Genomic DNA, 57,671 nt, shown 5'->3' with positions numbered 1-57,671 from the left:
GGCTGCGTGCGCGTCAGCGCCACGTTCCCGGCCCGCGCAGCGCGCACCGCGCCGCCCGCTCAGCGCGGCTCGATGCTCGCTTTCGCGTAGGACTCGCGTTCCAGTTCGAGTATTTCCGCGCACAGCTGCAGGTGCGTGCCGGGCGGCGCGACGACGTGCCGCTTCAGTTCCGCCAGCACCTGCTCCGACAGTTCGCGCTTGACGTCGGTCGTCCGGCCGCTCAGCACCGCGAGCTTCGCGTGGACGAACGCGCGCGGCGCGGACGACGTGCCGACCGCGAACGTATCGAACCGCAGCGCGCGGCTCTTGATGTCGCGTTCGTCGAAATGGCCGGACGCGGCAAGCCCGGCGTTGAGCGCGCGCAGGGTCGCGCCGGCGTCGAACCCGTCGAGGTTCGCGGAATATTCGAGCGTCAGGTGGGGCATGGTGTCGGTGGCCTCGTGGGTATCGGGAAAAGCGCCGGACGGCATCCCGAAAGCCTGCGCAGCGCCACCGGATGCTATGCCTTGACCGGCTGGATCAGGCGCGCGCAGGCGCTTGCCTGCGGATCGCCGGCGGGCAGTTTCCCACAGATGCCGTCGAACTGCTTCGCGATCGACCTGACCGATGCATCGTGTGCACCGCTGCCGCGCCAGCGGTTCAACTGCGTGACGACCTTGGTCAGCGCGCGCAGGTTCGCGCCGTAGAACGCGTCGCGCGTCTTGTCGGCCTGCGCGAGCACGCTCGCGGCGATCCCTTCGATGCGCGCCGAATCGTCCGGCGCCAGTTCGACCGCATTCGCAAAGTAGGTCGCGCCCCAGCGCAGCTTCGTCGCCGGCCCGCTCGCCGAGTCATATGCCTTGCGGTACCAGTCGAGCGCCGCGGCCTTGTCGCCGCGCGCCTTCGCATTCGCGGCCAGCCCGGACATGAAGTAGTACGGCGTGGACGAGCGCGGCAACTCGGCCTTCAGCAACGCATCCGACTCGTCGTACAGCCCTGCGTCGGTCAGCGTGTCCGCGCCTTCGCTGACGAGCGCCTGCCGCTCGTACGCATTCGCGGCGCCCTGCACCGACGTGGCGATCTGTTTGCGGACGGTATCGGCCAGTGCCGGCGCGGCCAGCGGTGCCCCCTTGCGTGCATCGCCGCGCGCGAGCAGTACGCGGCCGTGCAGCGCCATCAGCCGGTCGATCGACGACAGCGTCGTATCGGTCGACAGGCGCGCAAGCGCCGCGTCGTACGCGCCGCGCAATTTCGCGCGCTGCGCGTCGTCCCCGCCGAGGTACGCGACCACACGCGCGGGCGCCGCAACCAGCACGTCCGAATCGGCGCGCGACAACGCAGGATCCTGCAGCACCGTGCGCAATGAACCGGCAAGCGACGTCTTGTCGAGCGCGCCGGCCTGCGCCGGATCGTCGGACGCGGCGACCACGGTCGACTTCAGCGCGAAGCGCGCCGATTCGGCCTTCGCACCGGCCGCCCGCGCGCGTTGCGCGAGCGACTGCAGCGTCTCGGCGACGCGATCCGCCGCCACCGGCAGCGCGCCGTCGGTATCCCACGAATAGTCGGCCAGCAGGCGCCATTCGTCCGGCGTCAGCGATGCGCCATTCTTCAGCGCGGTCGCGAGGGTCTGCCGCACAGGGTGCGCGGCCGTCATCCCGAGCGACAGCGCCTGCATGTAGCGATCGAGATCGGCTTCGCCCGGCAGCCGCGTCACTTCGGTGCCGTCGGGACGGAACAGGATCATCGTCGGATAGCCGTGCACCTTGAAGCGCTCGCCGAGCTTCTGCGCGCTTTCGGTATCGCCGTCGAGATACACGGGCACGAAGAACGACGAGCGGGCCTTGAATGCCTGCTGGCTGAAGATCGTCGACTTCACCTGGTTGCACGACGGGCACCACACCGCGCCCCAGTAGAGCAGCAGCGGCTTGCCGGTGCGCTTCGCCAACGCGAAGGCGGCGTCGACATCGCCGTGCTGCCACGCGATGCCGGGCGGCAGGTGCGCGCCATCAGACGATGCGCTCGCCACCGGGGTAGTGGGCGTAGCAGCGGCAAACGTCGCACCCGCGGCGGCGAGCAGGCAGGCGGCAGTCAGATTGCGGAGAGCGGTTTTCATCGAAGCGGGTCCGTTGAAAGAGACGGTTGCGGGAAGGCGCGGCGCGCGAAGCGATGGCTTTGAATTAACAGCCATGACGCGGTGACGATGAAGCCGGCCGGCGTGCAACGCCGCGCAGGATCGTTACGGAAAAGCGCACGCCGGCCGCGGCGCCCGGCAAATCGTTCAACGATACGACGGGCACAGCCGGGAGAAAACGAACGAATTCTCGAATGAATATGACGCGCGGCATCGCGGCTGCACGCGCTGTCGGATACGCGTCGGCCGAGCCTTCACTGTCGCGCCTTGATCCGCGCCATGTGATACACGGACGCATGCACGCCGTCGCGCAATGCATAGCCCGGCGATTCACCCTCGATCCGGAAGCCATGCTTCTCGTAGAGCGCGATCGCCGCGCGGTTGTCGGTGAACACGGTCAGCTCGAGACGCGTGATGTTCAGCCAGTTTTCCGCGAGGTCGATCGCGGCCGCGAGCAACCGGCTGCCGACGCCGCGCCCGTGATACGCCGCGTCGACCATCATGCCGAGCCCCGCCGCATGACGCCGGCGCGGATTCTGTTCGGGATGCAGGCCGAGATGGCCGACCACCGCGCCGTCGATTTCGGCGACGAGGCTCACGCCGTGCTCGCGTGCGCCTTCGAGCCGCTTCTGCCATTTCTCGAGCGACGGAAACGGATACTGCAACGTATTCGCGTACACCGCGGGATGCGCGGCGATCTGCCGGATCGCGTCGACGTCGCGCGTCTCGCTGTGCCGGATCGTGATGTCGGTCATGGGTGGGCCGGTTCCGAAAAGTCGCGCCAGTCGCGCGGACTGCGCACGTGCGCAGCAACAGATCGAGCTTATCCGATTTCACGCATTTGAAACACGGGTGTCATGCGATGCCGTTGCACCCGCAACGACACGCGATCGCGCCACGCCACCGCGAACAGGAAAAATCCGACCGATTCCGCACACTGCAATCGGTAATTCCCGACCCGCTTCCGTCGCGCATCGCTTTCCGATCGATCGTTGCGTACGCAACGTCACGCGCGCGACATGCGATGTCATGTCTTCATCACGTCGCCGTCACGCCACCTCCCTAGACTGGGCGCCGCCCAATCCGGCATGCGCCGGGCCCGCGCGTGCCGATGTGGGGGGTGTCGCCGTGGAGCCGCGGCGGCTGGGTCAACTCGCAGGTGTTCGACCATACGTCGACGCTGCGCTTCCTCGAAAAACGCTTCGGCGTCGCGGAGCCGCGGATCGGCACGTACCGCCGCGCGGTGTGCGGCGACCTGACGAGCGCGTTCAACTTCCGCTCGCCGAACCACGAACCGCTGCCGACGCTCGCGGGCCGTTCGACGAAAAGCCAGGTCGACGCGTTGAGCGCCGCGCAACAGGCCGCGCCGAAGATCGTGCCGCCGGCCGCGCCGTCGCTGCCCGCGCAGGCGACCGGCGTGCGCCCGTCGCGCGCTGAAGTTCGCGAACACGGGACGCGCCGCCGCCATGTTCCACGTCGATGACTCGCTGCAGCTCGACCGCCTGCCGCAGCGCTACGTCATCGAACCGGACAAGACACTGCACGGCGACTGGGCCGCGGGCGCCGACCATGGCGGTAAATATGACCTGTGGGTACTGTGCCCGAATGGCTGTCACCGCCGCTTCGCCGGCGACCTCGGCCGCCTGGCCGGTACACGCGCGCCGCATCCGGAAGTGCGCGTCGGCTCTGCGGGCGCGAGCGGCAACCTCCATCCGCGGCTGCGCAACCACGGCGACGGCACGGTGCGCTTCACCATGAAGTCGAACCCGGTCTACGGGCCGCCGTCCGGCCGCGGCGCACACGACGATCGCGGTCATGGCCACGGCAACGATGCCGGCAACAGCCAGGGTCGCGGCCACGATCACGGCACCGGTACCACGTGGACGGTCACGGTGCGCGCCGGCGACCAGGCCGAGTTGCACCGGAAACTCGACTCAACCGGCCACGGGTACGACTTCATCGTCATCGCGGACAGCGGCACAAGTTTCTCGCGCCGCGTCGAAACCGGCCGCCGCTCGGTCAGCGACCCGGCGATGGGGCTTGCCGACCGCTTCTGATGCCGCCGCGGCGACCCGCGTTGCGCCGCGTGTCGCCGCCCGGGCCGGCCCGGCCGCGAACGGGGTCAGGCGCCGGCCGCGCTTGCGCCCGATCCGGCGCAAACGCCCGCCCCGCGCGGCTCAAACATCAGAAGGATCGGTGCTTCAGCCCTCATTTCGCCCCACGAAAATGCTCCGAATTGCGGCCCGTTCGCGTTAAACTGCGTCAAGCTGTATTCAACAAAGACATCTTCACCACGACGGCATCCACGATACGAGGATAGGTTCGATGCGCACTACCGGCTCATCCGGGGCAATGACCCTGCTCACCGAACACGACCCGGCCGACGGCCGCGAATTGCGCTCGCTCCGGCTCGAAGCAACCGGCGACGGCAAGAGCGTGCTGCTGATCGAGATCGACGAACGCAAGCCCGGCATCCACCGCGAAGTCCGCTACGAGATCACGCCGGCCGAACTGATCGCGGCGATCCGCTCGCACGGCGCCGAGCTGCCCGGCGAAAACCACGGCGCAGCGTCGCTCGCCCGCACCTCCTCCTGATTGGATTTCGGACGGTGAGCCGCACGCAGGTTGCCGGCTCACCGACATCCCCCTGCCGCCGTCAGGCGCTTTGCGTTATTCCCGCCGCTGACTTGAAAAAGGCCGATAATCGGCCCATCTGCGTGCCTTCCGCACGCGTTTTCACTTCGGCCAGCCGTCATGCTCCTCCGCGACCTCGTCGCCCAATACGGGCCGCTTCTCGTCTTCGCCAACGTACTCGCGGCAGCCATCGGGCTGCCGGTGCCCGCGATGCCGACGCTCGTGCTGTTCGGCGCGATGTCCGCGATGCATCCGGCGATGATCGGCTCGCAACTGGTCACGGTGGTCGCGCTGTCGGTGCTCGGCGCACTGATCGGTGACACCGTGTGGTATCTCGCCGGCCGGCGCTTCGGCGGCACGACGCTGAAGACGATCTGCCGGCTGTCGCTGTCGCGCGACAGCTGCGTGAAGAAAACCGAACGCTTCTTCGGCCGCTACGGCGTGCGCGTGCTCGCCGTCGCGCGCTTCATTCCGGGGCTGTCGCTCGTGTCGGTGCCGATGGCCGGCGCGTTCGGCACACGCTATCGCACGTTCGTCGGCTACGATGCGCTCGGCGCCGCGCTGTGGACGATCGTCGGGCTGGTGATCGGGATGATGTTCTATCGCCAGATCGACTGGCTGTTCGCCGGTGCGGGCCAGCTCGGCCGCGTGGCGCTGCTGGCGGCCGTCGCGGTGCTGGCGGTGTACGCGGCGATCCGCTGGATGCGCCGCCGCGCACTGATCCGCCAGCTCGCGAGCGCGCGGATCGGCGTCGACGAGCTCGACGCGATGCTGCGCGATACAGGCGCGCCGGTGGTCCTCGACGTGCGCTCGCCCGAGCACCGCAAGCTCGACCCGTTCACGATTCCCGGCGCGCAGTTCGCGGACGAACGCCAGATCGGCGACATCGTCGAGCGCTATCCGTTCACGCAGAAGTTCGTCGTGTACTGCTCGTGCCCGAACGAGTTCACGGCCGCGTTGATGGCGAAGCGCCTGCTCGACGCCGGCTTCACCGATGCGCTCGCGCTGCGCGGCGGCCTCGATGCATGGCGCGATACGGGCCGCCAGCTCACGTCGCTCATGGAAGACATGCCCGCTGCGAACGATCCGGTCGCGGGGCTGCACAAGCCGGCCTGATCGTTTCGATCGAAGGCCGGCCGTGCGAGGCGGGGGCGCATGCGCCCCCTGCGATCAGAACGCGTGCAGCGGCAGGTTCACGACCAGGCGGTACTCGGTGTTCGTCGCGTCCGAGTAGTGTGCCGAACCGGCGTGCCACATTGCGATGAACGTGACCTTCGTGTCCTTCAGCTTGCCGCTCTGGAACGTGTACGACGGGATGAAGCCGAACTCGTGGTGACGGCCCTGCACCGGCGCGCCGTTGCTCCAGTAGATGCTCGACTTGCTCGGGTCGTTCGCCGCGCCCGCGCTGCCGTCCGCCCCCCAGCCCGTGACGCCCCAGACCATCGCCTTGAAGCCCGGCAGGCCCGCTTCCTTGCCGTAGAACGTGTAACGCAGCTGCAGCGACTTTTCGTGCGGCGCGTTGTAGTCGACGTCCATCGAGTTGGTCAGGAAGATGCCGTTCGTTTCGTTCAGGTAGTCGAAGAACTGGTCGCCGAGCACCTGCTGGAAGCCGAGCAGCAGCTCGTGCGGGCCGTGCTGCGCGGCCAGCGACAGGCTGTACGCGTTGTTGTTGATCTTGCCTTGCAGCGCATCGCCCGTGTCGTGCGTCGAGTAGACGTTGCCGAAGCCCGTCCACTTGATCGTCTGCGGGCTGCCGATGCTGTGCTTCACCGACGCGTAGTACTGGTGCCACACGTCGTCAGCCTGGTTCGCGTACAGCGCGATTTCGCCGTTCGGCGAGTAATCCCACGTGCCGCCGACGTACGACAGGCGGTTGATGCGCGTGCCGCCGTATTGCGTCGTCAGGTTGGTGAGCGTCGTGTGACCGCGCGCGTCGGTCTTCGTGAAGCTGCCGGCCTCGAGCATCACGTTCTTGAATTCATTGCTGACGAGAGTCGCGCCGAGGAACGTCGGCGGCAGCGCGCGGTTGTCGTGCTGCTCCATGAACGGGTTGTCGACGGCCTGCAGACCGTACTTGATCACCGTGTTCGAAATGCGCGCCTTCACGTCGTAGATGCCGGGATAGGCCCATGCGAGCTGGTTGCCGCCACCGCCGCCCTTCGCGATGTGCACCATGCTGCCGGCGCCCTGGCCGCCGTCGAGTTTCAGCGCCGCATACAGCGACGCGTCGAAACCGATACCGACCAGGCCCGTCGTATAGCCCGACTCGAAGTTCGCCATCGCGCCCTGGACCCACGCGTGACGATGCGGGCCGCCCTTGGCGTCGAGCACGTCCGCATAGTTGCGGAACAGGAAGTCGAGATGGCTGTCGGCAATGAAGCCCTTCGACTTCGACTGCGCCGACGGCTCATCGGGCGGCGTAACGGCCTGGGTTGCTTCGGCGTTGACAATGGCGTTCGGGGTCGTTGCCTGCGCAACGGTCGTGCCAGGTGCGGCCTGTGCGACCGTCAGCGGTGCGGGGGCCGCGTCGTCGGCGTGCGCGACGCCCGTTAGCGAGACACCGGCGAGTGCCGGCAACCCCCATGCGAGCAGCATTTTCGATGCCGTCCCGATCGTTTTCTGTTTTTTCATCGTCATTCTCGTCTTGTGTTGATATCGTCCACGCCGGTTGCGATCCGCTCCCGGCCCCCCGGCGCGCCCGGTTAAGGACGCGCCTGTACCCGCGGCGCGAAGATCGTTCGCGCCGCACCTACCCCTGTTGACCTGCCTAGGTTATGTTTGCTGCGTCACTTCAGCTCACGCCACACCCGCGCGGATGCACGCGACACGCGCGGCCGACCCCTGCCGAACTTCCGGCAGCGGCACGTCCTGCGCGCACGCTTCGATCGCGACCGGGCAGCGCGTGCGGAACGCGCAGCCGGACGGCGGGTTGAGCGGCGAGGGCATCTCGCCCGCCAGCAGCATCGGACGGCGAGCACGCTCGCGCGCCGGCTCCGGCGTCGGCGCCGCATCGAGCAGCGCCTTCGTGTACGGGTGCTGCGGCACGCCGTACACGTCATGCCGCGTGCCGAACTCCATCACGCGGCCGAGATACATCACGAGCACACGCTGGCTGATGGCCTTCACCACCGCCAGATCGTGCGCAACGAACAGATAGGACAACGACAGTTCGCGTTGAAGGTCGCGCAGCAGGTTCACGATCTGCGCCTGGATCGACACGTCGAGCGCCGATACGGGTTCGTCGCAGATCACGAGCTTCGGCTCGCCGATCAGCGCGCGTGCGATGCCGACGCGCTGGCACTGGCCGCCCGAGAATTCGTGCGGATAACGCAGCAGGTGATGCGCGTTCAGGCCGACGCGCTCGAGCATCGCGACCACGCGGCGGCGCACCTCGGTGCGGCCGAGGCCGGCCTGGTGCGTGACGAGCGGCTCGGCGACGACCTGCTCGATCGTCATGCGCGGATCGAGCGACGCGAGCGGATCCTGGAAGATCATCTGCACTTCGCGCCGCATCGCGTTGCCGCGCAGATGATCGGGCTCGACGGCTTCGCCGCGCCATTTCACGGCGCCGGCCGTCATCGGCACGAGCCCGATCAGCGCGCGCGCAAGCGTCGACTTCCCGCAGCCCGATTCGCCGACGAGCCCGACCGTCTCGCCGCGCTTCACGTCGAACGACACGCCGTCGACCGCGCGCAGCGTGCCTTTCGGCGACCACGGATAGCCGCCGAGCGGCACACGGAAATGCACTTTCAGACCATCGACGGACAGCAGCGTGTCGTCCGTCGCGCCGGCTTGGCGGCGTTCATCGACACTCATCGCAGACCTCCCGTCAGATCGGCCACCGGGCGGTGGCACGCGCGCACCGCACCCGCGGCGCCATAGGTTTCGAGCGCGGGGCGCGCCGCGCCGCAGCGTTCTTCCGCATACGTGCAGCGCTTCGCGAATGCGCAGCCGGCCGGCGCGGCGCCGGGCATCGGCGGATTGCCGGGAATCGCGACGAGCGGCGCGTCGTCCGCGTCGGTCAGGCGCGGCAGCGCGTTGAGCAGGCCGATCGTGTACGGATGCGACGGCGCCGCGAAGATCGATTCGGCCGGCGCGTATTCGACGGTGCGGCCCGCATACATGACCATCACGTCGTCCGCGAGGCCGGCGACCACGCCCATGTCGTGCGTGATCAGCACGATCGCGGTGCCGCGCTCGCGGTTCAGCTCGCGCAGCAGGTCGATGATCTGTGCCTGCACGGTCACGTCGAGCGCGGTGGTCGGCTCGTCGGCGATCAGGATTTCCGGCTCGGACAGCAGCGCCATCGCGATCATCACGCGCTGGCGCATGCCGCCCGAGAACTCGTGCGGATACATGCGGATGCGGCGCGCCGCGTCGGGAATGCGCACCGATTCGAGCGCCTCGATCGCGCGCTTCGTGGCCTCCCTGCGGGACAGCTTGCGATGCAGCTGCAGCGTCTCGGTCATCTGCCGCTCAATCGTCAGGAACGGATTGAGCGACGTCATCGGATCCTGGAAAATCATCGCGATCCGGTCGCCGCGCACCTTGTTCAGCGCGCGCGTATCCATCTCGAGCAGGTTGTCGCCGCGATAGCGCGCAACGCCCGTCGTCGTGCCGTTGCCGGCCAGCAGGCCGAGCAGCGCCATCACGGTCTGGCTCTTGCCCGAGCCCGATTCGCCGACGATGCCGAGCGTCTTGCCGGCTTCGAGCGAGAACGACACGCCGCTCACGGCGTCGACCGGCGGCGCGTCCTTGCGCGTGAAGCGCACGCCGAGGTTGTCTACTTCCAGCAGTGCAGCCATTTCAGCGATCCTTCGGGTCGAGCGCGTCACGCAGGCCATCGCCGACGAAGTTCACGCAGTAGAGCGTCACGCAAAGCATGACGGCCGGAGCCAGCAGCAGCCACGGCATCGATTCCAGTTTCTGCGCGCCGTCCTGGATCAGCACGCCCCAGCTCGTCATCGGCTCCTGCACGCCGAGGCCGAGGAACGACAGCACCGATTCGGTCAGCACGATGCCCGGCACCGAAACAGTTGCATACACAACGACCACGCCGAGCAGGTTCGGCACGATGTGGCGCAGCACGATCGACGTCGGCGTCACGCCGATCGCGCGCGCCGCATCGACGAACTCGCGGCTGCGCAGCGACAGCGTCTGGCCGCGCACGACACGCGCCATGTCGATCCACGAGAACGCGCTGATGGTCAGCACGACCAGCATGAACGAGCGGCCGAACAAGGTCATCATCAGGATCGCGATCAGCAGGTACGGGATCGCGTACATCATGTCGACGATGCGCATCATCACGGAGTCGACGCGGCCGCCCGCGAAGCCCGCGGTGGCGCCCCAGGCGACGCCGAACAGGCCCGACACGAGCGTGCCGAGCAGGCCGACCTCGATCGACACGCGGCCGCCGATCAGCGTACGTACCAGCAGGTCGCGGCCGAGCTCGTCGGTGCCGAACCAGTGCTGGTTCGCCCAGGTCGGCGGCAGGCTGATCGAGCCCCAGTCGCTCGCGGCGGGATCGGCCGCGAGCAGCCACGGGCCGACAAAGCATGCGAGCGTGATCAGCGCGAGCAGCACGAGGCTGAACACGGCCGCGCGGTTGTGAAGGAAGCGCGCCATCGCAAGCGCGAGCGGCGAGCGCGAACGCGGCGGCGAGTCGGTCTGCACGGGCAGGCCGACGACGGGAGTAGTCGGAGTCATCGCTGTGCCTCGCTCAATAACGGATGCGCGGATCGAGCCACGCGTACGCGAGGTCGACCAGCAGGTTGAACAGCACCGCGCAGACGGTCGTCAGCACGACGAGGCCGAGCACCAGCGTGTAGTCGCGATTGATGGCGCCGTTCACGACGAGCTGCCCGAGCCCCGGCAGCGCGAACACCGATTCGGTGACGACGGCCGCCGTGATCGACGAGATGCAGACCGTGCCGAACAGCGACACGACCGGCATCAGCGCGGGCTTCAGCGCGTGGCGCAGCACGATCGTCGAGCCCGGCAGGCCCTTCGCGCGCGCGGTGCGGATGTAATTGCTCGACAGCGTCTCGATCATCGAGCCGCGCATCACGCGTGCGAGCAGCGACATGTTGATGAAGGTCAGCAGCACGATCGGCAGCAGCCGGTACTGCCAGCCGCCGTCACCCCAGCCGCCCGCCGGCAGCCAGCCGTTGCCGGCCGAGGTTTTCAGCAGGATCGCGAAGATCCACACGAGCACCGGGCCGAGCACGAACGGCGGCACGACGTTGCCGATGTTGCCGATCAGCATCACGACGCGGTCGATGAAGCTGTCGCGGCGCACGGCCGCGACGGTGCCGAGCAGCACGCCGAGCCCGATCGAGATCGGGATCGACACGCCGCCTACGCCGAGACTCACCGGCAGCGCCTTGCGCACGAGATCGTTCACGGACCAGTCGACATAGCGGAACGATGGACCGAGATCGCCGTGCAGCAGCGCGTTCAGGTACATCAGGTACTGCTTCCACAGCGGCTGGTCGAGGTGGTACTTCGCGTTCAGGTTCGCGAGCGTTGCCGCGGAAAGCTGCTTCTCCGTATCGAACGGGCCGCCGGGTGTGAAGTGCAGCAGCAGGTAGCAGACGGTGACGACCGCGAGGATCGTCGGCACCGCCCACAACGTGCGTCTCAGTGCGTAGGCCAGCATGATCGCTCCGCTCAGTGCTTGATCAGGTACATGTCCTGCGAAGCACGCATGTCGATCACGTTCTTCAGCGAGTAGCCGCCCACATACGGCTTCACGAGACGGTCGGCCGAGTACTGGAACAGCGGCACCATCGGCGTGTCGTTCAGCGCGAGGTCGTGTGCCTGCGTGAGCAGCGCGGCACGCGCCTTGTCGTCGAGCTTCTGGTTGCCTTCGTCGACGAGCGCATCGGCCTGCTTGTTGCAGTAGCCGACGGTGTTCTGCGCGCTGCCGCAACGCAGCAGGTCGAAGAACGTCATCGCGTCGTTGTAATCGGCGAACCAGCCGTCGCGCGCGATCTGCACCTTGCCGTCATGCCGCTCCTTCATCAGCACCTTGAACTCGACGTTCTCGAGCTTGGTGTTGATGCCGAGCTTCGTGCGCCATTCCGACGCGGCGAACAGCGCGACCTTCTTGTGCAGGTCGTTGGTGTTGTAGGTCAGCGTAAACGACAGCGGCTTCGCGTCCGAGTAGCCGGCCTGCTTCAGCAGATTCTTCGCGTAGTCGACCCGCTTGGCCATCGGCCACGACGCCCAGTCCGGCGTGAACGGCTGCACGCCCTTCGTGCCGTTCGGCATCAGCCCGTACATCGGCTTTTCGCCGGCCTGCGTGAGCTTCGAGGTCAGCACGTCGCGATCGAGCACCATCGACAACGCCTGGCGCACGCGCTTGTCCTTCAGCGCCGGATCGCTGTTGTTCAGGTAGTAGTAGTACGTCGCGAGCTGCAGGCCCTGGCGCAGTTCGCCGCCGAACTGCTTGCTGACCTGCTGGAAGATCCCCGACGGAATCGAGTAGCTGTAGTCGATCTGGCCGGCCTGGTACATGCGCATCGCGGTCTCGTCGCTCTCGATCGGCAGGTACGTGACCTTGTTGATCACGACCTTCGGCGCGTTCCAGTACTTCGCGTCCTTCGAGATCACGATGCGGTTGTTCGGCTGCCAGTCGACCAGCTGGAACGCGCCGTTGCTGACGATGTTCCCCGGGCGCGTCCATGCGTCGCCGAGCTTCGTCACCGTGTCCTTGTTCACCGGCGCGAGCGGCACCATCGCGGTCAGCTCCGGGAAGAACGCGACCGGCACGTCGGTCGTCACCTCGAGCGTGTACGGGTCGATCGCACGCACGCCGAGCGTCGACGGCGCGGCCTTGCCGGCGATGATGTCCTTCGAGTTCTTCACGAACTCGACGAGGATCGTGTATTTCGAGCCCGTCTTCGGATCGACGAGGCGCTGCCACGCATAGACGAAATCGGCGGCCGTCACCGGCTGGCCGTTGCTCCACTTCGCGTCGTGGCGAAGCTTGAAGATCCACGTCTGCGGCGTCTTTCGCTCCCACGACAGCGCGACGCCCGGCACGACCTGGCCTGCCGCATCGATGCGGGCCAGCCCTTCGAACAGGTCGAGGCCGATCGTGTTGCCGGTCCACGACTCGATGTGCGCGGGGTCGAGCGACTCGACTTCGGCGGGCACCTGTCGCGTCAGGTCCTGTTGAGGAGCGAGCGTGACGTTCGACGGAACGGTAACGGCGTGGGCGGCAGGCGTCAGGGCGAGCGCGGCCAGCACGGCCGACATGGCATGCAAGGATTTCATCGTGGCGGTCTTGAGAAGGGTTGTTCGGTGAGCGTCGCGCGGCGGATGCCGCGGCTTACGCTTGAGACGCTGACGGGTGCAGCGATTGAGGAGGCCCGTGATTCTCGTATTGCATTTTAGTATTCCTTACGTTTCTTTCGACAGGCATTCCGTCTTCGAAACGAAGGAATACCTGTGCGTTAGAACAGCCTTGGCGTACCCACCCAGACCACCACCGACTCGATCTTCGCGGTGTTGACCCAGCTATGCGGGACCGTCGACTGATAATGCGAGCTGTCGCCGGCCTGCAGGACGAACGTCTTGCCTTCCAGCGTCAGCGACACTTCCCCTTCAATCACATACAGGAACTCCTCTCCTGCATGTGTCGTCACCTCAGACCGCTTCTGCCCCGGCGGCATCCTCACGAGGATCGCCTCCAGCTGGCGCCCTTCGGATACGTTCGTCAGCCTCGCGAACAGGTTCGCCGAATCGGCAAACCCGAAGAAGCGCAGCTGCTCGCCGCGGCAAACCGAGCGTTCCTCGCTCGGCGTATCCACAAAGTACTGCACCGTCACGCCGAGCGCGTGCGCGATACCGGCCAACGATGTCAGCGACGGCGACGCGAGCCCGCGTTCGACTTGAGACAGAAACGGCTTCGAAATCCCCGCGGCGGTAGCGGTGTCGTCGAGCGTGCGCTTGAGTCGTTGGCGCAACGCGCGAATCTTGCTGCCCAGAGCGGCGGGAGCGTCTGCCGACCGCGAGTTTTCAGTGGGGGGAACCATAGCAGGCCGAAAAGTAGTCGTCAAAAAATGTTTGATGGAAAATAACTAAGTTAGAACGATATAGCTTAGTCTTCGGGTTCGCCCACGTCTTCGGTGTTGAGCCCGGTGCACTAAACGGGACACGAAGCGAGCGAAATGACGCGCTATCTTGCCAGACTCGCCGGCTTCACAGGCAAGCTGCAAGCGGCTCTCCGGGAATCTTCGGAGGGCCGGCACGAAAGCTTACAAATAAATGATGAGACGAATGTTCCTGAAAGCTGCTGCCGCATTGGGAGTTTCCCTAAGTGGCAGATACGTGACGCACCGGACCGGCAGCCGTTACCATGCGCGCGCCGGTCGGGGCCCCTCCCCGCCACACCAGGCGGAGTCAGACCCCGGCCCGGGCTAACCGCCCGACTGTTCCATCGCCAGCACGAAGCCTACCCGGCCCATTGTGCACCGGCGCCAGTTCGACCCCCAGACGACGCGCGATCCGTGCCGTCCGTTTCAAACGAGATTGATGATGCAACCACCTGTTTCACAAACCCGATCGTTCACGACGGTCTTCCTCATCGAAATGTGGGAGCGCTTCGGCTACTACGGCATGGCCGCGCTCCTGGTCCTCTTCATGGTCGACCGGCTCGGTTTCACCGACAGCCATGCGAACCTGACCTGGGGTGCGTTCACCGCACTCGTCTATGCTGCGCCGTCGATCGGCGGCTGGATCGGCGACAAGGTGCTCGGCGCCCGCCGCACGATGATCATCGGCGCGGCCGTGCTGTGCACCGGCTACCTGATGCTGTCGGTACCGAACGATCAGCTGACGTACATGTACGCGTCGCTCGGCGTGATCGTCGTCGGCAACGGCCTGTTCAAGGCCAACGCGGCCAACCTCGTGCGCCGCATCTATGAAGGCGACGACGCGCGCATCGACAGCGCGTTCACGATCTACTACATGGCAGTCAACATCGGCTCGACGGTGTCGATGCTCGCGACGCCGTGGATCAAGGATCACTGGGGCTGGCACGCCGCGTTCGCCGTCTGCTGCGGCGGCATGCTGCTCGCGATCCTCAACTTCATGCTGATGCATCGCACGCTCGCGCACGTCGGCTCGCTGCCGGACGAGCAGCCGATCCGCTGGAAGCGCCTCGGCGCGGTCGCGCTGGGCGGCGTCGGGCTCGCGCTGATCACGCTGTACGTGCTGCAGCACAAGCAGCTCGCAGTCGCCAGCGTGTGGACGGCAGCGTTCGCGATCCTCGCGATCTTCGCATACATGATCGCGAAGTCGGAGCGCTCGGAGCGCGCGGGCCTGATCGCGGCACTCGTGCTGATCGGCCAGGTGATCCTGTTCTTCATCTTCTACGTGCAGATGTCGACGTCGCTGACGCTGTTCGCGCTGCGCAACGTCGATCCGCGCTTCATGCTGTTCGGCACGACGCTGTTCACGTGGAGCGCCGCGCAGTTCCAGGCGCTGAACCCGATCTGGATCATGCTGCTGAGCCCGGTGCTCGTGTGGGTCTACAACGCCGTCGCGAAGGGCGGCCGCGACCTGCCGGTCGCCGCGAAATACGCGCTCGGCTTCGGCGCAGTGGCCGCAGGCTACCTGGTGTTCACGATCAGCGGCCGCTACGCGGTCGACGGCCGCGTGTCGTCGTGGTTCATGGTGTGGGGCTACGGCCTCTACTCGCTCGGCGAACTGCTGGTGAGCGGCCTCGGCCTCGCGATGATCGCCCGCTACGTGCCGGCGCGCATGAGCGGCTTCATGATGGGTGCGTACTTCGTCGCGACGGGTGTGTCGCAGTATCTGGGCAGCGTCGTCGCGAACTTCGCGCAGATGCCGTCGCACGAACTGCCGGCCACCGAATCGCTGCCGCTGTACCTGTCGCTGTTCGAGAAGCTCGGCTGGCTCGCCGCGATCGGCATGTTGCTCGCGCTGCTGCTTCTGCCGCTGATGAACCGCCTGTCGCGTCAGCACCAGCGTTGTGCAGAAGAGCGCCGCGAAGAAGCGCTGCAGACGCAGGGCGTCGCCGCGGCTCAGTAAGGACTATCCCTCGGCGTGCTGCGTGCACGCCACATTCTCCCGCCGGTTGCGCGATTGCGTCCTACACTGGTTGCAAGCAGTGCATCCGCCGCGATGCGCACTGGCGGGAGAAGATCATGAAAAGCAAGACCACGAGGATACTGAGGATACTGTCGGACATCCGGTACGCGCAGCGATGCACCGCACTGCGTGCCGCCCGGGCGGCAGCCGAAGCCGACGCGGTACTCGCGGAACGCGACGATCCGGCGCCCGACGAACGCGACGACGCCGAATCCGACGACGCCACCGCCGTTCCCCGCTCCCGTATCGGCTCACCTCACTGACGCCGCGCGGCACATTCCGTGCCGCACGCGCCGCCTCCCGCGCCGCTCATGCGGCCGCGCTGCGCCACCGCGCGATCCACGTTCCCGAACCGGCCACGGCCATCATCAGCCCGAGCGCGCACGCGTCGGCCACGAGGCCCACGCCGACATGCCGCAGATCGGCGCTCCGCACGACCGGATGCAACAGCGAATCGATGACGAGCGAGATCGCCGCGCCCGCGACGAAGCAGATCAGCCCGCGCTGGCCCACGGCCACGACGGGCCGCACGCCCTGCGCGATCCGCGCGATCCAGCCGAAACGCACGCAGTCGGCCATCAGCCACGCGATGGCCGCGAAGCTCACGACGCGCGGCAGCGCGAGATCGCGCTTGAACACGCCTTCCGGCAGCGGCAGCCCCGAGAACAGCTTGTAGCTCGCGCAGCCGAGCACGACCGCGCAAGCGAGCCCGGTCGCAGCCGGCCCCCAGCGCCCGAGCGCGATGCGCCGGTAGAACGGCTGGCAGCGCGCGAGCACGCCGGCGACGAACATCAGTTGCCATGCGAACGGATTGAAACTCCAGCGGAATCCGTCGGTATCCAGCAGCTCGGGGCCGAGCCAGCCCGCCGCGATCCACGACGCGATGCCAAGCGCGACGAGCAGCCACGGATGCCGGCGCGCGAACGGCACGAGCACCGGCGACGCGAGCGCGAACAGCACATACATCGGCAGCACCGACGCGAGATAGGGCTGGCGCTGGAACGTCAGCAGCTCGGCGAGGCCCGTGAGCGGCGAGGCGAGCATCACGCTGACGTCGTCGAGCGCGAGGTTCGGCGCGTCGATCCCGTAGTGGTCGAGCACGGCCGACACGACGAGCATCAGCGTCGAGGTCGCGAGAAACGCGCGGTAGATCTGCATCGCGCGGCGCACGAACCGTTTTTGCGCAGCGCGTGCGCCGTGCCGCTCGGCGATCGCGCCATAGGCGCTCGCGGTCGCGAAGCCGCCGAGAAAGACAAAGACCTCGGCCGCGTCGCACAGCGCGAACGCGTGCAGCGTGACGCGCGACAGCACACTTGCGCCGATGTGATCGACGACGATCATCAACAGCACGATGCCGCGGAAGAAATCGACTTCGATCAGGCGGCCGCTGCGCGACGGCTGGATCGTGGCGGGCAGTCCACTCAACGACATGAGCGCACCTGCACGGCAACGGTGCGGCACGCACCGGAAAGTGAATCGGGGAGAAGGAGGCGAGCGTGATCAGCGGCGATACGCGTATGCCCGCATCGCGCCGACCCGGCCGGCCGGGCACGGAGATGACCGTTCATTGAAAGGCTGCATACGAAGGGAAATCGGTGAGGCCAGTCTAATGGCCGATCCGGGGAGACCCTAAGTAACAAAGTGCAACCGAATCTTTTGTTCGATTACGGGCGCGAGCCTTGTGGGGCAAAGCAGGCGGCGTCGCCAGACTCGCGTCGGCGCAACGCCAGTTTGCGGTCAGCATCGATGTATCTGACCGCCGCGGTGCAGTTGTTGGCGATGCACGACGCGGCACATGGCACGCGGCAGCCGCATCGCGATCGACGTTTATCTGCGCGCCGGCAGGCGCCGCATCAGCATGGCGCTATGCCACGCGGTCAGCGCAACGGCGACCCAGATCGGCCCATACGTCGCGAGCTTCGCGACGCTCAGCGTTTCGCCGAGCAGCAGCAGCGACACCGCGACGAGCAGCACCGGTTCGACGTAGCCGAGAATCCCGAACAGCGCCATCGGCAACATCCGGCTCGCCTTCAGGTAGCTCGCGAGCGCGAGCGTGCTGAGCACGCCGAGGCCCGGCAGCAGCGCAGCCCACAGCACCGGATGGTCGGCGACGCGCGTCGCGCTCGTCACGACCATCGCGAACGCGATCGGGCACAGCAGCACGATCTCGACCGCGAACGCGGCGAGCGAGTCGGCGTTGATCCGCCGGCGCAGCACGAAATACGGCGGATAGCCGAGCGCGACGACGAGCGTCGGCCACGCGAACGCGCGCGTCGCCCACACTTCGTGCGCGACGCCGAGCGCGGCACACGCGACCGCCGCCCATTGCAGCGGATCGAGCCGTTCGTGATAGTAGAAACGGCCGACGAGCACCATCGTCAGCGGCAGCAGGAAATAGCCGAGCGACACTTCGAGCATGCGGCCGTGCAGCGGCGCCCACAGGAACAGCCACAACTGCACGCCGAGCAGCGCGGCGCTCACGGGCAGCGCAAGCAGCAGACGCCGGTCGCGCACGCTGCGCCGAAGGAGGTCGACGAGCGCGGGCAAGCGGTCGCGCAGCGCGATCAGCGCGAGCGCGCCCGGTGCGGTCCACAACACGCGCCACGCGAAGATGTCGAGCCCGGTGAGCGGCGCGAGCAGTTTCGCGTAGGCGGACATCAGCGCGAACAGCATCGACGCCGCCACCGACAGCATGAGGCCGCGCCCGGCCTCCGGATACCCCGTCATGATCGTTCCGCGCCGCTTACTGCTGCTGGAAGCGCTCGAAGCGCCGTTCGGTCTGGCGCTCCTCGAACGTCACTTCGGTCACGCGCGCGGCCGGCGGCCCGTGGCGCAGCCACGCGAGCATCCGGTCGATCTGCGCGCCGGGGCCCTGGATCATCGCCTCGACGCTGCCGTCCTCGAGATTCGCGACCCAGCCGCGCAGCTTCAGCGCATGCGCCTCGCGCACCGTCGCATGACGGAAGCCGACGCCCTGCACGACGCCGCGCACCCGCACGTAGTAGGTCTCGATCCGTTCGTCCAGTTCATTGCGGCTCATCGCGTCGCCCTCCCGTTGCATTCAAGCCCGGCATTGTAGTCGCGTCGGCCGCTTCGCACACGGGCCGGAGCCTGTTCGCCGCCGTCGCGGCCTTGCGTCGCCGCGCGCGCCGACCACGTACAATCTCGCCCGTGCTCAACCGCCGCGCCGCTCGCGCGCGGCCCTGAAGGAAACGCATGACTGATACCTCCCGCGATCTCGTTCTCGTCACCGGCGCGTCCGGTTTCGTCGGCTCGGCCGTCGCACGCATTGCGCAGCAGAAAGGCTATGCGGTGCGCGTGCTCGTGCGCCCGACCAGCCCGCGCACGAACGTGGCGGACCTCGACGCCGAGATCGTCACCGGCGACATGCGCGACGAGGCGTCGATGCGCGCCGCGCTGCGCGGCGTGCGCTACATGCTGCACGTGGCGGCCGACTACCGGCTGTGGGCGCCCGATCCCGACGAGATCGAGCGCGCGAACCTCGAGGGCGCGGTCGCGACGATGCGCGCGGCGCGCGCGGAAGGCGTCGAGCGGATCGTCTACACGAGCAGCGTCGCGACGCTGAAGGTGACGAGCGCCGGCGACCCGTCCGACGAAAACCGGCCGCTCACGGCCGAGCAGGCGATCGGGGTCTACAAGCGCAGCAAGGTGCTCGCGGAACGCGCGGTCGAGCGGATGATCGCCGACGAAGGGCTGCCGGCCGTGATCGTCAATCCGTCGACGCCGATCGGCCCGCGCGACGTGAAGCCGACGCCGACCGGCCGCATCATCGTCGAGGCCGCGCTCGGCAAGATTCCCGCGTTCGTCGACACGGGGCTGAACCTCGTGCACGTCGACGACGTCGCGCACGGCCACTTCCTCGCGCTCGAGCGCGGCCGGATCGGCGAGCGCTACATCCTCGGCGGCGAGAACCTGCCGCTGCAGCAGATGCTCGCGGACATCGCGCAGATGACGGGCCGCAAGGCGCCGACGATCGCGCTGCCGCGCTGGCCGCTGTACCCGCTCGCGGTCGGCGCCGAAGCGGTCGCGAAATTCACGAAGAAGGAGCCGTTCGTCACCGTGGACGGGCTGCGGATGTCGAAGAACAAGATGTATTTCACGTCCGCGAAGGCCGAGCGCGAACTCGGCTACCGTGCGCGCCCGTACCGCGAAGGGCTGCGCGATGCGCTCGACTGGTTCGGCGCCGCAGGCTACCTGAAGTAGCACAAAGCGGCGTGCTTCACGCCGCTTTGCGCACTTTGTTACACGTCCCGCGCGGCCCGCCACCGGCGCAGCGGGTAAAATCGCGGGTCTTACGCAGAGAAGACACGCATGAACCTGAACGATCAGATCGCTTCGCTCACCGTGGGCGTCGATCAGCTCCTCCACGATCACCACGCCGCGCAGCAGGCGGCCCGCAGCGCGGAAGCCTTCGCGCGCGCCGCAGCAGCGGAAGCCCAGGCCGCCGCGCAACGTCACGCCGCCGCGGAAGCCGAAGCGCAGGCCGCCGCACAACGCCATACGGCGGCAGCCGCCGACGCCGAAGCCGCGCAACAGCGCCACGCGGAAGCCACCGCCGCCGCCGAAGCCGCCGCCCACCGTCACACGGATGCCGCCGCGCAGGCCGAAGCCGCCGCGCAGCGCCATACGGAAGCCACCGCACTGACCGAAGCGCTCGCGCAACGTCACGCGGATGCCGAAGCCGCATCGCAACGTCACGCAGCGGCGATCGCCGAAGCCGAAGCCGCCGCGCAACGCCATCACGCCGCCGCGACCGAAGCCGAAGCGGCCGCGCAGCGCCATGCGGCCGCGACCGCCGAAGCCGAGGCCGCCGCGAAGCGTCACGCGCAGGCGACTGCCGAAGCCGAAGCGGCCACGCAGCGTCACACGGCCGCGATCGCCGAAGCCGAAGCCGCCGCGCAGCGCCACAAGGCTGCGATCGCGGAAGCCGAAGCGCTCGCGCAGCAGCACATGCAGGCGATCGCGGAAACGCAGGCCGCCGCACAGCGTCATGCCGACGCGACCGCCGAGGCCGAAGCCGTCACGCAACGCCATGCCGAAGCGATCGCACAAGCCGAGGCGGCCGCGCGGCGCCACGCCGACGCCGCCGCGCAGGCCGAGGCCGTCGCGCAGCGTCATACCGAAGCGATCGCACAAGCCGAAGCGGCTGCGCAGCACCATGCGAAGGCCGTCGCCGACGCCGAGGCGCTGGTCGAGGCCGTCGTCAAGGAAGCCGCGACCCACGCGGTCGCCGCCCCGGCCGTGGCAGCCGAAGTCGTCGAACCTGCACCGGCCGACGCGCCGGCCGCGGAACCGGCCGTGATCGCGCCGGCGGCGGCGGCCGAAACGGTGGATTCGACGGCCGATGCCGAAGCGGCCATCGTCGCGACGGCGCAAGCCGAAACGGCGGTTGAAAGCGAAGCCGACGCGGCCACCACCCCGGCCCCGTCCGACAAATCGACGCTGCACGTGTCGCGTCCGTCGCAGAACGAACTCACGCTGACCATCAACGGCGAATCGATCACGCTGCATCCGGAGCAGTTGGGGCAGTTGATCGAGGAACTCGCGCATGCGCGCGCGTCGATGCAGCCGGAGCCGCCGCCCGGCATCCCGGCCGGCTGGCGCTTCGTGACGACGAAGAACCCGATGATGGCCGTGCAGAAGCAGACGAACGGCGACCGCCTGCTGGTGGCCCGCCACACGGGCTACGGCTGGGTGCCGTTCACGTTCTCGCCGGACGTCGTGGTCCAGATGTACATGATGCTGACGCAGCGCTAGGCACCGGCAGGCCGCACCGCCGAAAACGAAACAGCCCGACCGGTTTCCACCGATCGGGCTGTTTGCTTTCCGGCTGGCGGGAGGCACGCCTCCCGGGCAACGCTCAGCGATCCACCGGCGCCTGCACGCGCGCTTTCCACTGGCCGCCCTTGCCGCGCCAGTAACGCCACGCGGACGCGAACGTCGCACCGACGTAGAACAGCGCGACGAGCGGCAACGCCGGCGCCCACAGCGGCGAGCGCCGGTAGTAGCGCAGCATCGGCGCATACGCGGCGCACATCGACGCCCACGCGAGCCACGCCGGCCAAGCGCGCGCGCCATATGCGAGCGCGGCTGCGGGCGGCACGAGATAGATGATCGTCATCCCGAGCAACGTGCCGGCCAGCAGCAGCGGCGAATAGTGCAGCTGCGTGAACGCCGTGCGCGCGATCATGTTCCAGATGTCGCGCCAGCTGTCGTACGGGCGCAGCGATACGCTGCGGTCGGCCAGGTCGAGCCGGATCGGATGGCGGCCTTCGCCGCGATGCTTGATCTGCGCGGCGAGGCTGCAGTCGTCGATCAGCGCGCCGCGGATCGACTCGATGCCGCCCGCTTCCTCGAGCGCCGTACGCTTGACGAGCATGCAGCCGCCCGCGGCGCCGGCTGTCCGGTTGCGCGGATTGTTGATCCACGAGAACGGGTAGAGCTTCGCGAAGAAGAACACGAACGCCGGGATCAGCGCCTTTTCCCAGAACGAATCGCAGCGCAGCCGCACCATCAGCGAGACGAGATCGCGGTGCTCGGCCTGCGCGCGCGTGACGAGTTGCGCGACCGCGTCGGGCGGGTGGCCGATGTCGGCATCCGTCAGCAACAGGTAGTCGGCCGCCAGGCCGAGCGTCTGCACCGCGGCGATCCCCTGCGACTGCGCCCACACCTTGCCCGACCAGCCGGCCGGCAGCGGCTTCGCGGCCAGCACCGTCAGCCGGTCGGCGCGGTTGATCGCGAGCGCGGCCGCCCGGGCCGCGTCGGCGGTACCGTCGTCGCTGTGGTCATCGACAATGATCAGATGAAAATCGCCCGGGTAATCCTGCTCGAGCAGCGAAGTCGCCGCCCGGGCGATCACGTCGGCCTCGTTGCGTGCCGGCACGACCGCGACGACGGCCGGCCAGCCGGCCTCGGCCGCGGCGCCGCGCGCCTCGGGCGGCAGCGGCCGCGCGGGCACCGCGCGCCAGAAACCGCCGCGCGCGACGAGCAGCACGATCCAGATCATCAGCGACAGGCCGGACACCAGGAAAGCGAGCACCAGCATCATCGGCACGCCTCCTGTCGGGCGCCGGCATCGGCACAATCAATCGGGGTCAGGAACAAAACACCCGAAACCGCACGGGCGGCCGGGCAATACGCGTAAGAATCGACGGTCATCGAATGGCCTTGAAATGAGCGCGACGCCAGGCAGCCGGAGCGGCTGCCCGCGAAACGGCATAGTTTACTGGGTTCCGCGCGCGCCAGCGCCGACGCGGCTCTCCCGCAAATGCAACACGCCGGATACAGCACCGAAGCAAGGACTTGCCGATGAGGTTAAAATGCGCGATTAATTCGGGGTTCCGGGGCCTGGCCGGCCGGTTCGTTCCTGCCTTCATAACATCAAGCCGGGGCGAGCGAGCGAGTGCCAGCTCCTCGAACCCCGGCGTCTGTCGTCGGAGTTCGCTCACCTATGCGAGTCATCCTTGCCCAGCCTCGCGGCTTTTGTGCGGGGGTTGTCCGTGCGATCGAGATCGTCGATCGCGCGCTGCAACAGCACGGTGCGCCGGTCTATGTGCGTCATGAGATCGTGCATAACCGGCATGTCGTCGAAAATCTGCGTAATAAAGGGGCACGATTCGTTGAGGAACTCGACGAGGTGCCCCACGGCGCTGTCGCGATCTTCAGCGCGCACGGTGTCGCCCAGACGGTCGAGCTCGACGCGCAAACGCGCGGGCTCGACGTGCTCGACGCCACCTGCCCGCTCGTCACGAAAGTGCACGTGCAGGGTCGCCAATATGTCGCGGCGGGCCGCCGGCTGATCCTGATCGGCCATGCGGGCCACCCGGAAGTCGAGGGTACGATCGGCCAGATTCCGGCCGAGGTGATCCTCGTGCAGAGCGAAGCCGAAGTCGATACGCTGACGCTGCCTGTCGATACGCCGGTTGCGTACATCACGCAAACCACGCTGTCGGTCGACGATACGCGCGGCATCATCGAGGCGCTGCAGCGCCGGTTCACCGACCTCGTCGGCCCGGACACGCGCGACATCTGCTACGCGACGCAAAATCGCCAGGCCGCCGTGCGCGAGCTGAGCGAGCAGGTCGACGTGCTGCTCGTGGTCGGTGCGACGAACAGTTCGAACTCGAACCGCCTGCGCGAGATCGGCACCGAAAGCGGTGTGCCGAGCTACCTCGTCGCCGACGGTTCGGAAGTAAAGGCCGAATGGTTCGCGAATGCGAAGACCGTGGGCCTGACCGCCGGGGCGTCCGCGCCCGAGGAGATGGTCGAAGATGTAATCGGCGCGCTGCGCGCGCTGGGTCCCGTCGACGTCACGACGATGGCGGGCCGAGAGGAAAAAGTCGAATTCAAGCTGCCGGCGAAGCTCACGCAAGCCGTCGCCCGCGAAGTTTAAGGAGGACATCTCTTGTCTATTCCGCTGCTCCAGCAAGTCCGCGTCGGCGCGTACATCACGCGCCAACACCTGTCCGGCAACAAACGCTATCCGCTCGCGCTGATGCTCGAGCCGCTGTTCCGCTGCAACCTCGCGTGCAACGGCTGCGGCAAGATCGATTACCCGGACCCCATCCTGAACCAGCGCCTGTCCGTCCAGGAATGCCTGGAAGCGGTCGACGAGTGCGGCGCGCCGATCGTGTCGATCGCAGGCGGCGAGCCGCTGCTGCACAAGGACATGCCGGAAATCGTCCGCGGCATCATGAAGCGCAAGAAGTTCGTCTACCTCTGCACGAACGCGCTGCTGATGGAAAAGAAGATGGACGACTACCAGCCGAGCCCGTACTTCGTCTGGTCGGTCCACCTCGACGGCGACGCGCAGATGCACGACCACTCGGTGTCGCAGGAAGGCGTGTACGACAAGGCGGTCGCGGCCATCAAGGAAGCGAAGCGCCGCGGCTTCCGCGTGAACATCAACTGCACGCTGTTCAACGATGCGATCCCCGAGCGCGTCGCGAAGTTCTTCGACACGCTCAAGCCGATCGGCGTCGACGGCATCACCGTGTCGCCGGGCTACGCGTACGAGCGCGCGCCGGATCAGCAGCACTTCCTGAACCGCGACAAGACGAAGAACCTGTTCCGCGAAATCCTGAAGCGCGGCGAAGGCGGCAAGCGCTGGTCGTTCAGCCAGTCGTCGCTGTTCCTCGACTTCCTGGCCGGCAACCAGACGTACAAGTGCACGCCGTGGGGCAACCCGGCGCGTACGGTGTTCGGCTGGCAGAAGCCGTGCTACCTGGTCGGCGAAGGTTACGTGAAGACCTTCAAGGAACTGATGGAAGACACGAACTGGGACAACTACGGCGTCGGCAACTACGAGAAGTGCGCGGACTGCATGGTCCACTGCGGCTTCGAAGCGACCGCCGTGATGGACACGATGGCGCATCCGCTGAAGGCGTTCGCCGTGAGCCGCAAGGGCATCAAGACCGACGGCCCGTTCGCTCCGGACATTCCGATCGACAAGCAGCGTCCGGCCGAGTACGTGTTCTCGCGTCACGTCGAGATCAAGCTCGAGGAAATCCAGCGCGCCGGCAAGGGCAAGCTGCAAAAGCCGGCGAAGCCGGCAGCCGCCGCTTAAGCGCATTTCGCCGCGCGGGGGCCATGCCTCCGCGGCGGCGGGAAAAAATGAAGCGCCACGGAGTCCGCTCCGTGGCGCTTTTGTTTGGTTCATCGCGGAAAATCGTGGAGGGTTTGAGAGCGATTGCGTAACCTGACGCCTGACTTTAAGGAGGTCAGGAGGAAGAATTGCTCGATCGCAAGGCGCTTCAGGCACTGGGTTGCTGGACGGGTTATCGGTTAGAGCGTGTGGAATGGCCGGAAGGCGAAGGCCGCACGCTATCGCTGTATCTGAAGCCGGTCAGCAAGGTCATGTACTGCGAGCAATGCGGTGCACGCTGCCAGCAGATCCACGAGACGACGGTTCGCCGAGTGCGTGATCTGCCGCTGTTCGAATACCGGGTGGTGTTGCATGTGCCTCGTCGCCGGGTCTGGTGTGAACGCTGCGGTGGCCCGCGACTGGAGAAGCTTGCATGGCTGGGCCGCTACCAACGAGTGACGGAGCGCTTCGCCAAGGCGTGCGAGAAGCTGCTACAGGCTGCCAGCGTGCAGGCGGTGGCGGCCTTCTACGATCTGGGCTGGCACACGGTCAAAGCGATCGACAAGATGCGCCTACGGGCGCGCGTGGCCGAGCCGGACTGGTCGACGATTCGCTATCTGGCGATGGACGAGTTTGCGCTGCATAAAGGCCACCGCTACGCCACGGTGGTAGTCGATCCGATCGGCCGACAAGTGCTCTGGGTGGGACCTGGACGCTCGCGCGAAACGGCTCGAACCTTCTTCGAACAGTTGCCCGAAGGCGTTGCCGAGCGCATCGAAGCGGTCGCCATCGACATGACCACGGCCTATGAGCTGGAGATCAAGGAGCACTGCCCGCAAGCGGAAATCGTCTTTGACCTGTACCACGTCGTGGCCAAGTACGGCCGCGAAGTGATCGACCGGGTACGTGTGGATCAGGCCAATCAACTTCGACATGACAAGCCGGCCAGGAAGGTTCTGAAGTCCAGCCGCTGGCTGTTACTGCGCAACCGGCACAATCTGAAGCCAGAACAGGCAGTGCAGTTGAGGGAGTTGCTGGCCGCCAATCAGTCGCTGTTATGCGTCTACGTGCTACGCGACGAGCTCAAACGGCTCTGGTTCTACAGAAAGCCAGCCTGGGCAGACAAGGCTTGGGGGCAATGGTTCGAACAGGCCCAGCAAAGCGGGATTGCCGCCCTGCAAAAGTTCGCCGAGCGCTTGCAGGGCTACTGGCACGGAATCGTGACCCGCTGCCGCCATCCGCTCAATACCAGCGTTGTCGAAGGCATCAACAACACCATCAAGGTCATCAAGCGCAGGGCCTACGGCTATCGCGACGAGGAGTATTTCTTCCTCAAGATCCGCGCCGCGTTCCCCGGAATTCCGCGTTGAACCTTTTGTTTTGGGCCGTGGTTTTGCGTCGCGTTTCGCCGTCACCGCATGGCCGCGACGGCCCGTGCGATCGTCGAAGCCGAAGCCGAAGCCGCGCGATTACCGCAGCCACGCCGGTGCGGCCGGCCCTGTCTCCTCCATCCTCCCTGCGAAACCGGTGCGACGCTACGCGGCCGTCGATTCGACCGCATGCCTGCGCATCTTCTCCGCCGCGCTCGCGACGAGCGCCGGCTGGCCGCTCGACACGAACGTGCAGACGTGCTCCCACAGCTCGGCCAGCCGATGCCGCGTGAGCGTCGCGACGCACGTGTCGTTCGCCGCGAGCACATGCTCGAGTACCTCGCATTCGTCGTCGCGCAGCGTCCATGCGCCGCTTTGCGCCGCACGCGCCGTGCCCGCATCGAGCGCACGCTCCGCGTCGACGCACAGGTCGATGTCCGCGTCCGCGCTCACCGCATCGTCGAGCGCCAGAAACACCAGGTAGACGCTCGTGCGCAAGCGCATCAGCAGCGCCTCGTTGCCATGCCCGCCGCGCAGCGCGACGAGCGCCATGTGGCATTTCAGCGAGATGTCGCGCGCATGCACGGGCGGCAGCGGCAGCAGCCACTCGCGGGTCAGCGGCACGTGACGACGCTTCTTCCGGGCGCCCTTCATGACTGGCCCCCGCTTGCCAGCGCATCGGCCGCCGCGACGGCCGGCCATGCGATGCGGCACGCAACGGCGTCACGGCGCGCATGGCGCGGGTGCTTCGCACGACGCCGCGCGCCGTGCCCAGCCTCGCGCCGCTGCGTCGCTCGCGCGTCCGGCAGCCGGTGCCGCGTGGATGCGCGCACGACGTCGGCAGATCCGATCGTGCAAGCCATGCTCGTCTCCCGCATCAGAACGTGTTCTCGCCCTTCAGGTAGTACGCGGTCTTCACGAAGAACGCCTTGACCGGATGGCCGCCCTGCACGTCGCGCGCGACGCGCGCTTCCATCTCGGCCCGCTCTTCGCGCGACCGGTCCGGTACCGGATTGTGGACACGTTCGAGCGCACGCTGCATCGCGAGCGGATAGTTCTGGTTGCCGGCCGACGTCGCGCGATAGCCGGCGCGCGTCATCTGCATCAGTTGCGCGTCGGTTTCGGCACGCGCGGCGGACCAGGTCGACACGGCGGCATTCGGTGCGCCGTCCGGCGCGACCGGCTGCGCAAGGCTGACGGCGGGCAGCGCAACGAGTGCGCAGGAAAGTACGGCAACGGGAACGAGGGATCGCATAGTGGCCTCCAGTTGGTTGTCCCCGCATCGATCGGGTTAGACGATGCGTTGAAACCATCGTATGTCGCGCTGCATTCCGCTTGAATAGCCGATTCCGCAATTGATATTTTCGGCTTCGAAATCCGGTGCGCAAACCGCGTCATGCGCGAATCCCGCCAAACAGGAATTTCTTTATTTCATTCAACGCCCTGATCGCGTCTGTTCAGACGATCCGAAGCGGCGCACGCAGCGCTTTTTCAATTTCCGAAATGACGTGTTGCCGGTGCGATCGCGGCTCGTGCACCTGCCGGCAAGGCTTCCGGCGTGATATCGCGCGTGCGGATACCGGCTATTCCAAACCCCGGCCCGATCGAATCGAACGATTCTCGTGACTCAGGACAAGTCATCGCATCCGGATTGCCGGATAGCGACACGACGCGCACGGCAAGGACGCGCGATAATCACGCATCGGCCGTTTCGCACGGCACCTCATGCACGCCCATTTTTATCGAGTCCTTCCATGGCTGCCCTCGACACCACCGCCATCCACAGTTGGCACGCACACGTCTATTTCGATGCGGCCAGCCGCGACGCGGCCTGGGCATTTCGCCAGGTCGTCGACGAGCGGTTCGGCGCGGTCATCGAACTCGGCCGCTTTCACGAACGCCTCGTCGGCCCGCACCCGGCCTGGTCGTACCAGATCGCGTTCGACGCCGCACGCTTCGACGACATCGTGCCGTGGCTCGTGCTGAACCACGGCGCGCTCGATATCTTCCTGCATCCGAATACGAACGACGAACTGCGCGACCATCGCGATTGCGCGGTGTGGATCGGGAAATCGTATGTGCTGAATCTCGACGCGCTGGCCGGATAAGGGCCGGCGCGCGGGCACCTGCCCCGCAGGCGACATCCACGTTTCGGGCCGACGTGAAACGTCTCGCGGCGGCGCGCCCATACAGTGGGTTCCGTTATCGATGCTTCCGGAACCTGCCATGTCACACGCCAACGCCGATGCCCGGCATATTTATGAAAGCTGGCACGCGGCCGTCGTCGCGCACGACGTCGATGCGCTGATGTCGCTGTATGCCGACGACGCGGTGCTCGAAACGCCGCTGATCGTCGTCACGCTGCCCGATCACGGCTCCGGCGTGCTGCACGGCAAGGCCGCGATCGGCGCATTCTTCGCGGCGGGCCTGCGCAATCCGGGCAACCGGCTCGGGCGCTGGTACCGCACCGGGCTGTTCCTCTCGAACGGCCGCCAGCTCACGTGGGAATATCCGCGCGCCACGCCGGACGGCGACCAGGTCGATCTCGTCGAGGTGATGGATCTGCGCGACGGGCTGATCGCGCATCATCGCGTGTACTGGGGATGGGTCGGCTTTCTCGCGCTGCGCGCCGCCACGCCGGCGCCCGAACGCGCATGACGGCCGCCGCGCCGAACCGCGCCGCGGCCCGCCGCGTGCTCGCCGCGACCTGCGTGAGCTACACGCTCGTGCTGCTCGACGCGTCCATCGTCAACGTCGCACTCACCGACATCGCCCACACCTTCGGCAGCCGCGTGGCCGGCCTGCAGTGGATCGTGAACGCATACACGCTCGCGTTCGCGAGCCTGCTGATGACGGGCGGCACGCTCGGCGACCGGCTCGGCGATCGCGACGTCTATATCGCGGGGCTCGCGGTATTCGTCGCCGCGTCGGCGCTGTGCGGCGTCGCGCCGACCCTTCCGGCGCTCGCGATCGCCCGCGCATTACAAGGCGTCGGCAGCGCGATGCTGGTGCCCTGCTCGCTGGCGCTGCTCAACCGCGCATTCCCCGAACCGACCGCGCGCGCCTCGGCGATCAGCCTGTGGATGGGCTGCGGCGGTATCGCGATGGCGTCGGGCCCGCTGATCGGCGGCCTGCTGATCCATCTGTTCGGGTGGCGCAGCCTCTTCTTCGTGAACCTGCCGCTCGGGCTTGCCGGCATCTGGCTCGGCCGCACGGTCGCGCGCGCCGCCGGCGACGGATCGCGGCAGTTCGACTGGGGCGGCCAGGCCACGGCCATCGTCGCGATCGCGGCGCTGATCGGCACGCTGATCGAAGGCCCGTCGCTCGGCTGGCGCTCGGTGCCGATCGTCGGTGGCGCGATCACGAGCGTCGTCGCATGGAGCGCGTTCATCGCGATCGAAGCGCGGCGCCGCGAACCGATGCTGCCGCTCGCGTTCTTCCGCAACCGGCTGTTCGCCGGATCGACGTTCGTGTCGATGGCGTCGGCGTTCGTGTTCTACGGGCTGCTGTTCGTGCTCAGCCTGTTCTATCGGCAGATCCGCGGCGCGAGCCCGCTCGACACGGGGCTCGCGTTCCTGCCGATGACCGCGACGGTCGCGCTCGGCGGACTGTGTTCTGGCAGGCTTGCCGCGCGCTTCGGCGCACGCGGCTCGATGTGTGCGGCGTTCGCGCTCTATGCGGCCGGCGCGCTCGGCATGACGGGCTTGAGTGCGGCGACGCCCGCGTGGCTCGCCGTCGCGCCGATGCTCGCGATCGGCTTTGCATCGGGATTCATCTCGCCGGCCGCGACATCGCCCGCGCTCGGGACGGTCGAACGGCATCGCGCCGGCGTGGCGGCGGCTGCGCTGAACGCGGCGCGCCAGAGTGGATCGGCGCTCGGCGTGGCGATCTTCGGTGCGTGCATCGCGACGCTGCAGCCGTTTCCGGCGGCGATGCGGGTGGCGCTCGGCATCGCGATCGGATTGTCGGGCCTCGCCGCGACGACGTGGTGGATCACGGCGCGGCCGACACCGGCAACCGGCGAACCGGCCGCGCCGCTGCAAACCGCCACGGGCCGCTAGCGCATGCCGAGGCAGCCGCGCGGCGGCTCATCGCGTCGGGATCAGTGCGGCACGCCGCTCACGCGACATACATCGCGACACTGACGAACTGGCACAGGCTTCCGGCCAGCACGAACAGGTGCCAGATACCGTGCCCGTGGCGAATACGCTCGTCGTTGATGAAGAAGTAGATCCCCGCGCTGTAGATCAAGCCGCCGGCCACGAGCCACGCGGTACCGACCGGCGGCAACGCATGGATCAGCGGACGCACCGCGACGAGCGCGAGCCAGCCCATCGCCACGTACAGGATCATCGACAGCAGGCGCGTGCGCCGCCCGAGCGTCAGTTCCTGCACGATGCCGAACACGGCCAGCCCCCAGCTCACGCCGAACAGCGACCAGCCCCACGGGCCGCGCAGCGTGACCAGCGTAAACGGCGTGTAGCTGCCGGCGATCAGCAGGTAGATCGCCGAGTGGTCGCACTTCTGCAGGATCGCTTTCAGGCGCGGATTGCGCACGCTGTGGTACAGCGTCGAAATCGCATAGAGCAGGATCAGCATCGCGCCGTACACGCTGAAGCTCACGACCTTGTACGGATCGCCTTCGAGCGCGCCCATCGTCACGAGCGCCACGAGACCCGCCACCGACAGCACCGCGCCGACGAGATGGGAAATGCTGTTGAAACGCTCACCGACATGCACGACGTGTTCTCCTGCGGGGGTCCATCGGGGAAAAAAGAAGCCCCTATGATACCGGCGGCCGAAGTTTGCCGTGCTGCGCCCGGGCAAACGGCACGCGCGCCGCCGGCCCGCCCACGAAAAAAAACGCCGCGACATCCGTCGCGGCGCTTCTGTTTCGATGACAGGCCCGAATCATCGGTCCATTTCGACGAACGGGCTCAGCAACACTTTCCTGCCCCCGACCCGTACCGCGCATTCTGACGCTCGCGGAAAAATTCCTCGTACGTCATCGGCTCGCGGTCCGGATGGGTGGCGCGCATGTGCGCGACGTAGGTGTCGTAGTCGGGCAGGCCGACCATCAGCCGCAACGCCTGCCCGAGGTAACGCCCCGCGCTCCGCAGGTCGCCGCCAAGATCGCTGAACATCGCGGCCTCCCCTTAACGTCCGCTGCCGAGCGCCTGCGCGGCCGGCATCGCTTCGTACGGCGTCTCGCGCACGGTCGGCTTCGACTCGCGGCGCGCGCGCAGCACGGCGATCACGCCGTACACCGCGATGCTCACCACGACGAAGATGAACAGGCCCGCCAGCGCCGCATCGATGTAGTCGTTGAAGATGATCCGCTTCATCTGCGCGATCGACTTCGCCGGCGCGAGCACCTTGCCCTCGTCCACCGCGGCCTGCAGCTTCGCGGCGTGCGCGAGGAAGCTGACCTTCGGGTTCGCGTCGAAAATCTTCTGCCAGCCGGCGGTCAGCGTGCAGATCAGCAGCCACACGGTCGGCACGATCGTCACCCACGCATAGCGCTCGCGCTTCATCTTGAACAGCACGACGGTGCCGAGCACCAGCGCGATCGCGGCGAGCATCTGGTTCGAGATGCCGAACAGCGGCCACAGCGTGTTGATGCCGCCGAGCGGATCGACCACGCCCTGGTACAGGAAGTAGCCCCACGCGGCCACGCACAGCGCGGTGGCGACCAGGTTCGCGGGCAGCGACTCGGTGCGCTTGAGCGCCGGGTGGAACGTGCCGAGCAGGTCCTGCAGCATGAAGCGGCCCGCGCGCGTGCCGGCGTCGACGGCCGTCAGGATGAACAGCGCCTCGAACAGGATCGCGAAGTGATACCAGAACGCCATCATCGCTTCGCCGCCGATCACCTGGTGCAGGATGTGCGCCATGCCGACGGCCAGCGTCGGCGCGCCGCCCGCGCGCGCGATGATCGTCGTTTCGCCGACGGCCTTCGCGGTCTGCGTCAGCATGTCGGGCGTCAGCACGAAGCCCCATTGCGTGACCGTGTTGGCCACTGCTTCCGGCGTCGAGCCGAGCACGGCGGCCGGTGCGTTCATCGCGAAGTAGATGCCCGGCTCGATCACGCACGCGGCGACCAGCGCCATGATCGCGACGAACGATTCCATCAGCATCGCGCCGTAACCGATGAAGCGCGCGTTGGTTTCGTTGTCGATCAGCTTCGGCGTCGTGCCCGACGAGATCAGTGCGTGGAAGCCCGACACGGCGCCGCACGCGATCGTGATGAACAGGAACGGGAACAGGTTGCCCGACCACACCGGGCCCGTGCCGTCGACGAACTTCGTCAGCGCGGGCATCTTCAGTTCCGGCGCGACGACCAGGATGCCGATCGCGAGGCCGAGGATCGTGCCGATCTTCAGGAACGTCGACAGGTAATCGCGCGGCGCGAGCAGCAGCCACACCGGCAGCACCGATGCGACGAAGCCGTAGCCGATCAGGATCCACGTGAGCTGCGTGCCCGTGAACGTGAACCATGCGGCGAGCGTCGGCGAATCGTGCACGTGCTGGCCGAACGCGATCGACGCCATCAGCAGCACGAAGCCGATGATCGACACTTCGCCGATGCGGCCCGGGCGGATGTAGCGCGTATAGACGCCCATGAACAGCGCGATCGGAATCGTCGCGGCGACGGTGAACGTGCCCCACGGCGAATTGGTGAGCGCCTTCACGACGATCAGCGCGAGCACCGCGAGGATGATCACCATGATCAGGAACGCGCCGAACAGCGCGATCACGCCGGGCACCGTGCCGAGCTCCATCTTGACGAGGTCGCCGAGCGAGCGGCCGTCGCGGCGCGTCGAGATGAACAGCACGATGAAGTCCTGCACCGCGCCGGCGAACACGACGCCGGCCAGGATCCACAGCATGCCGGGCGTGTAGCCCATCTGCGCGGCGAGCACGGGCCCGACGAGCGGCCCCGCGCCGGCGATCGCGGCGAAGTGATGGCCGAACAGCACGTACTTGTTGGTCGGCACGTAGTCGAGGCCGTCGTTGTACTTGACGGCCGGCGTCATCCGCAGCCCGTCGAGCTGCATCACCTTGCTGGCGATGAAACGGCTGTAGAAGCGATACGCGATCAGATACACGCAGACTGCGGCGATCACGATCCAGAGGGCACTGACGCGCTCGCCGTGTGCGAGTGCGATCGTGCCGAACGCGAACGCGCCGAGCAGCGCGACCGCGATCCAGAGCAGGGTACTGGAAGCCCGATTCATGGCGTCTCCTGGTCTCCAATGTGGTTTTGATGGCATGCGGCGAAGTGGCCGCACACGCGTGACGTCGATGCGTCGCGCCGCGGCCTCGCAAAGGCCGTGGCGATGGGCCGTAGTATTCCGTGCGACGGGGGCAGCTTACAAGCGGATAACTACGTATGCGGAACTACGTAGAATTACGTAGATGCGTGCGCAACGTTCGCACGGCGGCGTCTGTTTGCATAAATTTGTTCCCAAATTTTGCATAAATTTGTACCTAGCCCTCGCCCCGCTTTTTAACCAGCCAGACCCGCAACCATTACCAGTAGGCACCGGATTGGGCGCTCGCGAGCATTCTGGAAATCAGATCTATATTTTCGGGGGTATCGAGATGGTCAATCGGACGTCGCCCGCCGAGAGCGGGTACTCGTGAATGAAGCCATTCGTGGAGCCACGACCGAGCATCAACGTCGCAGGGGTTTCCTGATTCTGCGACCATCTGCCGAACCTGAGCGGCCAGCATTTCGATGATCGCCGGCGAGATGTTTTCCAAGCGAGAATCCGACGGAACCGAGCCCGCGCTGCCGGTTGCTTTTACGATAGGCATGTACACATCACCTCAGTTGCATCTAGTGGCGTACACCGACTATCCGGTTGGCCCGGCCGCTATCCATCCAAGGTACACAAGCACCGCCTCAGATCGACCATCGGCAACTAGGTCTTCCACGGTTCTGCCATTGAATTCCGATAGCGGCTCATGTTGATACCAGTCAAGCGCGATCCGGCGATTTCCCGAGATCTCCACCGCCGCTCTCACGACGCGAAGATGCTCTCGGAATCGTCACGTACACCGTGGATAATCGGCCGAGTCATCGTGCATTGGCGCTTTCCATAGATTACTGCTCCCGCGCACAAACTACGCTCTCCCCCTGGGCAGTCAGGTGAAATGCATAGCTCCGTCGATTGCCGCCTGCCGGAGAGGCCGACGCCAGCAGTCCAATCGATGTCAGAAAGTCCGTGTCACGCTTCAGGCTTTTCAGTTGCTCCCGATTGAGTCCAGGAGCGCGATACACGCGCCGCAGCAGATCCACGTGGTCATCGCTCAGCGACTTGGACGACTCCCACGCCAACACCCGATGGTGATGGCAATACCAAGTCTCGGACGCGACGCGGTGCTCCATTTGCTCCATCTCGACTGGGTCGTAAAAGGTCAGCATGCGACGCTGTCTACATCCGGCGTGACTGCACGGCAGAAATATCTGCCCTACGCCGTGTTCGTGATCACAATCGATCCACCGCCGAAATGCATCCTCCGTAACCTGATAGCGCGACGCGCCGATCACGACGGGGTCTCGGAACCATTCGGAAAGGCGACGGAACGGTATCGACACATACCTACCCCCGTACCAAACATCGACGGATCCACTCAAGAACGTTCGCTCGATCATCTCGAGATGCCCGCGCGACACGTCCGTGTTCCCGTCCTCGCACCGCGCAAGCATCTCCGAGATGTCGACGAGCCCGTTGACTACATCGCCAACCACAGATCGCACATCCGACAGCGCGCCGTTGCCACGCATCACCACTCCTTACTTCATTGTCGCTTGACGAGGATGTGAGCGCGGTCGCCCACTTAGCCCTCGTGTCATTCCTCAATCCACGGCGCAAGAATGGGTCGTAAATGCCGTGGCCATAAAAAGATGATACCTCGACCATATCTCCATGGAAAGGGTATCCGGCCGAAACGACACGGAGGCGCACCTCAAGCAAGTGGGGAGGACGATTCGTGCGCGCCGGCTGGAGCTCGATATCTCACAAGAATCTCTTGCTCATCTCGCAAGCATCGACAGAAGCCACATGGGCAAAATCGAGCGCGGTGAACGGAACGTCACCCTGCTCAATCTGGTGAAGATTTCCACAGCACTGTCGTGTCGCCCATCCGAACTGCTGGCAGCCGCGGGATTGTGAGCACGATAGCCATCCCGCATAGACGCCCGCCCCGCCCGGCGAGCATAAACTGTCGCGCTAGAATAGATCTCGGGACTCAAATTGGCATGCGGCGCGCCACAGTTTCTCTGCTAGAGGATGTCGTGACAAAAGGCATAGCCAGTACATTGTCGACTCCTTGCTATTCCTAACGGGATACATCGTGTCGCACACTTTCATTCCAGTCATCTCGATCAATCGCCTCCAATGCGAGATGAATGCGTGGCGCATCTCTTGTTTGGAACTCTGCCTCGACACAACGTGCCGCCATCCCGGAGCGAAGCTATCCAACGACGATTCTTCTGACTCCAATCCTGAAGCGATGTTTCGTTGAATATCCCCGGTGCTCAAATGCACGACTATGTCGATAGTAGGCATCGATGCAAGCCTCTCGATAATGGAATAGTGCAGGTGCCCGGCGTTGAACGGATCCAGCATGGCAAGGTGAAACCCGCTTTTGGACAGTTGTGGCATCACCCAGTCGATTGTTTCATTGGCTCGCCCCACCACCGACCTCACCGGTGCGCCCAGACTCGACAATCGCTTGTTGCACGCAGCAAGGTATTCGGCATTCGCGTCTGCGACAAAAAAATCCGAAAACGCGCCCCGTCGGTGTTGCGCAATGCGCCAGGCGGCAAGGGGGCCGCCATCGAGGAACGTCTGTGTATGCTTGATTTTCACGCGGCCAGTTCCAGCGAACAAATCGATGTACGTCCGTTGACTCGTGAACTTCTGCCGCGCGGCCCAGCATGCGTCGATGTATCGCTTGACTATTCGATGCTTCTCGTCTGTAACCCAGCGCCCAACTACCATGGCGGGCAATCCATCGACGGGATCTAGTGCAACCCTCTCTTCAGTTTTCACACTGCTCTCTCTTGCTCCGTGCGATGGCCGGAAAAGGATAGAATTCACGGACACCGTCCACTAACGGGGTCCTCCATGTACTCATCTGCACGTGCGTCAGCCTACGAGAAGAATGCGCGCACAAAACCCGCTGCCAGAACGAACGTACGAGCGCCTCTCAGGCGGACTTTTGCTGCCGAATCAATGGCGAGTACAATCCAGCCGTAACTGAGGACAAGTCGCCTGTAATGGGAAAAGAAACCCGCATAGAATGGACACACCACACATTCAACCCTTGGTGGGGATGTGTCAAGGTGTCGGCTGCGTGTGACAACTGCTACGCAGAAACGTGGGCGAAGCGCTTGGGTGAAGGCCTTTGGGGACCCAACACGCCGCGTCGCTTCTTTGGTGATGCTCACTGGAAAGAGCCATTGAAGTGGGATAGGGAGGCCGCGAGCGAGAAAACCCGCAGGCGAGTCTTCTGTGCGTCGATGGCGGACGTCTTCGAGAATCGTCCCGATTTGATTGCCCCCCGACTCCGGCTGCTCGATCTCATCGCAGAGACGCCCAATTTGGATTGGTTGTTGCTCACAAAGCGCATCCATCTCGTCCGTAAGCAGTTGCCCAAGGGCTACGAGTTCCCTAAAAACGTATGGCTTGGGACTACCGTGGAAGATCAGGCAACAGCTAAGAAGCGCATCAAATACCTACTGGAATTCTCTTCGCCTTCTGTCAGGTTCCTATCGTGCGAACCCCTTTTGTCGGCGCTTGATCTATCGGAATATCTGGTCAAAAACGAGAAGGGAAATCGGATTGATTGGGTCATCGCAGGTGGAGAGTCCGGGCCACGTTCACGCCCCATGGACCCGGCATGGCCGTCAGCGTTGCAACGCCAATGTGCCAAGGCAAAAGTACCTTTCCATTTCAAACAATGGGGGCACTGGGCACCCGTCGAGTATGTCGCCGACGTATTAAAGAAAAGCACGCCGATCCATGTAATCCGTACGGACGGCTCAGAAGTCTCGGTTGCGGCCATCGGGAAAGGCAAAGCAGGACGGATACTAGCCGGCAAGCACTGGGATCAGTTCCCGAGAACCGCACCGTAGTCATTCAATCTGCTACCGGGGTTTTGACTTGGCAAAGCGTCACTACGATTGGGGTAATGGTCCCGCCGAACTCGAACCGCACAGCCTGATCAAGCACCAAGTTCTGGTCGACTACCTGATCCGCTATTTCCAACAACGTTTACTCAACGCTCGCGGTCGCGACAGAATCAGAATGACGCTCGTCGACGGATTCTGCGGCGGAGGGCTCTACTATCTGGAAGGTACTGGACAACTCGTCGACGGCTCTCCTCTGCGCATGCTTCAAGCCGTTGACGAAGCGTCGCGCCTCATCAATCTAGAGCGTCCTAAGCAGGTTCTGTTCGACATCCAGTACATCTTTGTCGACAAGGATACGAAAGCGCTTAGCCATTTGCGCGATGTCTTGAGCGCGCGCGGTTACGGTCGATCGATCGGCACGACGATCCACTTACTACACGCTACCTTTGGATCGACTGTCAGCGACATACTCGCTGCGGTCGCTAAGCACACACCCCGCTCAGGAACGGCACTGTTCTTCCTGGATCAGTATGGCTACACCGAGGTACCCGCGCCGCTTATTCGGCAAATCTTCTCAAGCGCCCGGGACGCAGAAATTGTTCTGACGTTTCATGTTTCATCATTTGCAACTTACACGAACGACGAATTGGCTCGGAAGATTTCGACGACGCTCCGCATCGATGTTCTGAAGCGTCTCGGCGGACGATCCATTGAGGACATTAAACGGGATGAAGCAGACTGGCGTCGTTTCATCCAAGCGGCACTGTATGAAGCGCTCGTTGACGGATGCGGCGCCGATTTCTTTACCCCATTCTTTATTCGCGGCGCCGGGTCCGGACACGGCGAATACTGGCTTGTGCACTTGTCGCAACACCATCGAGCGCAAGACGTCATGAAGCAGGTTCACTGGCAACACCACAACCATTTCGTGCACTACGGGGGCGCCGGCTTAAATATGCTAGCGCCTCAAACCATGGGCTTCCTGCAGGAATTCGATGGAGGGTTCAAGTTTGACGAAGTCGCGCGCGCGAAAACAGACAGCGAACTCGTTATCCAGTTGGCCAGACGAATTTTTGATCAACCGGGCTCAAGATCATTCGCAAGCCTGTTCGCCGATACCTGCAACGGTACGCCGGCCACCGCATCAATGTACAAAAGCGCCCTCGCTACACTGATCGAAGAGGGCGATGTGACCATGCACGCTCCGGACGGTAAGCCAAGATATCGCGCGCGCTACATGTCTGACACTGACGTCATAGACAGGTCAAAGCAACTTCGCCTCTTTCTGCCGCCTGGCAACTGATGCATCCTGTGTGCACTTGGCAGGCGTGTATGCCAATGACCGTTTCGCCAATGCCTCACTCTGACGGCTAACCCTTGCGGACTCCAAACGCCTGATCGAACTGTCGCGCCCGCTGAACCTCGTCGCTATGCAGGTAGATCGAGGTCGTCGAGACCGAAGCATGGCGCAGGTTGTCGCGCACCATGATCAACTCAGCGCCTCGTGCGAGCGCGTGCGACGCATGAGTGTGCCGCATCCAGTGTGGGCTCGCACGGCGCAGCTTCTCCGCAGTCGTCGGCCGCTCATCCTGGATTGCATCGGCTATCAGCACGAAAAATCGGTGCAATACGCGTGACAGCCGTCGGGGTTCGATGCCAGTGCCATCCGCCTCAAGGCTCGCTATGATCGGTGTCGCGGGATTCCAGCGCGCCGGAGCAATCGGTAACCCGCGCTGCACGAGATATTGATCCAGGGCGGTCCGGGCGAGCGACGGCATGGCTACCTTGCCGAGCTTGCCTCCTTTTCCGCGCACGTGCAGCCAGTGATCTCCGTGCTCGTCGCGGCGGATGTCACCAAGCAACGCGCCAACCAGCTCGCTCGCGCGCAGACCGGTCGCGTAGCCGAAATCCAGCAGAAATCGCAGGCGCTGCGCGGCCGGCGCGCTCCAGCCGTACGACCACTCGAGACCGTCAGCGAGTGTGCGGATCAACAACCACTCGCCCTCGGAGAACCCACGTGACACGTCCAGCCCCGTGCGCTGCGCGTGACTCTTGACCTTGACCCCCGCGAACGGATTCGCAAGCACGTAACGCTGTTCGACCAGCCACCGAAACAATGCAGACGCGACGTTCAGCGCATAGGCTGCCGATCGAGCGGACAGCGGACCGGTGAACGGCCGCCATTCGCTGCTGTGTCGCGGCCGCGATGGGGCAACCCAGCGCTCGCGCGGCGTAGGCCGCCGCAGGAAGCCCCGGTAAGCGATTGCGTCGTCGGTGTTCAGTGACGACAGCGCACGGCCGCGCTCGACAATCGCCCACAGGATGAGGCGTTCCGCCTCTTTTCTGTACGCGCGCTGGGTGGCAGCCGACTCATGCAGCGACAACCAGGACTGGATCGCCTCGTAGTCATTGGACGCGTTCAGCAGACAGGCGGTGCCGAGCGCACGGAACTGGCCGCGCGAACCGTCGACCTCGTACGGCACGCGCAGCTGTTCCCACGGCACGATAGCGGCGGGCTGTGCGGCGACGATCAAAGCTCGCGTGCGTTCGATCAACTCGGGATGCATAGCGAAGAACGCCTCAATGCGGCGCGCACCAGCGACGCCGAGCCCGGCGATCACGGACCACCAGCGACGTCGGCGCGAGATCCGCACGGTCAGATCGGCCAGCGTTTGGATGCCGTGTGCGCACAATGACTCGACAACGCGGGGCGGAAACCACAGACCGATCGAGTCAGTGATCATCGGCACCGATGCGGGCAGGTTGCGCAGCGTCTCGATCGCGCGAGTCACGCTGTCGTCCGATGCCCTCGTTGGGCGAACCGCGAACGCGGCTGCCAGGTCGGCGCGCTGCCGGGCCCGCGCGTACGCGATGAGCCGCTGACGAATCTCGCCAAGGATGCCGCGCGACGACGCTCCTGCTTCCCGGCGATCGCCCAGATAACGACTTACGGCGGCCCGGGCGTCCAGGCCGGCGTACCAGCTGCGCAACGCGGCAAGTTCGGCTTCATCGGGAAAGCCCGGCTCAGTCCCGTCGATGGAAAGGGTGTCACGCGTTTTCATGACTTTCAGTTTATAACGTTTTCAATGCTAGACCGATAAGAAAAGTTATCGGTCTAGCATGCCTCAAGTCGCAACGACGTGTGGGTGGGAGCGATAATTTCGGGAGCACGCGGCAGACATGTTCGCCATGGCAAGTGCGCCGCCAAGCCAGCCGTCTCGGACGTAAAAGCGCTGCATGCGAAGATCGGACAGTTGGCGCTATGAAACGATTTTGTCAGGAGCGCAAGGCCGGACTGCTGAGCGCAACAGACCCGACCGGCATCGCAAGGTCGAGCGCGTACTACCGAGCGGAGCCGGTCAGCTAGGGCGATGAGTCATTGACGAATCGATGGACCACACATGGGGGTTTCCATTCGCAAAAGCGCAGTTGCCGAAGCCCTGTTGCGCTGGGAATGCTCCCAGGCGGGCCGCCGCATGGGTCCCGAAGTGGACGCCAAAATCAGCAGCCCCTGACAAACCCTAAGCAGTTCAATTTCACGCGGGAGGGATCGGTGGAACCAGCAGAATCGGATCAACCGGCGGATTCGCAATTTGCGGAGGCACAACCATCTGATCATTTTTGTCATAGACGAACGTAGCCTCGTCTGATCGTGATGATGGGAGCGTTATCCGAATGATTGGCACGATGCGCTTCGAGGCCTGCTGGTAATCCACCTGGTCATCTTGAGCACCCTTGAGCCCATTTGCGCCACCTGCAAGATAGAAAAATGCCATGATTGGCAATCTCTCAGGGATATCTTGCTCCCATGTAGCCAAACGCAGCTCATTTTGTTCGTGAATGGATTCTTCGCCAATCAACTTCATTGCGTCAATGCTGGTTTTGAAAATCGCGGCGGTCGCTGCGGCACCGTGATGAACGTCAAAGCCGCATTGATGTGCGTGCTTATTACCACTTGTGTTGTTGTAATGTGAAAGCCATTCCGAAGCAGTTGAAATGCCTCGCGCCTGACATGGACCGCTGTCAGTCGGAAATGAGTTATCCGCGCCGCATCCTTTGTCCACTCGATTTTCAGTATTGGCATCGATTGGGAAGGAGCATAGGACTTCAGGCTCAATGACATTCTTCTTTATATTATACCGATAAGGAACGAAAATTACCCCATTACTGTATCCATAAGCCAGCTTGCTGAACTTAGAATCTTTTCGCAAATAGGAGAATGAGACGCCTCCAGTCGCGACGGACGCAGGACTCGGGTTCCAAGAGTGGTACTGAGACGAATGTACGGTCCCGCGAAGCATTACCCCGGAACAGCGAAACGCTGGGTTTGTCGCACCACCGCAATCTGGGGCCAGGTTATTGTAATTTTCGGTGAGCTGTCGTGCGACCTTGTTGCCAGCGACTCCGAGAAGCGCGACCGAGCCACCTTCGGCCGAGTATTCATTGGCGAGTGAGATCTCCGCGAGGGAAGACACCATTATAGCCACGATGAAAAATGATATTAATTTCATTGTCTACTTTTTGTTGCAAGAGACGTAATTCTCACGATCTGTCGAGTTTGCATCATCGACACTCTTGCTTTTAATATGATTGGGCGGATGGACTCCACCATCCCGCTCAGGCATTAATGGAATGGACGCTCCACGGCATGGATATGCCGAAATGTCGAAGACTTGGAAACTGGCTCAGATAAGCGCCATGGCGCTGTCAATTTTCCCGACGATCTGTTGACCTCAGGCATCTGAGCAACCGAGACTGAGGATGAGCGGGCCGATGGCGGCGTTGCTTATTGGAAGTGAATGATGCGTTTTCACGATTCTCACTTGCGACGGCTTCGACGCACGGAACCGCCCCCGGATTCTTTTCCCGCCGCCCGGCAAGGCGGAAAAATTCTCGGATGGTCGCGTCAGATCTCGTGCGTACGGACAGGCGATCGTTGACGCCGCGACGCTCGTTCGGTATCGCCATCACTCAACGTTTGTCCCCAAGGCCAGCTGCTCGTCAGATTCTCCTGTCTCGCCGCTCCATTGTTGCTGGTCCTATTGCGTATTGCCGATAGGACCAGCATCAGCGATGAAGTCTGCTAATCACGACCTGCAACGCACCTCTAAGCGTGATTCCGGTTGCTTACCACACGAAACCAGCGCCGACGCCGCCTGCCACGGTTCCTCGCGTGTTCGTCGAGCCAGAAGCCTTGATGATCCAGCGCCCAGCGTAGGTCGACATACCCACCGCAAGAGCAGACTGGCCGGCGTATGTGCCGCCCCCCACTGCGACGACGCTCTTTCCAGGCGCCGGCGCTTGCGGCAGCGACGCAATAGCCACGGCTGACGCGGTGCCTCCATTTGCATCTGCACGATCGTGTTCGATCTGCGATCGCAAGCCGCCCACCGATTCATTGAGTTGTTGGACGTTGACGGCATCCGTCGGTGCGACACCGGCCGACACGTTGGTCAGCGTGCGCGTCATGCCCGTGGCGCTGTTGCCAAACGAGACGGCGTTGTCCGCGTCAGCCACGGAGCCTGCACCAATTGCAACGCTGTTATTGCCCCAAGCCGTCGCGCCCTGGCCGACCACTGTGCTGTTCTCGCCGCGAGCCGATGCAGCTTGCCCGATCGCAGTGCTATTGATTGCACGTGCATCCGCCCCGGTGCCGATCGCTGTCCCGCTCGACGCTTGCTGCGCCGAATTCGCACCGATCACCGTGGCGTCGCCGGCATCGCTATTGATATCGGAGCCTGATCCGGTCCCGATGTCGTTATCGCCACGGCGCCGATTGGCCATCGTCATGACCCGACTATCATCGCGCGAATCGCCGGCCTGAGTTTCGATCTTGCTGACGCGATCATCCATCGCGCCCATTCGGTTTTCGAAATTGCTTTGCAGCGACGACAACTGGCCATAGTTCACTGCATCGTATCGGCTCTTGCCATCGGCAACGTTGGTCAGCATTACCGGTGCTCCTGATGGGCCACCCAGCGTCACGGAGCCATAGTTTGGATTGCCGTGCGAGTCGAGATCGTAGCGCACCGCCAGCGAGTCCGTGGCGCCATACGCCGCAGCCGCCTGCACCGCCGCCGATACGGTCGCGTACTTGTGACCGCCCACTTCAATCGAGTGAATGGCAACGTGGCCGCTTCCATCGACGGTCATGTCGCCTCCGATCACGCTCGCAAGACTCGCAGCCGCGCCGTGCAACTGCGCCACATTCACTGCGTCGGTACCTTGCGTGCCCGCCGCAACGTTCACGATCTGGCGCTCGCTTCCAGCATTGCCCACTGAAATGGTATGGGCTCGGTTCGCCTGGGAACCCGCCCCCAGTGCCACGGCGCCGTTCGCCCCTTTTTCCACCAAGGCTTTCGCGCCGAGCGCCATCGCGTCGGTCACGTTCCGGGAAACGCTCGCCCCCGTGCCCAGCGCAATACCATTCGTCGCACCTACTACGGCCTCAGCGCCATTGCCAATTGCAATCGAACTCTCCCCGATCGCGCGCACATTGTTATTGCCGACAGCGATCGCGTCCTCGCCGTTCGCCCTCGCCTGCGAACCGACCGCAAGTGCACTCGCGCCATTCGTCGTCACATGCGATCCGATCGCCACCGAGTACGGCTGCTCGGCACCGGTTTGGGCCATATTGCCTATTGCAACGGAGTTGTCCGAGTTCGCGATGGTACGCATGCCAATGGCAATCGTATCTGCGCCCGATGCAACTGACCCGATACCGATTGCAGCCGAGGTCGTACTCGCCGGATCGCCGCCGGCGATACTCGCCGCGTTCGGCAGGCTACCGTCAGCGCCTTGGCCGTCGATCAGCACGAAATTCGACAAACGTTGCTCGTCAATGGCAAAGGGATCTGCAACCAGGAAGCTGCGCTGCGACTCCAGATCGAACGAGAGCTTGTCGGTACGGCTCGACACCTTCCCGATCGCATCTGCCAACTGATTCAAGTTGACTGCGTCGGTACCTTTCGTACCAGCCGCCAAGTTAGAAATTCGGCGCTCGCGCCCCACGTCGCCCACCGACACTTGATTTGTTTCCAGTGCGACCGAGTTGATACCGATCGCGACCGAATTTAGTCCGGTTACGCGCGAACCAGCACCCAAAGCGATCGAGCCGTTCGCCATCGCATTTGCCCCGGCGCCAACTGCAACGGCATTCGTTCCCGCCGCAATCGCGTCTACACCTTGCGGCTTGATTTGGATGGACTTCATCGCAAGGCTGACATCAGCCAGATCATCTCGTATCGGCTGCGTAGCAGCAGTCAATTGCCCCACATTGACCGCATCGGTATCCGCACTGCCTGCCGCGACGTTCTTCAACCTCGTGCCATGTTCGCCGCGCAGCGTTATCGTGCTCCCGGCGGCATCGTCGTACGCCACCGCATTCGGATCCATAGCGCTGCTACTGTCCGCGGCCGCCGCGATCGCGTCGCCTACGTTACCGTAGGTTTTGTCACCGACGCGATACTTCGGCGCCGTCAAGTTACCAGCAGCGTCCACCGTCGAACCGCCTCCCAGTGCCGTCGCTACAATCTGTGACGCACGGTGCAATTGCGAACCGTTTATCGCTTCCATACTTGTCGCGCTGACCGTGCCGGCCGCCACGTTCTTCAGTGTCGTGCCCTTCGTGTCAAGCGTGATCGAACGCTTTGCGGAATCGTCATAAACAACTGCATTCAGATCCGTGCCACTATCGGCGGCCGCCGCGATCGCATCCGCGACGTTATCGAATGATTTTCCGCCGACTTGATAGGTGGGCGCCGTTACATGGCCTTTGGTGTCGATCTTCACGCCAAGCACATTCGCCACCCTCGAAAGCTGGTTGACGTTGACTGCATCACCGGCGCTCCCGCCGTTCTTGACGTTGGAGACTCTAGAACCCGAAACGCTTATTCCCGCCCTGGATGACAGCACAACCCGATTTCCGGCAATGGTCGTGCCGTCGGCATCGGCAACGATCCGATTCGCTCTAAACGGATCGTCCCCATAAAACAGCCCGGCTGATTTACTTCCCGCCCATACTCCCGACCACAAATATGTGTCAGCCCCATTTCCAGAGGTAAGATAAGAAAAATACCGGCCCGCCATCTGGGAAAAATGCGCCCCACGCACACCCCTAAAATTTGAATTATCCCATCTAGCACAATTTTCGAATAGCACGCCGCTATTTATGCAATTACTGTCCGCCGGGGTTTGATATCCGATATATGGATTATGCGCATACGCAGTAGAAGAGATCAGGACACCACACCCGCCACCAGCGACCGTCGCGAGAACGACGGACACCTTATACAGCTCGCGCGCCCCCACATGCAACACCATGCTTAAAACAAATTTACATCGCATACCATTCAATCCCAATAGTTACAGCACAAACCGACAACCAATAGAAAATTTCAACATATAAAACTCGGCTGCATGGGCGGCAGAATAACGGCATCCGAGGACTATCCTCAACACATAGTCTTCGCATCGTTGTAATTTCGTGAATTATTCTAATTCTAGAATTATCTAGCTGCGTTTCGGGATGAACACACTTATCGTTCCGGTCGTGCGGTTACATAAATGGAGAGTCGATTATTACGCCAATCATCGAGAGCAGGTCGAGTTAGCCTAGTAAATGACGCGTCGCGGAAAGGGGGCGCCGCTGGGCGGCTGGATCCGCCATGGCGTGGTCGTTACGGCATGAGGCAACTATGTCAGGCATTGCCCATTTCGCGCTGTCGATTTCGACGGTAACGCGCACGCCAGCGACAACCTGTTAGCGCTAACCGCTCTGCACCGCGTAACGACAGAATCCCGCATCGGACCCTTGGGACTCCGAATCTCGATGTTTCGACGGTTGGCTGCCAATTAGGTGCGCGCTAGCGACATCACGTTCACGCCCATTAACGGGGGGCTAGCTGTTTCCAGCGACGATTCGCGACTTGGCAACAGAGGCATCGTCGAAGATCGATGCTCACGGACATGCAAGCCGATCTCTCTTTCCAAGCATTGCGCAACGTAAGCACCGAGGTTTGATGTCAGCTCCGAAGGGCGATATTCGGCATGCCAATTCAGCACATTCCGATCAACATCCAAAATATTTGAACATCAACCTTATTGCCATGATACGTTTAATTACACTCCCATCTTCTATAGCATTCTTTTTCTCGGCCACACTGCGACTGCACAAACACCGCAACTCAGGCGAGTGCAAAAGTAATCGACTACGTCGGGTCTATTACGATCGGCCAGCTATACGATTGGTATTACAAAACTCCCGAAAGCTGTGACGGCCAGTATCGGCCAGCTTTCCTGTGTAGCGGAGTAATGTTGCGAGCCATCCTCACAGCGATGTTCGGTCTGCTTGAGCGCTACGCATGCTCGGCGCTCACGCGTACTCGCTGTGCAGTCCAGCAACCCCAATGTTAGTGACCGAGTAACGAAACCGATGAACACGGCCCCATGCTGAAAAAAGTTCGCGCGGCGTCCGACCCGTGGCGTCCCGCCGGGCGGCCATCTGTGGTCCGCAAGATACCGGACCTCCCGGATTACATCGAACCGCTTCAATCCTGGGCGACTCCCGCGTCATGCACGACAGCAGCAATGAGAGATGCACTCAACAGCAGGAATTCCGACACTGTATACCCAAGCTTCCGCGCCGCCGACTCGACATGCTGGTAATCACCGGGACGCACCTCCACGATCACTGCCTTACTGTCCACCCAAGCACTTCTCACGGTTCCTCCTTGTATCAAGTCGTGTCGCTCTGCCGGCCATGCTTTTTTGACGACGGTTTGTCACGATCGGGGCCGGAATCCACCTCCTTCCCGACTTCTTGAATCTACTCGGCCTCATCCTCGATGCCATTGCCAACGTTACCCGGCAGCGAAACGCCCCAAAAAAGGGCTGTAACGATCAGCATTCTAAATACCGCTACGCTCACCAAAAACCCGCCAAAAATTGATTAATAGAATACAACAAACCAAATAAATCCCGATAAGACTATAAGGCAAAGCACCCATTTTAGGAATCGGCCAATGCTTATTTTTCGACCAACCATGTAAGCGCATTCTGGTTTTATTTTTTGATGAGCATAGGCGGTCTATCACTTGCTAGACTTTGACGAAATTAATTTGGGGGATTCTGAAATGGCTTGGCGCGTTGTGCTCGCAGACGACCATCCGATCATGTTGCTGGGCTGCCGTCTTCTGATTGAGCAGAATGGTATGGAGGTCGTGGGAGAGGCGCGCGACTCGAGCGAGTTGATGTCAATCCTGGCTCACGTCGCTTGCGATGTCGTCATCACGGATTTCTCGATGCCCAACACCGGACGCGCCGATGGACTCGCAATGCTGTCGACCCTTCGACGCGAGCATGACGCCTTACCCGTCATCGTGCTCACGAATATGGCGAATGCCGGTTTGTTGCGTGCAATGTTGAATGAAGGCGTACTTGGCATCGTGGAAAAGGGAGCGGAAAGAAGCGAACTGTTCGCGGCCGTTCGCACTGCGCTGCGAGGCGCGATCTACATCAGTGCCAGGCTGCAGCGCGAATTGACGAAGCTCGGGCTGACCGAGATGGAAAGCCAGCGGGCCGCGAATTTGACGCCCCGCGAGTTGGAAGTGCTGCGCCTTCTTGCCAGCGGCAAATCGCCGACGGAAGTCGGCCAGATACTGCATCGGACGATCAAGACCGTCAGCTGGGCCAAGACTTCGGCAAAGCGCAAGCTCGGCCTCAAAAGCGATGCCGAACTGTACGAGTATGTCGTCAATCTCGGGCTCAATGGCTGATGCCGCTTGCCTGGCCGCGCCGGCGGCAGGCCGTGGCAGACGGCCTCGGATCAGGCGTCGTGCCCACCAGAACGATTCGGTACACGCCGGACCCAACTGAAATATGCGCGCTGCATCGGCAGCAACATCGCAATCCAATCGCACGGTAAGGCAATTTTGAAGAACAGCTTGTGGCTCAGCTTGCGGTTGAGCATTGCCGTCGTCGTCGCAGTCCTGAGCGCTTGCCCGATCGAGTCCGTGACGGTCGAAAATGTCGGAGAATCGACACTTCGGTCGGCGGTGCCCTGGCCGAAGGAACCGGCGGTGCCGACGCAAATTCATGGCATGGTCGACCACTTGACGCTTACGCCGGACGAACGTAGCTGGCTGGCCTCGCTTCCCCCGATCAAACTCGGCATAGATCCGGAATGGGCGCCGATTGCCTACCTTGACGCGAGCGATCGCCCGAGCGGCATTGCTGCGGACTATCTGCAACATCTCTCGGCATCGCTCGGCATTCGCTTTGCTGTCGTGAAAACGAATTCGTGGGCGGAAACCTTGTCGCGCGCGCAGTCGGGTGAGCTGGATGCTACCGTACCGGTCAATACGCCAGTCATCCGTGACGGGGTCTTGCTCTATAGCGTGCCGTTCATCACTCTCCCGGACGTGATCGTCACTCGGCCTCACGCGTCGCCGCAAGGCATCGTCGATCTTGCCGGCCGCCGGGTAGCCGTGTCGGATCCCAGCGAGCTTCCCGCCGCGGTACGGCAACAGATACCCGACGCGGAAATCGTCGTGGCCGCGAGCGCCCATCAAGCAATGAGCGCAGTGGCGGAAGGACGCGCCGATGCCTATGTCGGAAATGCGGCGATCGTCGATTTCAACATCCGGAACTATTTCCCCGGCATTCTCAAGATCGCGTCGCCAGCCGATCTCGACAGCCGGTTGAGTATTGCCGTCAACCGCCGCTACGAACGACTGATTCCCCTGATCAACCGTGCGCTTGCCGCTATCCCAAAGGGGGAACAACAACGCATTCGAAGCCGATGGCTGTGGCCGCGATATTCAGCGGGCCTGCCATGGAAAACGTTCGAGCTTGTGTTGATCGGCACCTCGTTCGTATTGGCAACCATCACCACTGCATACGTCCGGCTGCGCCGCGAGGTTCGCCGGCGATTGGCAGTTGAACGTGAACTGGCCGATCAACTCAGCTTCCGCGAAGCGCTGATGGAGTCCCTTCCCTACCCATTGGTCGCGAAGGATAGCGCGAACCGATATATCGCACTCAATCACGCTTATGAGACTGCATTCTCGGTGAAGCGCGACGATTTGATCGGTAAAACGACGCTCGACGCGTCGCCGCTGGATCACCAATGGAAACGGCGCATCCACGCGATGAGCGAGCGAGTTCAGGATCAGCAACAACCTCATCACGCCGAGGTCAGCCTGATGGACAGCGACCAGAAGCAGCGGTCCTGGCTGTACTGGATGCATCCCTTTCAGTTGCCGAGCGGGAAGCCGGGCGGACTGCTGGTCACGTTGGTGGATGTCACCACCATTCGCGATGCAGAACAGCGTGCACGCGCACTGGACCAACGATTGAGGCGCGTGACCGCCCATCTTCCGGCAGTCGTCTTCGAATTGTGTCGCACTCCGGATGGCGTGCTCCGTTTTCCTTATGTCGGAGGCGATACCCACGCCATGTGGGATCTGGATGCGCAAACGATGGAAGGCGATGCGCTGACGGTGCTTTCACATGTGCATCCCGATGACCAGCCTCTCATCAAATCGGCCGTCAGGCATTCCGCGCTGACCATGAAGCGGGTTTCCGTCGACTTTCGCTGCCTTTCCCATGGAGGTGAGCGTTGGATTCACACTGAAGCGACGCCGCAAACCGAACATGACGGGACGATATTCTGGAGTGGCGTTTGGTCGGATGTCACTCACATCAAGGCGCAAGCCAGGGAACTGGCCCGTGCGAAAGAAGCAGCCGAATTGGCCGCGGCGTCAAAAGCGAGCTTTTTGGCGACCATGAGCCATGAGATACGCACGCCGATGAACGGGATCGTAGGGATGCTCGAGCTGTTGCGACACGAATCGTTGAGCATCAAGCAGCAGCGCATGCTTCACATGATCGGGGAATCCGCGATGACTTTGATGCAGATTCTCGACGATGTTCTGGACTTCTCGAAGATCGATGCAGGACAGTTGGAAATCGTGAACGAGCCGACCGACCTACGTGCGCTCCTGGACGGCGTCAGTGCTGTAACCGCGACACTCGCACATGACAAGGGCCTCATCGTTCGGAATTTCGTCAGTCATCGACTAGCCGCCGAACTCGAGATAGACGGCCTGCGTCTTCGCCAGATTCTATTTAATCTGATGAGCAATGCAATCAAGTTCACGGAAAGCGGCGAGGTCGGCATACGCGTCGAGATTATCGACTACCGCACCGCATGCCAGCGCGTTCGCTTCACGGTACACGACACGGGCATCGGCATCACCCCGGCACAACTGCAATGTCTGTTCGCGCCTTTTACACAGGCCGACACGTCGATCTCACGTCGCTTCGGCGGCACCGGCCTGGGGCTCACCATCTGCAAACGACTGGTCGAACTGATGCAGGGCTCCATTCGCATAGAAAGCACACCGCGTATCGGCACACACGCCATCGTCGAATTCGACCTGAACGTCCATCTCGTGGCTCGGTCCACGCCGGTCGCAGGCAAGCAGGCCAGTATCGATTTATACGACATAGCGCTCGCGGCCGCGCTGCGCGAACTCCTGGTGCCGCTCGGCGTCGTCGTGACCGCCGATATGTCGCAGGCAGACATACGCTTTGTGGACGAATGCCGGCTCTTCGAAATCCGCGATGACAGGCTCGTTATCGGCCTGACTGACGAACCCATCCCGACGGGATACGAGATCTCACCCAACGGCATGTGTCGGCTCAGCCATAATCCGTTGACATACGCCGCGGTCGAAGCATTGTGCCTTCATGCCACTGCCGCACCTCGCTTCGCAGAGATCGATACCCGTCTTCCATCCGTTGAATATCCGTCGTCGGGTATTCGAATCCTTGTCGTGGACGACCATCCAATCAATCGGCTCGTCATCGAGGCGCAACTCGGCCGGCTCGGCTATACCGCCATCGCAGTCTCAAACGGCACGGATGCACTGCACGCGCTGGACGATTCCGATATCGCGCTGGTGCTCAGCGATTGCGCGATGCCGGACATGGATGGTTACGACCTGGCGAGACGTATCCGCTCCCGGGAGCCCCGATCGCGGCGCATCCCCATTCTTGCGTTGACGGCCAACGCGTTGCCCGAGGAAGCGATTCGGTGCACCGAAGCCGGCATGGACGGCTTGCTCGTCAAACCCACGACGCTGACCATACTGCGCGACGAGCTTGCGCGCTGGATACCGTCGTCACCCGGTGCGACACGGACGGACACCACACTCCGGCCTGCTCCGCCCGCATCGCCTGAAGAAGGCACGCACTTGCCGATGTTGATCCGGGGATTTCTGGCCGAGACCGCGAAGGATATTGCTTTCCTTCAGGCCGCAGTACAAAGCGGCAACGCAGTGGCGGCGGCCGAGCATATCCACCGCATCGCTGGAGCCAGCAAATTATTCGGCTCGGACGTCCTGGCTGACGCTGGCGAGCGATTATCAGCGTGTCTTCAAGAGAATGGCCTAACGGGCCAAGAGGCAGCACTGGCGGCGTTTTTCGCACAAGTCGACCAGTTGACCACCAAGCTCGGTACGTTGATGGCCGCACAACGTGAATAGTATGGTCACACGGCCTGAAAAATCAGATCTTGGCTAGCGCCACTTCTAAAATGAGAGTCGCCCCTTCATTAGTGGGCCGGCTATTTCGCTCGACTGCAGCAGTCGATACGCCAGCCTGCTGCATCGAGAATGCCTCGTCCCGGCGAAATCACTCTGCACGCTCGTGTCTTCGACGCAATTGACAACCTGCAGTGCGGTTCAAAACGCTCGCGACCTCGCCGGGGGTCAACCAAGGGTTGGTCGTCAATATCAGCGATGCCAGGCCCGACACCTGGGGTGCCGCGAGGCTGGTGCCATGCATATAACCGGAGGATGCATCGGTCGGTACTCGCGTACCGGTATTCGAGAGAGTCAAGATGCTCGTCTCCTGCGAGCCCAGCGACATACGTGAGTGCGTATTGCTGCCGAGCACGCGGCGGCCGGTCTGCTCGTCTCCCATCACTGAAATCCCACCCCGACAACCCGGTGGTGCACCAATCTCGTTAGCGACATCATTGCCGGCGGCAGCAACAACGGTCACACCTTGCCCCACGGGATCGTCAATAGCATCGTGAGATGTCCGACTGCAGGCACCGACCGCTCCGACGCTCATCTTGACTCCCTTTTCAGGATCAGGATCCTCCAGCGCGCTAGTAACCGGCAACGCGGCCGCCCTTCCCATTCCGTCGACTACATAGCGCGTTCGCCCCCTGCCCGGTTCGTCCACGTCCACAGTTGGATCCCTTGCTACAGCATGATCTTGGGTACCGTTCACGCTCATAGTTGCGACTACGGCGCCGGTGACACATGTCCCGTGCCAACTGTTGCTCCAGACGGTTTGTCCAAATTCCCCCCATTCGTCCTGGTCGATCCAGTCGACAAGATCCAGAACATCCGAACTCCAGTCGCTACCATTGACGGAAAAAGCATCGGTCACGAAGTTGTATCCCGGAAGAGGATGGGACAGGAAGTTCGGGTGATGTGTCACATTGGTATTCAGTTCGGTAACCACGACGCCCGGCGGACCTTTCTTGGCACGCCGCGCCTTGTCAAACGACACGGACGCGTAGCGCCGATTGACGCGCTCGACCACTCGATCAAGCCGCTTGAGGCTACACATGTCCGGTGACATCGCGATGCCGTAGCGTTGCCTCCCACAGGACGATCGTCGCATCTTGACGACGTTCTCGTTGCCATAAGATGCAGCGGTGTGTGTTGACTGCGGCGTGCTCGATATGTGCTCGGCAAGGCACTGCCGATACCACGCATCGCCACCTTCGCCCGCCTTGGCTTTTCCCGTCGATTCGTCAGAGTGTGTTGTTTCAGAAATCGCATTGCCGCGGTTTTCCTCCCGCCCGCTGCTCCCCACTCCAGAATCGCCACCGCATGAGGAGAGCACTGCGGCTATCATAAAAAAAGCGAGGCGTGTGAGCGGAAATGGCTTACGATCTTCAATCACGTTGATCTCGAAAACTAACTTTAATAATTGATCTAACGATTATTTCTCCAAAAAATAGCGATCGTTATAAAATGATCGAATCGGATAAAAATAAAAGTATGCTAGCCTCGCCAAAGCATATCCCGTACGGCATCTATCAGATCGACATTAGTTTTCACGCCGAACTTCTTCATTGCACTTGCCTTTTGTGTACTAATAGTTTTCCTACTCCGACTGAGCTTTTCCGCTATTTCGCCGACTGCCATTCCACGCGAGAGAAGCCGCACCACATCAAGCTCGCGCGGTGACAAGAGATTGGTTCGCGACTTCCTGTCCCTACCTTGACCAGAATCGCACAGCATATCTCCTGCAATATCCGGATCCACATACCTTTTCCCGCGCATGACTTTATCAACGATCTTCGGCAGGGAAAGTGAATCGTCACTCGATTTCACAACGAACGCCGATACACCCTTTTTCAGTACGCGCTGGACGGACAGTCCATCCCTCAATTCGGCCAAAAGAATAATCTTCACGTTCGGATGGTTTCTGCGGATGGTTTCGAGCATTCGCATTCCGTCCGGCGCCGGATCGTCACCGAATGCATAATCGCAAATCAGCACATCACATTCGCAGCTGCTCAACAGCGTTGCCATGCCCGACAACGTATACGTCTCAGCGACGATTTGCATACTTTCCACACTTGAGAAAATGTGGCGCAGGCCCTGAACAATCATCGGATAGGAGTCTGCGACGACAATATTTATCTTACGTGCCGAGACAAAGTCATCTGAATTCATGCCGGGCGTAAACGAACTTGAATAGCTCTCTCGATCAATAAAACTCATCGATGGAAGTTCCAAACATGACTATCAAAAAACTGCCGCGAGGACACCTCCGACACGACAGAAGGTGTCAGGTCAAAGCGACAGTACGCAATCCCAAGCTGGAGATCGTGACGCAGACGTTCGCGCGAAATCCAATGCCTGAACGATAGCGCTCGACATCGCCATAAGGGACTAGAAAATTCTCATCGTCGGCGCGAAAAAAAAAGCACATTCGTCGCGCATCATTGCGAAGACCCCGGCGCGCGAAAGGCGTTTAGATGCGTTTGTGACCTATATGCCCAATTCGTCCGGTATGTGCATGTGGCTCACGCCGGCCGTTCTCAGAGCAGATCGCATGTCGCGCGCGATCACGCGTCATAGGGTGCCCACTTGCGGAACGGATTCCTGATCGCGTGAAGTTCGGCCGGGTCGTGAACGCGGCGCCCACTGTCAATACGGGATCAGGCGCGGATGGTTGATGGAGTCGAAGTACCACTCGCCCTGTTCCGACAGGGGCTCTCGACGGAGGGTGGAATCCCGCGTTGCTTCCCGCCAGTGCACGAATTCAGCGTCGGTCATGTCAAGCTCTTCGGCCAAGCCCTCCACCGATGCGCCATGCTCGACTTTCGATTGCACGTTCGTGCGCACTGCTCGCACCGAGCTGTACCTGCGACGGTTGTGAGACTTTGTCAGTGCCGTCGGAGCGGCAGCGTTGCGCGCGGGGTCACGATGCGATACCTCATGCCGTGTCACGGCCAGCGAATCCGAGCCCAGCCCCACCTCCACCTTTGCGTCATCAGCGGCCAATAGGCGCGCTTGTGCCGATTGCCGTGTCGACACACCGGAGATCGCGCCCCGGTAAACGGTCTCGGGAGATGGATGTGCCCTACCGTTTTCTAGCATATGTGTCGCAAGGCAGCATGATGTCGCGAACACAAGGCCAGCGGCAAGCGTCCGCCGCAACGAACGGGGCGCAGGACGCTGACGCTGCCATGCAGCGTTACCGGATCCGAATTCCGCCGCGGATGCTTTTGCTTGCTCACGCGAGATTCCGTGGGAGCACAAGTCGAAAACGCGTGGCCCGGGGCCGCCCCTTTTCTCGCCCGCGCTACGGCACCGACCGTACGGCGGCGGCACATCCGAAAAAGGGGGCATAAGCGGGAGTGCGAAACGACCGGTGATGTCCTGCATATCCGTATTGAGCGACGACTCTGCCGACATGTGACGCGTCGCCGCTCCGTCAATTTGAATGAAATGTCGAGTATCGCTGTTGATTCCGAACGCCGTAAATCAGCCAAGGACGAATCAGCGCAGTCCGGCGTCGGCCGATTCCCATCTGCACCCGACTTGCACCCGTAGAAGCGTACTCACGCGTAAGCACGAAATTCTCCGCCCCTAGCCGCGCCCCCGGAGCGATTCCACTTATCCCGCTGTCCGATTTTGCGCGGCCACCGCTCGATCTGGCGGAAGCGGGCACCGCTCGCAGGCTCGGCATCGCCGGCTTCGGCAAGCATCGCAAGCACGGTGGCCCGGATCTGGTCGGCGATGACGGCGGCTGGACGGCACAGGAATCTCGACCGCTGGCGTCCCCTTTCAGGAGCACTTTTTGGCTGGAGCATGCGGTGCCAGCCAAGACTCCACCGCATCGACAAACGACTGAAAATCTGCTTCCTCGACACACTTGGATTCCGTTATCGTCGCGGACCAATCTTCCAAGTGACTTACCAGTTCGCCCCTATCGAGAATCATCAGGGCGCCCTGGATCCGGTGCAATCGTTCCAGCACCTCGGACACCTGACCCGCCTGCACCATCAATCGGAGCTCTTCTTTGTCGGAAATCCACGATTCGATGAACAACGACAGAAGTCGGCTGACACCAGGTGGAGTCAGTGTCAGTTCCTGAACGTCGCCAGGTCCGAGCACGTTTGTCAGCACAAGAGAAAGGTCGCTCAAGGCCGACGGCTTTGTGATGAGCGCATCGAACGGAGTGTTTGCCACGCTTGCGAGTGTCGCATCGGCAGTACACAAAACGACCGGCCACGAGATCCCCGCTGCTCGCAAGTCGGACAACAGCTCCGCTCCGCCCTTGCCCGGCAAATTGGAATCGGTGACGACGAGATCGTAGATCCGGGACTGGCAACGTCGAATGCCATCCTCCGCGCTATAGACGACGTCTACATGTCCGATCCCGAGCATCCGCAATTGATCGCACATCAACTGCGCACTGACTCGGTCGTCCTCAACCACCAGAACGCTCGCATCACTCCACGCACCACCTGTGATCTCGCCGGGACCGTCCGTGCCCTCGCGGCTATCGTCGTCCGCTCCGGAAAGGACCATTTTGATCGCATCGAGAAGCAACTGACCACTGTAGGCGCTGATGATGACGGCACGGCCTGTGGAGATCGGAACAAGCGGCCCGTCCAGTCCGATCGTAATGCGACGGTCAGCGCCAGTCGTTTCAGGCGAATCGTCATGTTCGAGCCAGTCGCGCGCGTCGATGAAAACGGGCGATGCATGCGCTTCCTCCCGCCTGTCATCCTGACCACTCATGACGCGGGCGGCCGGATACCACGCGCTGAGCTGGGCCGCCAGTTGCGCACGCCAACTGGGAATATCGCAATTCACGACGAAATCGATGCCTTGGCCGGCATTGCCGTTGACTCGCGCCGCTGAATCGTGACGAAGCGGCAACACGACGGTGAAAATCGATCCGACACCAACCTCGCTTTCGGCGGTGATACTCCCCCCCATTCGTTCGGCGATTTTCTGGCAAAGAGACAGGCCGAGCCCGGTACCTGCTCGCGAACTTTTGGGCCCGGCCGAGCCCTGGACGTACGGCATAAAAATCTTTTCAATCTCGTCCTCGGGAATACCCCTACCGGAGTCAGCG

The 57,671-nt window shown here is 63.3% G+C and carries 46 protein-coding genes and 2 pseudogenes (1 of these 48 cut by a window edge); 18 read left to right on the top strand and 30 right to left on the bottom strand.

Annotated features, from left to right (window positions below; translation table 11 throughout):
- Positions 1–59: 59 nt before the first annotated feature.
- From LGN17_RS14130 to LGN17_RS14120, 3 genes are all read right to left on the bottom strand, one after another.
- Positions 60–425, bottom strand: coding sequence for a 5-carboxymethyl-2-hydroxymuconate Delta-isomerase (locus LGN17_RS14130; protein ID WP_226197354.1), 366 nt, complete (start codon positions 423–425; stop codon positions 60–62).
- A gap of 74 nt (positions 426–499) precedes the next feature.
- Positions 500–2,092 carry a thioredoxin family protein gene (locus LGN17_RS14125; protein WP_226197353.1) on the bottom strand — a complete coding sequence of 531 codons (1,593 nt, stop codon included), beginning with the start codon at positions 2,090–2,092 and terminating at the stop codon, positions 500–502.
- A 272-nt stretch (positions 2,093–2,364) separates the two neighbouring features.
- Positions 2,365–2,865 (bottom strand): GNAT family N-acetyltransferase, encoded by a 501-nt coding sequence (locus tag LGN17_RS14120; protein ID WP_226197352.1) that lies wholly within the window; start codon positions 2,863–2,865, stop codon positions 2,365–2,367.
- Between the two features lie 332 nt (positions 2,866–3,197).
- On the opposite strand from LGN17_RS14120, the pseudogene LGN17_RS14115 reads away from it, so the two are divergent.
- From LGN17_RS14115 to LGN17_RS14105, 3 genes and pseudogenes are all read left to right on the top strand, one after another.
- Positions 3,198–4,167 (top strand): annotated as a pseudogene (locus LGN17_RS14115) (phospholipase domain-containing protein); the annotation flags it as partial.
- A 268-nt stretch (positions 4,168–4,435) separates the two neighbouring features.
- Positions 4,436–4,705, top strand: a complete 270-nt coding sequence (locus LGN17_RS14110) for a hypothetical protein (protein ID WP_011353737.1) — start codon at positions 4,436–4,438, stop codon at positions 4,703–4,705.
- A 159-nt stretch (positions 4,706–4,864) separates the two neighbouring features.
- Positions 4,865–5,860, top strand: coding sequence for a DedA family protein/thiosulfate sulfurtransferase GlpE (locus tag LGN17_RS14105; RefSeq protein WP_226197351.1), 996 nt, complete (start codon positions 4,865–4,867; stop codon positions 5,858–5,860).
- A gap of 54 nt (positions 5,861–5,914) precedes the next feature.
- Here the strand turns inward: LGN17_RS14105 and LGN17_RS14100 are convergent, their stop codons facing one another.
- From LGN17_RS14100 to LGN17_RS14070, 7 genes are all read right to left on the bottom strand, one after another.
- Positions 5,915–7,375 (bottom strand): OprD family porin, encoded by a 1,461-nt coding sequence (locus LGN17_RS14100; protein WP_226197350.1) that lies wholly within the window; start codon positions 7,373–7,375, stop codon positions 5,915–5,917.
- Positions 7,376–7,540: 165 nt separating this feature from the next.
- The gene (locus LGN17_RS14095) at positions 7,541–8,560 is read right to left on the bottom strand and encodes an ABC transporter ATP-binding protein (RefSeq protein WP_226197349.1); all 1,020 of its coding nucleotides are present in this window, start codon (positions 8,558–8,560) and stop codon (positions 7,541–7,543) included.
- A complete protein-coding gene (locus tag LGN17_RS14090) occupies positions 8,557–9,549 on the bottom strand; it encodes an ABC transporter ATP-binding protein (RefSeq protein WP_226197348.1) in 993 nt (330 codons plus the stop codon). The genes LGN17_RS14095 and LGN17_RS14090 overlap by 4 nt, the downstream gene beginning before the upstream one ends.
- 1 nt (position 9,550) lies before the next feature.
- Entirely contained in the window at positions 9,551–10,453 is a 903-nt protein-coding gene (locus LGN17_RS14085; protein WP_175952682.1) for an ABC transporter permease, read from the bottom strand.
- Positions 10,454–10,466: 13 nt separating this feature from the next.
- On the bottom strand, positions 10,467–11,405 hold the full coding sequence (locus LGN17_RS14080; RefSeq protein WP_175952683.1) for an ABC transporter permease subunit: 939 nt from the start codon (positions 11,403–11,405) through the stop codon (positions 10,467–10,469).
- An 11-nt stretch (positions 11,406–11,416) separates the two neighbouring features.
- A complete protein-coding gene (locus LGN17_RS14075; RefSeq protein ID WP_226197347.1) occupies positions 11,417–13,027 on the bottom strand; it encodes a peptide ABC transporter substrate-binding protein in 1,611 nt (536 codons plus the stop codon).
- Positions 13,028–13,206: 179 nt separating this feature from the next.
- Positions 13,207–13,788, bottom strand: a complete 582-nt coding sequence (locus LGN17_RS14070; RefSeq protein ID WP_175952685.1) for a cupin domain-containing protein — start codon at positions 13,786–13,788, stop codon at positions 13,207–13,209.
- 499 nt (positions 13,789–14,287) lie between these two features.
- On the opposite strand from LGN17_RS14070, the gene LGN17_RS14065 reads away from it, so the two are divergent.
- On the top strand, positions 14,288–15,808 hold the full coding sequence (locus LGN17_RS14065; protein ID WP_226197346.1) for a peptide MFS transporter: 1,521 nt from the start codon (positions 14,288–14,290) through the stop codon (positions 15,806–15,808).
- Positions 15,809–15,924: 116 nt separating this feature from the next.
- Positions 15,925–16,131 (top strand): hypothetical protein, encoded by a 207-nt coding sequence (locus tag LGN17_RS14060; protein ID WP_226197345.1) that lies wholly within the window; start codon positions 15,925–15,927, stop codon positions 16,129–16,131.
- A gap of 46 nt (positions 16,132–16,177) precedes the next feature.
- Here LGN17_RS14060 and LGN17_RS14055 read toward each other — a convergent pair whose 3' ends face one another.
- The 3 genes from LGN17_RS14055 to LGN17_RS14045 all read right to left on the bottom strand — a co-directional run bounded on the left by LGN17_RS14055 (position 16,178) and on the right by LGN17_RS14045 (position 18,908).
- Entirely contained in the window at positions 16,178–17,299 is a 1,122-nt protein-coding gene (locus LGN17_RS14055) for an OpgC domain-containing protein (protein WP_226197344.1), read from the bottom strand.
- Between the two features lie 396 nt (positions 17,300–17,695).
- Positions 17,696–18,595 (bottom strand): EamA family transporter RarD, encoded by a 900-nt coding sequence (gene rarD, locus LGN17_RS14050; protein WP_226197343.1) that lies wholly within the window; start codon positions 18,593–18,595, stop codon positions 17,696–17,698.
- Between the two features lie 16 nt (positions 18,596–18,611).
- Positions 18,612–18,908, bottom strand: coding sequence for an acylphosphatase (locus LGN17_RS14045; RefSeq protein WP_175952690.1), 297 nt, complete (start codon positions 18,906–18,908; stop codon positions 18,612–18,614).
- A gap of 176 nt (positions 18,909–19,084) precedes the next feature.
- Here LGN17_RS14045 and hpnA point away from each other — a divergent pair, with 176 nt between their 5' ends.
- Complete coding sequence (hpnA, locus tag LGN17_RS14040; protein ID WP_226197342.1) at positions 19,085–20,092, top strand: hopanoid-associated sugar epimerase; 1,008 nt, start codon at positions 19,085–19,087, stop codon at positions 20,090–20,092.
- A 108-nt stretch (positions 20,093–20,200) separates the two neighbouring features.
- The gene (locus tag LGN17_RS14035; RefSeq protein WP_226197341.1) at positions 20,201–21,646 is read left to right on the top strand and encodes a phage tail protein; all 1,446 of its coding nucleotides are present in this window, start codon (positions 20,201–20,203) and stop codon (positions 21,644–21,646) included.
- A 103-nt stretch (positions 21,647–21,749) separates the two neighbouring features.
- On the opposite strand, the gene LGN17_RS14030 is transcribed toward LGN17_RS14035, so the two are convergent.
- Positions 21,750–22,937, bottom strand: a complete 1,188-nt coding sequence (locus tag LGN17_RS14030; protein WP_226197340.1) for a glycosyltransferase — start codon at positions 22,935–22,937, stop codon at positions 21,750–21,752.
- 402 nt (positions 22,938–23,339) lie between these two features.
- Between LGN17_RS14030 and ispH the strand changes: the two genes are divergently transcribed.
- The 3 genes from ispH (at position 23,340) to LGN17_RS14015 (ending at position 26,842) form a co-directional block, all read left to right on the top strand.
- Positions 23,340–24,281: a 4-hydroxy-3-methylbut-2-enyl diphosphate reductase gene (ispH, locus tag LGN17_RS14025; protein WP_175952693.1), complete on the top strand. Its 942-nt coding sequence runs from the start codon at positions 23,340–23,342 to the stop codon at positions 24,279–24,281.
- A 12-nt stretch (positions 24,282–24,293) separates the two neighbouring features.
- Positions 24,294–25,454, top strand: a complete 1,161-nt coding sequence (gene hpnH, locus LGN17_RS14020) for an adenosyl-hopene transferase HpnH (protein ID WP_226197339.1) — start codon at positions 24,294–24,296, stop codon at positions 25,452–25,454.
- A 167-nt stretch (positions 25,455–25,621) separates the two neighbouring features.
- Entirely contained in the window at positions 25,622–26,842 is a 1,221-nt protein-coding gene (locus LGN17_RS14015; protein ID WP_226197338.1) for an ISL3 family transposase, read from the top strand.
- A 165-nt stretch (positions 26,843–27,007) separates the two neighbouring features.
- Here the strand turns inward: LGN17_RS14015 and LGN17_RS14010 are convergent, their stop codons facing one another.
- A complete protein-coding gene (locus tag LGN17_RS14010) occupies positions 27,008–27,496 on the bottom strand; it encodes a hypothetical protein (RefSeq protein WP_226197337.1) in 489 nt (162 codons plus the stop codon).
- Between the two features lie 223 nt (positions 27,497–27,719).
- The gene (locus tag LGN17_RS14005; RefSeq protein WP_226197336.1) at positions 27,720–28,097 is read right to left on the bottom strand and encodes a hypothetical protein; all 378 of its coding nucleotides are present in this window, start codon (positions 28,095–28,097) and stop codon (positions 27,720–27,722) included.
- Positions 28,098–28,596: 499 nt separating this feature from the next.
- Here LGN17_RS14005 and LGN17_RS14000 point away from each other — a divergent pair, with 499 nt between their 5' ends.
- The 3 genes from LGN17_RS14000 to LGN17_RS13990 all read left to right on the top strand — a co-directional run bounded on the left by LGN17_RS14000 (position 28,597) and on the right by LGN17_RS13990 (position 30,903).
- Entirely contained in the window at positions 28,597–28,950 is a 354-nt protein-coding gene (locus LGN17_RS14000; protein WP_175952697.1) for a DOPA 4,5-dioxygenase family protein, read from the top strand.
- A 118-nt stretch (positions 28,951–29,068) separates the two neighbouring features.
- The gene (locus LGN17_RS13995; RefSeq protein ID WP_226197335.1) at positions 29,069–29,500 is read left to right on the top strand and encodes a nuclear transport factor 2 family protein; all 432 of its coding nucleotides are present in this window, start codon (positions 29,069–29,071) and stop codon (positions 29,498–29,500) included.
- Positions 29,497–30,903, top strand: a complete 1,407-nt coding sequence (locus LGN17_RS13990) for an MFS transporter (RefSeq protein ID WP_226197334.1) — start codon at positions 29,497–29,499, stop codon at positions 30,901–30,903. Before LGN17_RS13995 ends, LGN17_RS13990 begins: the two co-directional genes overlap by 4 nt.
- Positions 30,904–30,961: 58 nt before the next feature.
- Here LGN17_RS13990 and trhA read toward each other — a convergent pair whose 3' ends face one another.
- The 5 genes from trhA to LGN17_RS13965 form a co-directional block, all read right to left on the bottom strand.
- A complete protein-coding gene (gene trhA, locus LGN17_RS13985) occupies positions 30,962–31,582 on the bottom strand; it encodes a PAQR family membrane homeostasis protein TrhA (protein WP_175952700.1) in 621 nt (206 codons plus the stop codon).
- Between the two features lie 197 nt (positions 31,583–31,779).
- On the bottom strand, positions 31,780–31,986 hold the full coding sequence (locus LGN17_RS13980; RefSeq protein WP_048246131.1) for a YbdD/YjiX family protein: 207 nt from the start codon (positions 31,984–31,986) through the stop codon (positions 31,780–31,782).
- Positions 31,987–31,998: 12 nt separating this feature from the next.
- Entirely contained in the window at positions 31,999–34,077 is a 2,079-nt protein-coding gene (locus LGN17_RS13975; RefSeq protein ID WP_226197333.1) for a carbon starvation CstA family protein, read from the bottom strand.
- Between the two features lie 295 nt (positions 34,078–34,372).
- Positions 34,373–34,660: an MbcA/ParS/Xre antitoxin family protein gene (locus LGN17_RS13970; RefSeq protein ID WP_226197332.1), complete on the bottom strand. Its 288-nt coding sequence runs from the start codon at positions 34,658–34,660 to the stop codon at positions 34,373–34,375.
- Positions 34,661–34,949: 289 nt separating this feature from the next.
- Complete coding sequence (locus LGN17_RS13965; RefSeq protein ID WP_226197331.1) at positions 34,950–35,633, bottom strand: hypothetical protein; 684 nt, start codon at positions 35,631–35,633, stop codon at positions 34,950–34,952.
- A 142-nt stretch (positions 35,634–35,775) separates the two neighbouring features.
- Here LGN17_RS13965 and LGN17_RS13960 point away from each other — a divergent pair, with 142 nt between their 5' ends.
- Positions 35,776–36,021 carry a helix-turn-helix domain-containing protein gene (locus LGN17_RS13960; RefSeq protein WP_226197330.1) on the top strand — a complete coding sequence of 82 codons (246 nt, stop codon included), beginning with the start codon at positions 35,776–35,778 and terminating at the stop codon, positions 36,019–36,021.
- Positions 36,022–36,078: 57 nt separating this feature from the next.
- Here the strand turns inward: LGN17_RS13960 and LGN17_RS13955 are convergent, their stop codons facing one another.
- Positions 36,079–36,903 (bottom strand): three-Cys-motif partner protein TcmP, encoded by an 825-nt coding sequence (locus LGN17_RS13955; RefSeq protein ID WP_226197329.1) that lies wholly within the window; start codon positions 36,901–36,903, stop codon positions 36,079–36,081.
- Between the two features lie 227 nt (positions 36,904–37,130).
- Between LGN17_RS13955 and LGN17_RS13950 the strand changes: the two genes are divergently transcribed.
- Together LGN17_RS13950 and LGN17_RS13945 are read left to right on the top strand one after the other, a co-directional pair.
- The gene (locus LGN17_RS13950; protein WP_226197328.1) at positions 37,131–37,988 is read left to right on the top strand and encodes a DUF5131 family protein; all 858 of its coding nucleotides are present in this window, start codon (positions 37,131–37,133) and stop codon (positions 37,986–37,988) included.
- A gap of 28 nt (positions 37,989–38,016) precedes the next feature.
- Entirely contained in the window at positions 38,017–39,288 is a 1,272-nt protein-coding gene (locus LGN17_RS13945; protein ID WP_226197327.1) for a three-Cys-motif partner protein TcmP, read from the top strand.
- A gap of 67 nt (positions 39,289–39,355) precedes the next feature.
- Here the strand turns inward: LGN17_RS13945 and LGN17_RS13940 are convergent, their stop codons facing one another.
- The 3 genes from LGN17_RS13940 to LGN17_RS13930 all read right to left on the bottom strand — a co-directional run bounded on the left by LGN17_RS13940 (position 39,356) and on the right by LGN17_RS13930 (position 46,073).
- Entirely contained in the window at positions 39,356–41,047 is a 1,692-nt protein-coding gene (locus LGN17_RS13940; RefSeq protein ID WP_226197326.1) for a phage integrase family protein, read from the bottom strand.
- 474 nt (positions 41,048–41,521) lie between these two features.
- On the bottom strand, positions 41,522–42,463 hold the full coding sequence (locus LGN17_RS13935) for an N-acyl homoserine lactonase (protein WP_226197325.1): 942 nt from the start codon (positions 42,461–42,463) through the stop codon (positions 41,522–41,524).
- 649 nt (positions 42,464–43,112) lie between these two features.
- Positions 43,113–46,073: a YadA-like family protein gene (locus tag LGN17_RS13930; protein ID WP_226197508.1), complete on the bottom strand. Its 2,961-nt coding sequence runs from the start codon at positions 46,071–46,073 to the stop codon at positions 43,113–43,115.
- 2,006 nt (positions 46,074–48,079) lie between these two features.
- Here LGN17_RS13930 and LGN17_RS13925 point away from each other — a divergent pair.
- Together LGN17_RS13925 and LGN17_RS13920 are read left to right on the top strand one after the other, a co-directional pair.
- The gene (locus LGN17_RS13925; protein WP_226197324.1) at positions 48,080–48,760 is read left to right on the top strand and encodes a response regulator transcription factor; all 681 of its coding nucleotides are present in this window, start codon (positions 48,080–48,082) and stop codon (positions 48,758–48,760) included.
- Between the two features lie 168 nt (positions 48,761–48,928).
- Positions 48,929–52,534 (top strand): ATP-binding protein, encoded by a 3,606-nt coding sequence (locus tag LGN17_RS13920; protein ID WP_226197323.1) that lies wholly within the window; start codon positions 48,929–48,931, stop codon positions 52,532–52,534.
- 148 nt (positions 52,535–52,682) lie between these two features.
- On the opposite strand, the gene LGN17_RS13915 is transcribed toward LGN17_RS13920, so the two are convergent.
- The 5 genes and pseudogenes from LGN17_RS13915 to LGN17_RS13895 all read right to left on the bottom strand — a co-directional run.
- Positions 52,683–53,972, bottom strand: a complete 1,290-nt coding sequence (locus tag LGN17_RS13915) for a S8 family serine peptidase (RefSeq protein ID WP_226197322.1) — start codon at positions 53,970–53,972, stop codon at positions 52,683–52,685.
- A gap of 101 nt (positions 53,973–54,073) precedes the next feature.
- Positions 54,074–54,799: a response regulator transcription factor gene (locus LGN17_RS13910; protein WP_226197321.1), complete on the bottom strand. Its 726-nt coding sequence runs from the start codon at positions 54,797–54,799 to the stop codon at positions 54,074–54,076.
- A gap of 429 nt (positions 54,800–55,228) precedes the next feature.
- Positions 55,229–55,414: a hypothetical protein gene (locus LGN17_RS13905; protein WP_226197320.1), complete on the bottom strand. Its 186-nt coding sequence runs from the start codon at positions 55,412–55,414 to the stop codon at positions 55,229–55,231.
- A gap of 821 nt (positions 55,415–56,235) precedes the next feature.
- A pseudogene (locus LGN17_RS13900) lies at positions 56,236–56,346 on the bottom strand (transcriptional regulator); the annotation flags it as partial.
- 25 nt (positions 56,347–56,371) lie between these two features.
- On the bottom strand, positions 56,372–57,671 hold the end of the coding sequence (locus LGN17_RS13895; protein WP_226197319.1) for an ATP-binding protein. The gene runs 2,063 nt beyond the window's last position; only the last 1,300 of its 3,363 coding nucleotides appear in the window; its start codon lies off the right edge, out of view — the gene reads right to left on this strand; it ends in the stop codon at positions 56,372–56,374.

Source organism: Burkholderia sp. AU30280 (genome assembly GCF_020420125.1).
Classification (GTDB): Bacteria; Pseudomonadota; Gammaproteobacteria; order Burkholderiales; family Burkholderiaceae; genus Burkholderia.
Note: the sequence above shows the minus strand (reverse complement) of the source record. Positions and strands in the feature narration are given on the sequence as shown.

What these genes read in the sequence shown, in the direction of transcription:
- LGN17_RS14130 (WP_226197354.1), bottom strand. Translation starts at nt 425, where the DNA reads ATGCCCCACCTGACGCTCGAATATTCCGCGAACCTCGACGGGTTCGAC.
- LGN17_RS14125 (WP_226197353.1), bottom strand. Translation starts at nt 2,092, where the DNA reads ATGAAAACCGCTCTCCGCAATCTGACTGCCGCCTGCCTGCTCGCCGCC.
- LGN17_RS14120 (WP_226197352.1), bottom strand. Translation starts at nt 2,865, where the DNA reads ATGACCGACATCACGATCCGGCACAGCGAGACGCGCGACGTCGACGCG.
- LGN17_RS14110 (WP_011353737.1), top strand. Translation starts at nt 4,436, where the DNA reads ATGCGCACTACCGGCTCATCCGGGGCAATGACCCTGCTCACCGAACAC.
- LGN17_RS14105 (WP_226197351.1), top strand. Translation starts at nt 4,865, where the DNA reads ATGCTCCTCCGCGACCTCGTCGCCCAATACGGGCCGCTTCTCGTCTTC.
- LGN17_RS14100 (WP_226197350.1), bottom strand. Translation starts at nt 7,375, where the DNA reads ATGAAAAAACAGAAAACGATCGGGACGGCATCGAAAATGCTGCTCGCA.
- LGN17_RS14095 (WP_226197349.1), bottom strand. Translation starts at nt 8,560, where the DNA reads ATGAGTGTCGATGAACGCCGCCAAGCCGGCGCGACGGACGACACGCTG.
- LGN17_RS14090 (WP_226197348.1), bottom strand. Translation starts at nt 9,549, where the DNA reads ATGGCTGCACTGCTGGAAGTAGACAACCTCGGCGTGCGCTTCACGCGC.
- LGN17_RS14085 (WP_175952682.1), bottom strand. Translation starts at nt 10,453, where the DNA reads ATGACTCCGACTACTCCCGTCGTCGGCCTGCCCGTGCAGACCGACTCG.
- LGN17_RS14080 (WP_175952683.1), bottom strand. Translation starts at nt 11,405, where the DNA reads ATGCTGGCCTACGCACTGAGACGCACGTTGTGGGCGGTGCCGACGATC.
- LGN17_RS14075 (WP_226197347.1), bottom strand. Translation starts at nt 13,027, where the DNA reads ATGAAATCCTTGCATGCCATGTCGGCCGTGCTGGCCGCGCTCGCCCTG.
- LGN17_RS14070 (WP_175952685.1), bottom strand. Translation starts at nt 13,788, where the DNA reads ATGGTTCCCCCCACTGAAAACTCGCGGTCGGCAGACGCTCCCGCCGCT.
- LGN17_RS14065 (WP_226197346.1), top strand. Translation starts at nt 14,288, where the DNA reads ATGATGCAACCACCTGTTTCACAAACCCGATCGTTCACGACGGTCTTC.
- LGN17_RS14060 (WP_226197345.1), top strand. Translation starts at nt 15,925, where the DNA reads ATGAAAAGCAAGACCACGAGGATACTGAGGATACTGTCGGACATCCGG.
- LGN17_RS14055 (WP_226197344.1), bottom strand. Translation starts at nt 17,299, where the DNA reads ATGTCGTTGAGTGGACTGCCCGCCACGATCCAGCCGTCGCGCAGCGGC.
- rarD (WP_226197343.1), bottom strand. Translation starts at nt 18,595, where the DNA reads ATGACGGGGTATCCGGAGGCCGGGCGCGGCCTCATGCTGTCGGTGGCG.
- LGN17_RS14045 (WP_175952690.1), bottom strand. Translation starts at nt 18,908, where the DNA reads ATGAGCCGCAATGAACTGGACGAACGGATCGAGACCTACTACGTGCGG.
- hpnA (WP_226197342.1), top strand. Translation starts at nt 19,085, where the DNA reads ATGACTGATACCTCCCGCGATCTCGTTCTCGTCACCGGCGCGTCCGGT.
- LGN17_RS14035 (WP_226197341.1), top strand. Translation starts at nt 20,201, where the DNA reads ATGAACCTGAACGATCAGATCGCTTCGCTCACCGTGGGCGTCGATCAG.
- LGN17_RS14030 (WP_226197340.1), bottom strand. Translation starts at nt 22,937, where the DNA reads ATGATGCTGGTGCTCGCTTTCCTGGTGTCCGGCCTGTCGCTGATGATC.
- ispH (WP_175952693.1), top strand. Translation starts at nt 23,340, where the DNA reads ATGCGAGTCATCCTTGCCCAGCCTCGCGGCTTTTGTGCGGGGGTTGTC.
- LGN17_RS14010 (WP_226197337.1), bottom strand. Translation starts at nt 27,496, where the DNA reads ATGAAGGGCGCCCGGAAGAAGCGTCGTCACGTGCCGCTGACCCGCGAG.
- LGN17_RS14005 (WP_226197336.1), bottom strand. Translation starts at nt 28,097, where the DNA reads ATGCGATCCCTCGTTCCCGTTGCCGTACTTTCCTGCGCACTCGTTGCG.
- LGN17_RS14000 (WP_175952697.1), top strand. Translation starts at nt 28,597, where the DNA reads ATGGCTGCCCTCGACACCACCGCCATCCACAGTTGGCACGCACACGTC.
- LGN17_RS13995 (WP_226197335.1), top strand. Translation starts at nt 29,069, where the DNA reads ATGTCACACGCCAACGCCGATGCCCGGCATATTTATGAAAGCTGGCAC.
- LGN17_RS13990 (WP_226197334.1), top strand. Translation starts at nt 29,497, where the DNA reads ATGACGGCCGCCGCGCCGAACCGCGCCGCGGCCCGCCGCGTGCTCGCC.
- LGN17_RS13980 (WP_048246131.1), bottom strand. Translation starts at nt 31,986, where the DNA reads ATGTTCAGCGATCTTGGCGGCGACCTGCGGAGCGCGGGGCGTTACCTC.
- LGN17_RS13975 (WP_226197333.1), bottom strand. Translation starts at nt 34,077, where the DNA reads ATGAATCGGGCTTCCAGTACCCTGCTCTGGATCGCGGTCGCGCTGCTC.
- LGN17_RS13970 (WP_226197332.1), bottom strand. Translation starts at nt 34,660, where the DNA reads ATGCCTATCGTAAAAGCAACCGGCAGCGCGGGCTCGGTTCCGTCGGAT.
- LGN17_RS13965 (WP_226197331.1), bottom strand. Translation starts at nt 35,633, where the DNA reads ATGCGTGGCAACGGCGCGCTGTCGGATGTGCGATCTGTGGTTGGCGAT.
- LGN17_RS13960 (WP_226197330.1), top strand. Translation starts at nt 35,776, where the DNA reads ATGGAAAGGGTATCCGGCCGAAACGACACGGAGGCGCACCTCAAGCAA.
- LGN17_RS13950 (WP_226197328.1), top strand. Translation starts at nt 37,131, where the DNA reads ATGGGAAAAGAAACCCGCATAGAATGGACACACCACACATTCAACCCT.
- LGN17_RS13940 (WP_226197326.1), bottom strand. Translation starts at nt 41,047, where the DNA reads ATGAAAACGCGTGACACCCTTTCCATCGACGGGACTGAGCCGGGCTTT.
- LGN17_RS13935 (WP_226197325.1), bottom strand. Translation starts at nt 42,463, where the DNA reads ATGGTGTCTTCCCTCGCGGAGATCTCACTCGCCAATGAATACTCGGCC.
- LGN17_RS13930 (WP_226197508.1), bottom strand. Translation starts at nt 46,073, where the DNA reads ATGGCGGGCCGGTATTTTTCTTATCTTACCTCTGGAAATGGGGCTGAC.
- LGN17_RS13910 (WP_226197321.1), bottom strand. Translation starts at nt 54,799, where the DNA reads ATGAGTTTTATTGATCGAGAGAGCTATTCAAGTTCGTTTACGCCCGGC.